44 protein-coding genes, 24 tRNA genes, 2 rRNA genes and 1 riboswitch (1 of these 71 running past the window's edge) are annotated in these 57,671 nt (G+C 29.6%); of the genes, 4 read left to right on the top strand and 66 right to left on the bottom strand.

What is annotated here, in order from left to right; genetic code table 11:
• The 23 genes from BN2920_RS01890 to BN2920_RS01995 all read right to left on the bottom strand — a co-directional run.
• Positions 1–122, bottom strand: a 23S ribosomal RNA gene (locus BN2920_RS01890); the annotation flags it as partial.
• 274 nt (positions 123–396) lie between these two features.
• Positions 397–473, bottom strand: a tRNA-Ile gene (locus tag BN2920_RS01895).
• Positions 474–601: 128 nt separating this feature from the next.
• Positions 602–1,610: ribosomal RNA gene (locus BN2920_RS21615) — 16S ribosomal RNA — on the bottom strand.
• Positions 1,611–2,039: 429 nt separating this feature from the next.
• Entirely contained in the window at positions 2,040–4,070 is a 2,031-nt protein-coding gene (locus tag BN2920_RS01900) for a M13-type metalloendopeptidase (protein WP_058293372.1), read from the bottom strand.
• Positions 4,071–4,276: 206 nt separating this feature from the next.
• Positions 4,277–4,350, bottom strand: a tRNA-Gly gene (locus BN2920_RS01905).
• A gap of 24 nt (positions 4,351–4,374) precedes the next feature.
• Positions 4,375–4,449 (bottom strand) — tRNA-Gly (locus BN2920_RS01910).
• A gap of 6 nt (positions 4,450–4,455) precedes the next feature.
• Positions 4,456–4,531: transfer RNA gene (locus BN2920_RS01915), tRNA-Lys, on the bottom strand.
• Between the two features lie 149 nt (positions 4,532–4,680).
• Positions 4,681–4,755 (bottom strand) — tRNA-Gln (locus BN2920_RS01920).
• 6 nt (positions 4,756–4,761) lie between these two features.
• A tRNA-His gene (locus tag BN2920_RS01925) sits at positions 4,762–4,837 on the bottom strand.
• A gap of 6 nt (positions 4,838–4,843) precedes the next feature.
• A tRNA-Arg gene (locus BN2920_RS01930) sits at positions 4,844–4,920 on the bottom strand.
• Positions 4,921–5,413: 493 nt separating this feature from the next.
• Positions 5,414–6,178, bottom strand: coding sequence for an EFR1 family ferrodoxin (locus BN2920_RS01935; protein ID WP_058293373.1), 765 nt, complete (start codon positions 6,176–6,178; stop codon positions 5,414–5,416).
• Positions 6,175–6,765: a TetR/AcrR family transcriptional regulator gene (locus tag BN2920_RS01940; RefSeq protein ID WP_058293374.1), complete on the bottom strand. Its 591-nt coding sequence runs from the start codon at positions 6,763–6,765 to the stop codon at positions 6,175–6,177. Before BN2920_RS01940 ends, BN2920_RS01935 begins: the two co-directional genes overlap by 4 nt.
• Before the next feature lie 21 nt (positions 6,766–6,786).
• A complete protein-coding gene (locus BN2920_RS01945; protein WP_058293375.1) occupies positions 6,787–7,548 on the bottom strand; it encodes an SDR family NAD(P)-dependent oxidoreductase in 762 nt (253 codons plus the stop codon).
• Between the two features lie 962 nt (positions 7,549–8,510).
• Positions 8,511–11,579, bottom strand: a complete 3,069-nt coding sequence (locus tag BN2920_RS01950) for a DEAD/DEAH box helicase (RefSeq protein WP_058293376.1) — start codon at positions 11,577–11,579, stop codon at positions 8,511–8,513.
• A 1-nt stretch (position 11,580) separates the two neighbouring features.
• Positions 11,581–12,435: a hypothetical protein gene (locus BN2920_RS01955; RefSeq protein WP_058293377.1), complete on the bottom strand. Its 855-nt coding sequence runs from the start codon at positions 12,433–12,435 to the stop codon at positions 11,581–11,583.
• A gap of 101 nt (positions 12,436–12,536) precedes the next feature.
• Positions 12,537–13,115: a recombinase family protein gene (locus BN2920_RS01960; RefSeq protein ID WP_058293378.1), complete on the bottom strand. Its 579-nt coding sequence runs from the start codon at positions 13,113–13,115 to the stop codon at positions 12,537–12,539.
• Between the two features lie 260 nt (positions 13,116–13,375).
• Complete coding sequence (locus BN2920_RS01965; protein WP_058293379.1) at positions 13,376–13,687, bottom strand: hypothetical protein; 312 nt, start codon at positions 13,685–13,687, stop codon at positions 13,376–13,378.
• 262 nt (positions 13,688–13,949) lie between these two features.
• A complete protein-coding gene (locus tag BN2920_RS01970; protein WP_058293380.1) occupies positions 13,950–15,785 on the bottom strand; it encodes an OLD family protein in 1,836 nt (611 codons plus the stop codon).
• Positions 15,786–16,280, bottom strand: a complete 495-nt coding sequence (locus tag BN2920_RS01975) for an ABC-three component system middle component 2 (protein WP_058293381.1) — start codon at positions 16,278–16,280, stop codon at positions 15,786–15,788.
• Between the two features lie 2 nt (positions 16,281–16,282).
• Positions 16,283–17,380 (bottom strand): ABC-three component system protein, encoded by a 1,098-nt coding sequence (locus BN2920_RS01980; protein ID WP_058293382.1) that lies wholly within the window; start codon positions 17,378–17,380, stop codon positions 16,283–16,285.
• Between the two features lie 286 nt (positions 17,381–17,666).
• Positions 17,667–18,068: a hypothetical protein gene (locus BN2920_RS01985; protein ID WP_058293383.1), complete on the bottom strand. Its 402-nt coding sequence runs from the start codon at positions 18,066–18,068 to the stop codon at positions 17,667–17,669.
• 117 nt (positions 18,069–18,185) lie between these two features.
• Positions 18,186–20,399: a DNA primase family protein gene (locus BN2920_RS01990; RefSeq protein WP_058293384.1), complete on the bottom strand. Its 2,214-nt coding sequence runs from the start codon at positions 20,397–20,399 to the stop codon at positions 18,186–18,188.
• Positions 20,399–20,581: a helix-turn-helix domain-containing protein gene (locus BN2920_RS01995; protein WP_058293385.1), complete on the bottom strand. Its 183-nt coding sequence runs from the start codon at positions 20,579–20,581 to the stop codon at positions 20,399–20,401. Before BN2920_RS01995 ends, BN2920_RS01990 begins: the two co-directional genes overlap by 1 nt.
• A gap of 163 nt (positions 20,582–20,744) precedes the next feature.
• Between BN2920_RS01995 and BN2920_RS02000 the strand changes: the two genes are divergently transcribed.
• Positions 20,745–21,293 (top strand): helix-turn-helix domain-containing protein, encoded by a 549-nt coding sequence (locus tag BN2920_RS02000; RefSeq protein WP_058293386.1) that lies wholly within the window; start codon positions 20,745–20,747, stop codon positions 21,291–21,293.
• A 10-nt stretch (positions 21,294–21,303) separates the two neighbouring features.
• Entirely contained in the window at positions 21,304–22,452 is a 1,149-nt protein-coding gene (locus tag BN2920_RS02005) for a tyrosine-type recombinase/integrase (RefSeq protein WP_058293387.1), read from the top strand.
• A gap of 246 nt (positions 22,453–22,698) precedes the next feature.
• Here the strand turns inward: BN2920_RS02005 and BN2920_RS02010 are convergent.
• From BN2920_RS02010 to BN2920_RS02110, 21 genes are all read right to left on the bottom strand, one after another.
• Positions 22,699–22,775, bottom strand: a tRNA-Arg gene (locus BN2920_RS02010).
• 62 nt (positions 22,776–22,837) lie between these two features.
• Positions 22,838–22,911 (bottom strand) — tRNA-Gly (locus tag BN2920_RS02015).
• Positions 22,912–22,938: 27 nt separating this feature from the next.
• Positions 22,939–23,013 (bottom strand) — tRNA-Gly (locus BN2920_RS02020).
• A gap of 4 nt (positions 23,014–23,017) precedes the next feature.
• Positions 23,018–23,101, bottom strand: a tRNA-Leu gene (locus tag BN2920_RS02025).
• Between the two features lie 6 nt (positions 23,102–23,107).
• Positions 23,108–23,183: transfer RNA gene (locus BN2920_RS02030), tRNA-Lys, on the bottom strand.
• Positions 23,184–23,189: 6 nt separating this feature from the next.
• Positions 23,190–23,264: transfer RNA gene (locus tag BN2920_RS02035), tRNA-Gln, on the bottom strand.
• Positions 23,265–23,270: 6 nt separating this feature from the next.
• A tRNA-His gene (locus BN2920_RS02040) sits at positions 23,271–23,346 on the bottom strand.
• Between the two features lie 6 nt (positions 23,347–23,352).
• A tRNA-Arg gene (locus tag BN2920_RS02045) sits at positions 23,353–23,429 on the bottom strand.
• Positions 23,430–23,455: 26 nt separating this feature from the next.
• Positions 23,456–23,529 (bottom strand) — tRNA-Gly (locus BN2920_RS02050).
• Between the two features lie 31 nt (positions 23,530–23,560).
• Positions 23,561–23,635: transfer RNA gene (locus tag BN2920_RS02055), tRNA-Gly, on the bottom strand.
• Positions 23,636–23,641: 6 nt separating this feature from the next.
• A tRNA-Leu gene (locus tag BN2920_RS02060) sits at positions 23,642–23,725 on the bottom strand.
• Between the two features lie 6 nt (positions 23,726–23,731).
• A tRNA-Lys gene (locus tag BN2920_RS02065) sits at positions 23,732–23,807 on the bottom strand.
• A gap of 6 nt (positions 23,808–23,813) precedes the next feature.
• A tRNA-Gln gene (locus BN2920_RS02070) sits at positions 23,814–23,888 on the bottom strand.
• Between the two features lie 6 nt (positions 23,889–23,894).
• Positions 23,895–23,970, bottom strand: a tRNA-His gene (locus BN2920_RS02075).
• 6 nt (positions 23,971–23,976) lie between these two features.
• A tRNA-Arg gene (locus tag BN2920_RS02080) sits at positions 23,977–24,053 on the bottom strand.
• 134 nt (positions 24,054–24,187) lie between these two features.
• Positions 24,188–24,261: transfer RNA gene (locus tag BN2920_RS02085), tRNA-Gly, on the bottom strand.
• A 31-nt stretch (positions 24,262–24,292) separates the two neighbouring features.
• Positions 24,293–24,368 (bottom strand) — tRNA-Pro (locus BN2920_RS02090).
• A 312-nt stretch (positions 24,369–24,680) separates the two neighbouring features.
• Positions 24,681–25,154 (bottom strand): metallophosphoesterase, encoded by a 474-nt coding sequence (locus BN2920_RS02095; protein WP_058293388.1) that lies wholly within the window; start codon positions 25,152–25,154, stop codon positions 24,681–24,683.
• Positions 25,155–25,199: 45 nt separating this feature from the next.
• Positions 25,200–25,811, bottom strand: a complete 612-nt coding sequence (locus BN2920_RS02100; RefSeq protein WP_058293389.1) for an XTP/dITP diphosphatase — start codon at positions 25,809–25,811, stop codon at positions 25,200–25,202.
• Entirely contained in the window at positions 25,811–26,560 is a 750-nt protein-coding gene (gene rph / locus BN2920_RS02105; protein ID WP_058293390.1) for a ribonuclease PH, read from the bottom strand. The genes BN2920_RS02100 and rph overlap by 1 nt, the downstream gene beginning before the upstream one ends.
• A 4-nt stretch (positions 26,561–26,564) precedes the next feature.
• The gene (locus BN2920_RS02110) at positions 26,565–27,545 is read right to left on the bottom strand and encodes an AIR synthase family protein (RefSeq protein WP_058293636.1); all 981 of its coding nucleotides are present in this window, start codon (positions 27,543–27,545) and stop codon (positions 26,565–26,567) included.
• 97 nt (positions 27,546–27,642) lie between these two features.
• On the opposite strand from BN2920_RS02110, the gene BN2920_RS02115 reads away from it, so the two are divergent.
• A complete protein-coding gene (locus tag BN2920_RS02115; protein ID WP_058293391.1) occupies positions 27,643–29,322 on the top strand; it encodes a hypothetical protein in 1,680 nt (559 codons plus the stop codon).
• Between the two features lie 97 nt (positions 29,323–29,419).
• On the opposite strand, the gene BN2920_RS02120 is transcribed toward BN2920_RS02115, so the two are convergent.
• A complete protein-coding gene (locus tag BN2920_RS02120; RefSeq protein ID WP_058293392.1) occupies positions 29,420–30,898 on the bottom strand; it encodes an ABC transporter substrate-binding protein in 1,479 nt (492 codons plus the stop codon).
• 162 nt (positions 30,899–31,060) lie between these two features.
• Here BN2920_RS02120 and BN2920_RS02125 point away from each other — a divergent pair, with 162 nt between their 5' ends.
• Positions 31,061–31,366, top strand: a complete 306-nt coding sequence (locus BN2920_RS02125; RefSeq protein WP_058293393.1) for a hypothetical protein — start codon at positions 31,061–31,063, stop codon at positions 31,364–31,366.
• A gap of 73 nt (positions 31,367–31,439) precedes the next feature.
• Here BN2920_RS02125 and BN2920_RS02130 read toward each other — a convergent pair whose 3' ends face one another.
• The 21 genes from BN2920_RS02130 to groL form a co-directional block, all read right to left on the bottom strand.
• Entirely contained in the window at positions 31,440–31,715 is a 276-nt protein-coding gene (locus BN2920_RS02130; RefSeq protein WP_058293394.1) for a CD3324 family protein, read from the bottom strand.
• 288 nt (positions 31,716–32,003) lie between these two features.
• Complete coding sequence (gatB, locus tag BN2920_RS02135; RefSeq protein WP_058293395.1) at positions 32,004–33,434, bottom strand: Asp-tRNA(Asn)/Glu-tRNA(Gln) amidotransferase subunit GatB; 1,431 nt, start codon at positions 33,432–33,434, stop codon at positions 32,004–32,006.
• 18 nt (positions 33,435–33,452) lie between these two features.
• Positions 33,453–34,910, bottom strand: coding sequence for an Asp-tRNA(Asn)/Glu-tRNA(Gln) amidotransferase subunit GatA (gatA, locus tag BN2920_RS02140; protein WP_058293396.1), 1,458 nt, complete (start codon positions 34,908–34,910; stop codon positions 33,453–33,455).
• 22 nt (positions 34,911–34,932) lie between these two features.
• Positions 34,933–35,223 carry an Asp-tRNA(Asn)/Glu-tRNA(Gln) amidotransferase subunit GatC gene (gatC, locus tag BN2920_RS02145; protein ID WP_058293397.1) on the bottom strand — a complete coding sequence of 97 codons (291 nt, stop codon included), beginning with the start codon at positions 35,221–35,223 and terminating at the stop codon, positions 34,933–34,935.
• A 195-nt stretch (positions 35,224–35,418) separates the two neighbouring features.
• Positions 35,419–35,691, bottom strand: coding sequence for a hypothetical protein (locus tag BN2920_RS02150; RefSeq protein ID WP_058293398.1), 273 nt, complete (start codon positions 35,689–35,691; stop codon positions 35,419–35,421).
• Between the two features lie 5 nt (positions 35,692–35,696).
• Positions 35,697–37,688 carry an NAD-dependent DNA ligase LigA gene (gene ligA, locus BN2920_RS02155; protein ID WP_058293399.1) on the bottom strand — a complete coding sequence of 664 codons (1,992 nt, stop codon included), beginning with the start codon at positions 37,686–37,688 and terminating at the stop codon, positions 35,697–35,699.
• A gap of 30 nt (positions 37,689–37,718) precedes the next feature.
• Positions 37,719–39,995 carry a DNA helicase PcrA gene (gene pcrA, locus BN2920_RS02160; protein ID WP_058293637.1) on the bottom strand — a complete coding sequence of 759 codons (2,277 nt, stop codon included), beginning with the start codon at positions 39,993–39,995 and terminating at the stop codon, positions 37,719–37,721.
• 581 nt (positions 39,996–40,576) lie between these two features.
• The gene (locus BN2920_RS02165) at positions 40,577–41,293 is read right to left on the bottom strand and encodes a pseudouridine synthase (protein ID WP_058293400.1); all 717 of its coding nucleotides are present in this window, start codon (positions 41,291–41,293) and stop codon (positions 40,577–40,579) included.
• 236 nt (positions 41,294–41,529) lie between these two features.
• Positions 41,530–42,417, bottom strand: coding sequence for a lytic transglycosylase domain-containing protein (locus BN2920_RS02170; protein WP_058293401.1), 888 nt, complete (start codon positions 42,415–42,417; stop codon positions 41,530–41,532).
• A gap of 51 nt (positions 42,418–42,468) precedes the next feature.
• Positions 42,469–44,700: a triple tyrosine motif-containing protein gene (locus tag BN2920_RS02175; protein ID WP_058293402.1), complete on the bottom strand. Its 2,232-nt coding sequence runs from the start codon at positions 44,698–44,700 to the stop codon at positions 42,469–42,471.
• 148 nt (positions 44,701–44,848) lie between these two features.
• Positions 44,849–45,304, bottom strand: coding sequence for a YaiI/YqxD family protein (locus BN2920_RS02180; RefSeq protein WP_058293403.1), 456 nt, complete (start codon positions 45,302–45,304; stop codon positions 44,849–44,851).
• A gap of 5 nt (positions 45,305–45,309) precedes the next feature.
• Complete coding sequence (locus BN2920_RS02185) at positions 45,310–46,659, bottom strand: glucose-6-phosphate isomerase (protein WP_058293404.1); 1,350 nt, start codon at positions 46,657–46,659, stop codon at positions 45,310–45,312.
• 194 nt (positions 46,660–46,853) lie between these two features.
• Positions 46,854–47,459 (bottom strand): hypothetical protein, encoded by a 606-nt coding sequence (locus tag BN2920_RS02190; protein WP_058293405.1) that lies wholly within the window; start codon positions 47,457–47,459, stop codon positions 46,854–46,856.
• A gap of 446 nt (positions 47,460–47,905) precedes the next feature.
• Positions 47,906–48,325 (bottom strand): YjdF family protein, encoded by a 420-nt coding sequence (locus BN2920_RS02195; protein WP_058293406.1) that lies wholly within the window; start codon positions 48,323–48,325, stop codon positions 47,906–47,908.
• 168 nt (positions 48,326–48,493) lie between these two features.
• The gene (fliB, locus tag BN2920_RS02200) at positions 48,494–49,657 is read right to left on the bottom strand and encodes a flagellin lysine-N-methylase (protein ID WP_058293407.1); all 1,164 of its coding nucleotides are present in this window, start codon (positions 49,655–49,657) and stop codon (positions 48,494–48,496) included.
• 235 nt (positions 49,658–49,892) lie between these two features.
• Positions 49,893–50,804, bottom strand: coding sequence for a phage replisome organizer N-terminal domain-containing protein (locus BN2920_RS02205; RefSeq protein ID WP_058293408.1), 912 nt, complete (start codon positions 50,802–50,804; stop codon positions 49,893–49,895).
• A 297-nt stretch (positions 50,805–51,101) separates the two neighbouring features.
• Positions 51,102–51,872, bottom strand: a complete 771-nt coding sequence (locus tag BN2920_RS02210) for a hypothetical protein (RefSeq protein WP_058293409.1) — start codon at positions 51,870–51,872, stop codon at positions 51,102–51,104.
• Between the two features lie 230 nt (positions 51,873–52,102).
• Complete coding sequence (gene guaA / locus BN2920_RS02215; protein ID WP_058293410.1) at positions 52,103–53,644, bottom strand: glutamine-hydrolyzing GMP synthase; 1,542 nt, start codon at positions 53,642–53,644, stop codon at positions 52,103–52,105.
• Between the two features lie 202 nt (positions 53,645–53,846).
• Positions 53,847–55,304: an IMP dehydrogenase gene (guaB, locus tag BN2920_RS02220; protein ID WP_058293411.1), complete on the bottom strand. Its 1,458-nt coding sequence runs from the start codon at positions 55,302–55,304 to the stop codon at positions 53,847–53,849.
• A gap of 146 nt (positions 55,305–55,450) precedes the next feature.
• Positions 55,451–55,548, bottom strand: a riboswitch (purine riboswitch).
• A gap of 160 nt (positions 55,549–55,708) precedes the next feature.
• Positions 55,709–56,164 carry a type II secretion system protein gene (locus tag BN2920_RS02225; RefSeq protein WP_058293412.1) on the bottom strand — a complete coding sequence of 152 codons (456 nt, stop codon included), beginning with the start codon at positions 56,162–56,164 and terminating at the stop codon, positions 55,709–55,711.
• A gap of 141 nt (positions 56,165–56,305) precedes the next feature.
• On the bottom strand, positions 56,306–57,671 hold the 3' portion of the coding sequence (gene groL, locus BN2920_RS02230; protein ID WP_058293413.1) for a chaperonin GroEL. Its footprint extends 260 nt past the window's final position; 1,366 of the gene's 1,626 nt are visible here — the last part of the coding sequence; the start codon falls outside the window, past its right edge; the stop codon is at positions 56,306–56,308.

The following is a 57,671-nucleotide window of genomic DNA, read 5'->3' on the forward strand; positions in this document are numbered from 1 at the left end:
CTCATTCGGAGATCTCCGGATCTCTGGCTATGTGCGCCTACCCGAAGCTTATCGCAGCTTATCACGTCCTTCATCGGCTCCTGATGCCAAGGCATTCACCATGCGCCCTTTGTAGCTTGACCTTTTGTTCGTTTATTAAGTCTTATTACTTCGTCAGCTGCATAATTTACTCATTCGCGTACGTAAACTACTACTCATTTCATAAATTATTTGCTTCCTCGTACTAAGCCTTACTAAACTTCACAAGTGTTTATAATTTTATATATTTTGGTAAAACCTTAATATACCTAACATTATTTTTCACTTGTTTTATGATTAGTCTATTCACAAAGAATATATTATCTTGGCTTGTTGTATTTTATATACATTAATTATATGCAATTTTCAAAGAACAACTGGTGGGCTTAAATGGACTCGAACCATCGACCTCACGCTTATCAGGCGTGCGCTCTAACCAGCTGAGCTATAAGCCCTTATTGAGGTAATCCCTCAAAATTGAACAGATCTATAATATTTAGTAACAATTCGAGTAAGTTGTATATTATAGTACATTTTCATGTACTTACTAATTAGACATCTTGCTAATTAGATTTCTCCATAGAAAGGAGGTGATCCAGCCGCAGGTTCTCCTACGGCTACCTTGTTACGACTTCACCCCAATCGCTGACCCTACCTTAGGTCGCTGCCTCGCTTACGCGTTAGCTCACGAACTTTGGGTATTGCCAACTCTCATGGTGTGACGGGCGGTGTGTACAAGGCCCGGGAACGTATTCACCGCGACATTCTGATTCGCGATTACTAGCAACTCCAGCTTCATGTAGGCGAGTTTCAGCCTACAATCCGAACTGAGACCGGTTTTTGAGTTTTGCTCCACCTCACGGTATTGCATCTTACTGTACCGGCCATTGTAGCACGTGTGTAGCCCTAGACATAAGGGGCATGATGATTTGACGTCATCCCCACCTTCCTCCCGGTTAACCCGGGCAGTCTCGCTAGAGTGCTCAACTAAATGGTAGCAACTAACAATAAGGGTTGCGCTCGTTGCGGGACTTAACCCAACATCTCACGACACGAGCTGACGACAACCATGCACCACCTGTCTTCCTGCTCCGAAGAGCTTCCTCCATTACAGAGTAATTCAGGAGATGTCAAGTCTAGGTAAGGTTCTTCGCGTTGCTTCGAATTAAACCACATGCTCCGCTGCTTGTGCGGGCCCCCGTCAATTCCTTTGAGTTTTAATCTTGCGACCGTACTCCCCAGGCGGAATACTTAATGCGTTAGCGGCGGCACAGAGGTCATGACAACCCCTACACCTAGTATTCATCGTTTACGGCGTGGACTACCAGGGTATCTAATCCTGTTTGCTCCCCACGCTTTCGAGCCTCAGCGTCAGTTACAGTCCAGAAAGGCGCCTTCGCCACTGGTATTCTTCCTAATCTCTACGCATTTCACCGCTACACTAGGAATTCTCCTTTCCTCTCCTGCACTCTAGATATCCAGTTTGGAATGCAGCACTCAAGTTGAGCCCGAGTATTTCACATCCCACTTAAACATCCGCCTACGCTCCCTTTACGCCCAGTAAATCNCAATCTTTGCTCTTACTCATAAAAGAATTGCTGGTTTACTAATTCACTTGTTTATTGAATTTTATCACTTCGTCAGCTACAATATTTGTTCATTCATGTACACAGTACTATTCATTTCATAAATATTTTGCTTCCTCGTGCTAAACTCCACTAAACTTCGTGTTGTTTATTATATTCTGTTCAATTTTCAAAGATCATCTCATCGCCCTCAAGCGACTTTTTCATCTTACCATCACTATAACTTCTTGTCAACACTTTTTTTCAAATTTCTAAGTATTTTAACAATTGTCTCTCGCGATGACAAAAAATATTCTATCACAACTTATATTCTACAAAATAACAAATCTCATATCTATACGAATTTATTTCTATAATACTATTATTTTCTCTTATTTTCTCTACTATTCATATATTGATACACTAGGATAAGTTTTCATCAATCTTCCTCATTTTTTACCATATACCTATTCTATCTTGCAGTTTAACATACATTTTATCTCCTTCTTTTATATTATAAGTTTTATAAAATTCCTCAAATTGAGATAAAACTTCATTAACTCTTATTTTTTTAGGAGCATGACAGTCATTATTTAATAAAAATTCTTTCATTTCTTCTGTAGATGTTTCTCTCCATATCTTTGCATAATTTTCAAATAATTGTCTATAATCTGGATTTTCAAGATTATTAGCTATATCTAATACACATGCCATTCCGCCTAAATCACTTATATTTTCTCCTACTGTCAATTCGCCATTAACATGTTTTCCATTTTCAAAATATATATTAGAGTAATACCTCATTACATCTTTGCTTCTTTTTGAAAATTCTTCATAATCTTTTTCAGACCACCAATTTTTTAGTTTTCCACTTTCATCAAATCGTGAACCAATATTATCAAATGCATGTGTTAATTCGTGTCCTATTACAGCACCTATTCCTCCAAGATTTTTTTCTTTGCTTGCATATTTATCATAAAATGGCGCTTGCAATATTCCAGCTGGAAATACAATTTCATTATTAACTGGATTATAATAAGCATTAACTACGCATGCTCCCATGTTCCATTCTTCCTTATCAACATTTTTATTAATTTTAGAAAATTCTTTATTAAGTTCAAAATTATATATAGAGATTAGATTATCAACCAAATTTCCATTATTGCTATATGATTTTAATTTTAATTCTGAATAGTCATCCCATTCATCAGGATATCCTATCTTCACATGCATATTTTTCAATTTTTTTATAGCTTCTTTTTTAGTAGTATCACTCATCCAAGTATTTTTTTCTAGTCTCTTTTCAAAATTTTGTATAATTTCTTTTGTCATATGTTCAACATCTTTTTTACATTCATAATCAAATTTCTTATCAATGTATAATCTACTTACTACATCTTCTAATTGACACATAGTAAATCTAACTGCATTATTTTCATTTAAATCTACGACTCCAACTCCATACAAGGTTCTCTTTAAGTCTGAGCTTGCTTTTCTGAAATCTTCTGTTAATGAATTATCAGTTCTTAACAATATACTTGTTCTAAAGTATATTTTCATATTATCTAGACTTTCTTCTTTAACCAGATTGTTTACTGATTTTAAATTTTTAGGATTCTCCACTATAATTTTCTTTGCTTTATTTACTTTATATTCTTTAAGTAATTTATTAAATTCCAGATTAGGATACTCCTCATTTAATTGCTTTAATGTATATACATTATAACTTTTTTCAATTCTATCTTCTTCTAAGGCTTCTTCTTCCTTAGTAGGAATTTCATTAGCTATCTTTTTTTCAATTTCATAAAATATTTTTGCATTATTAAATGCAGTCATTTTATCTAATCCAGATAAAACATTTAACTTAGTTATATAATCTATATAGCTATATTTAATATCATCGCTTTTATAATAATGCGAATTTCCTAGACCTATTTTACTATTTCCTATATATAGTATATTTTTATTACTATCTTTACAGTCTGTTCCAACGCCTAAATTAACTAGAAATTGAAAGTATGAAAAATCTTTATCTCTAATGATTTTTCTTAAATCATTTTCCGTTTTTATATTATCGATTCTATTAATATATTTTTCTATAGGTTTTATTCCCAAATCATTTCTCATATTCATATTAAAATAGTTATCATATAATGTTATTATTCTTATCTCATCACTATTTGGATCATACTTATCTATATTTTCTTTTATATCTCTAATAATTTCTTTTACATCACATGTAACTTTGTTTGAGACCTCCTGAAATGTACCGTAGCTGACACACCCATCTCCAAGTTTATTCTTAGAAATCCATTCTTTATTTATAGCTTCATAAAAATCATCTTCTAATCTAACTTCATTTGATTTATTTTGTTCATCTGCGTATGCTACAGTGTTTCTATATAATTTAAAGTTTGGTGCAAATAAAACATTAGGAGAAAGAATTAATAATAAAACCATAACTATAAATCTAAATTTTTTAAACATACTAACTTCCTCCTCAGTTTCTTAATAAAATAATCTATAACTATTATTCAATTTTTACTCTAATAAAATACATAAATTCTGCTAGTTTATTTTAGTAAAATATGCTATATAGATATTTTACTAATCCGATTTTCTATTAAATTCAAAAATAAGCATATAATATATTTGAATATAAAAAAAGAACAGTTCAAGAAAGAACTGTTCTTTGGAGCGGGTAGTGGGAATCGAACCCACCTTGCCAGCTTGGAAGGCTGGAGTATTACCGATATACGATACCCGCATATTTATTGTATGTAATTTTTAATGGAGCGCGAGACGGGACTCGAACCCGCAACTTCCACCTTGGCAAGGTGGCACTCTACCATTGAGTCACTCACGCATTATTTGGTGGCTCACCCGGGAATCGAACCCGGGACACCATGATTAAAAGTCATGTGCTCTACCGACTGAGCTAGTGAACCAAATTTTGTTCGTTTACTGCTCTCAATTACTTCGTCAACTGCATAATTTATTCATTCGCGTATAAACATACTGCTCATTTCATAAATCATTTGTTTCCTCGCACTTGAAATCATTAAACTTTACAAGTGTTGTTTATTTATTAAAATAATGGCTGGGATGGCAGGATTCGAACCTACGCATAATGGAGTCAAAGTCCATTGCCTTACCGCTTGGCGACATCCCAATTTTATGGGGTGAACGATGGGACTCGAACCCACGACAACCAGTGCCACAAACTGGCGCTCTACCAACTGAACTACGTTCACCATCAATGGTGCGTTTTAAGGGATTCGAACCCCTGACCCACGCCTTAGAAGGGCGTTGCTCTATCCAGCTGAGCTAAAAACGCATATTTAATATTTTTCTTATTTGTAAGATTTGTTCCTCACAACGAATGTTATTGTATCTTATTTATTCTTTTTTGTCAAAGCTTTTTTCATATTTTTTTATTTTTTTATTTTATATGCACTTTTACTCCCAATTAAATATGCTATTTCTATTTAAATTAATAAATTGATTTAATTTTTTCTAAAACTTCATATTTTAAAAGTTATGAAACTTTAGTTCGATGATTTGTTTTATAATAAAATAAGACTCCAGATATTATTACAAATAATACAATCTTAAGTCTTATAGATTAATCTTTTTTTATTTAAATTTGTTCATCTTTGATGATTGCAGAACAATTGGTTTTGGTGCTCTTGATATGGTATCACTTCCTTAAACTAGTTAAAAAATACTACTAATTATTTATCAAACGTACAATATTGATTTGTCATCTTATATGATACACATTTAAAATCTACAGTTTCTAAAAATATAAAATTATTATGATATTTTTCTTACACTTTTGTATTGGGATTCTTATATTGTCCATGCTTTTTCGTATTTTTTCCATACTGAATTGCAAACTTAGGACAGCGATGCAGACAGCCAAGGCACATTACGCATTTATCCTTCACCCAAACCGGTTTTCCATCTTTAATTTCAATAGCATTGACAGGACATTTTTTTTCGCACAATCTACATCCAATACAGCTATCTTCTACAGTGAAATTTTTAGTTTTTCTCATATTGTCATAGTATGGCTTATAGAAAGGTGCTGTAAATCTTGGAATCTTATTTTTCATAAAATCACCAGAAGATTTATTTTGTATATTTGCAATTATTTCATCTATCTGTGGCTCAGCCTTTCTATTTATTTCTGATACTTTTTCTTTATTAGATAAATTAAATATAGGAGTCCATGTATCTGGCATTTTCACACTAAAATAAGCATCAAATTCTCTTCCTATACTTTTAAATAGATTTTTATTAGCAAAGTAACCATTATTGCCTGGTGTTGTTCCATAAGTTGCTATATAGTACATATAGCATTTCTTATTTTCTGTAAGAGAAACATTCTTTAAAAAATCAATAATTACAGAAGGACACCCCCAAGCATATGTTGGCGAAACAATCCCCACAGTTTCATTTGCCTTTATTGATAAATAATATTTATCATCCTTTATCACATCTAAGATAGACACACACTCCTCATTTGTTACTTTTGCAATTCTCTCTGCGACATATTTAGAATTTCCTGTTGCGGAAAAATATAAAATCATAACAACTTTCCTTTCTTTTCTAATGATACTAATAGGTAGTCAATACTTATTTGCGCTTCTTCTTTGGAAATTAAATCTTTCCTTAAAAAACAAAATTCTAAAATCATTTGCAAGGTATTGCTATAATGCATAACTATCAATTCAAATGGAACGCTCTGGTTATTAATATTCTCACAAGAAGATACTATTTCTTTTATTTTTAAAAGCATAAAGCGTTTTAAAGATTCTGCCATTGCTCCATCTATTTCATTATTAGACATGATACGATCTACAGTATCTTTTTTCTTTTCAAAAAAGGTATATAATCTCTCAAATAATACTTGTGTACGCTCCTCTGGTGTAATACTCTTATAATCCTGAATTTTAATTTCCTTGCTCATATTCTCCCAGCAGTAATCAAGCAAATCATATATATCTTGAAAGTAGTTATAAAATGTGGCTCTTGGATAATTACATGCATTACATAATTCATTTACAGTAATATCTTCAAATTTTTTCTTCTCTACTAGAGAAAATAATGTCTCCGAAAAATCCTTCAATGTTCTCTCTGCAAAACGATTTGTCTTCTTAGTTAAATCATATTTCATAACTGCTATATCTTAACCTTTCTAAAAAAATTTCTTTGTTATCTTTACCATAAATGCAGAAGGTATTATCTTGCTACATATTCTATAAAATTTATAAAAACCTCCTGGTGTATAAACAGCCTTTCCCTTCTCCGCTTTTTCCAATGCTCTTTCTGTAACTACCTTCATATCCAAAAATGGAAGCATATTTATTTGGGGGCTATGTTTTATACTCCCCCTTGGATTCATTTCAGTATCCATATTGCCTGGACATAGAGTCAATATATTAATACCTTCTTTTTGCAGTTCTTCTCTTAGAGCCTTTCCAAGATAATAAGTATATTCTTTACTTGCACTATATACGGCCTGATTTGGTATTGGCGAAAAACAAGAAATTGAACCAGTAATAATTCCAAAGCTTCCTTTTTTCATATAAGGTAGACAAAGTCTGTTTATTGCTGTTATTCCTTTTATATTAACATTGATAATTGAAATAATATCTGACATATCCATATCCTTGAAATATCCTATTCTTTCATACCCTGCGTTATTAATCAATATCTGTATCTCTGGCTTTTCTTTTTGTAAAATCTGCTCCAATTCAGTATAGGATTTATCTTTTCCTAAATCTATTGACACTGGTCTTATATTTACATCCTTATATTTATCTGCAATTTGTACTAATCTTTCTTTTCGTCTTGCAATAACCCATATTTCCTGTAAATCTTTATATTTATTGATAAGTGTTTTAATAAATTCTAGCCCTAAGCCTGAAGATGCTCCTGTAACTATTGCAATTCTCATATGTTTTCTCCATTTCTATTGTAAATTATTATACATATGTCTAACTTAATTTCATTATAAGAATCTAAATAAATAAAAGCAATTTACAATATTTTTCTACAGCCTATATTTAGACACTATCTTTAAATTGTCTAAATAAGATATTTATAAATTCTATATATAAAAACTCCATTTCAGCATTTTATATAATTTCTTTCACGCCTTATGTTCTATGATATCCTCCCCTAAAAAAATACATCTTCCCCCACCTATACTACATATAGTTAAATACAAAAAATCTAAACCATAAATCAATGTAATTTTTCTTGATAAATGATTTAGATATAATATTTAATTTGTTAATTTTTAGATAGCTCTATAGTTACTTGTTCCTGCTACTATTGGATTCTTTTAAACTAAGTTCTTTATACCTTAACAAAGTCTATTGGCTGTAGTATAAAAAAATACCGAGACTCTACTTTTTGTAAAGCCTCGGTATTTCTACGTTTTGGTACACCTAACAAGATTCGAACTTGCGACGCTTGGATTCAAACTTTGCCTATCTATCTATTTGCTTATTATATCCTTATATGGCTATTCTACTTGGCTTACTGTACATTCTTCTCTTTTGTATTTATAGCTTTTTCCTTCCTATTGGTTGTAGTGATGGTTGTAGTAGCACTTGATGGCACTATTTCTTTGATTATTTTATAGCTTTTTCTTCATTTATATATGTCTACTATTCTGAAAAAGTATTAACCTTCTTAACCTAATAGGATTGAATGCTTGTGGTATAACCATTCTTTTTTGGTTAGATATTTATTTCTTAGGTTAAATTCTGTAGAATAAATTAACCTTTGTTATTTATTCTTGATTTATTTATACAGCTATGAGGGAGAGATGTTTTTTCTAGGTAGTACCCCATAGAACATAAGCCGAAGTTGGAATTATTTATTTTGCCCAAATGGAATTTTTGAATTCTTTTACTTTTGCTTCATCCATATATTATATGCTAATTTACCTTTTTCTTTATCATTAAAACATTTAACCCACTGTTCTTCATTTACGTTATTTAACCATGTTTTAACGCTTTCTAATTTTGTCATATTAATTGACTTATCATTTTTTATCCAATACTCGCCTATTATATTAGCCGCAAATCTAGGAACTCCTAACATACTTAATGCTACCGCTTCTTTAGTTTTTACGCCAAAATATATATATGAAGGTATTATAGTATCCATATCTTCAGATTTCTTCAATATTCCATTGATTCTTTGTATTGCAGAGATTCCCCAAGGTAAATTATTTATAAGTCTACTATAGATATAATTTCCACATATATTTAATCTTTCTTCTGTATCCTTCTCTGATTCCAAATTACCTTCTGCTATCTCCCTAATACTTTTTCCTTCTACCCACTGCTTTGTCATTTGAGCTACAAGTTCTGAACTAAAATTACCTCTATCAAATATACCCAAATTAATTTCTGGAATACTATTTACTATTTCTATTAATTCTCTTAAAGTTGTATTATCTTTTTCAAAAATCGTACTGCTATCTATTTCTATACCTCTTTTATTTAATTTAGCTAATAACATATGCATACTAACACTACTCAATCCAGTCTTATCTATTGATTCCATTAACTTCTTTGATTTTAAATCTTTATCTATTGTATAGATATAATTTTTAGTCAATCTTATCAATTTTTCAGCCAAATCATCATGTTCTACTTCCCGTAGTTGATAATAAACTAAACTTCCTCTAAGTAAATCTTCTATTTCTATGTTAGGATCAACTAATATTATATGATATATATACTGTAACAAAGCTGATAATGTACTATATTCTCTTATCCATTTTCCATTTATTTCATCTTCCGGAATATATTTAAGCATAGATATTAACGATGATAATACTTCTTTATTTTTTATAGCAAGATAGTTTTTAAATAAATCCTTATCTTTATCATTATCAGATATTGATATAATATGACCTTCTTTATCAACTAATGCTCTTCCAGCCCTTCCTGCAATATTCCAAAATTCTGCTGAAGTCATATTTCCCCTTAAAGGAACATTCATTGATTGAAATATAACAGTAGATATAGGAAAATTCATACCTTGTGCTAAAGTTGTTGTTGCAGATACTATAGTTATAAGTTGTTTTGAAATTGCTTCTTCAATTTCCTCTCTTATAATTAATGGTAATGACGAGTGATGATACGCTATCCCCTTTTTTATACATTGATATAATAAACAATCATTCCCCATTTCAACTTCTATTAAATTTAATAAAATATCTAATTGTAAAAGTTTTTCTTTACTTAATTCACAGCTTATTTCACTACACTCTCTTGCTGCACTTTCTGCATCTTTTTTGGTTCTGCATAAAATAAGTACTCCTCCAAGTTTTCTATATAATTCAGCAACCTTTACAGCCTTTTCTCCTTTACCAATCCCTTTATTACTACACTCATGTACATGAATCTTAAATTCTGATGAATACATAGTATTTAAACTTGATGGAATATACGTAATTTCTCCTACATGTTTGCCTTTCTTAATTGTCTTTAGTTCATATATTCCTGTAAATTGTTGAGATGGCTTCCAATCAACATGAATCTCAAGTCCTCTACTGCCACCCAGCCATTGTGATATCTCTAAAGCATTCTCTATAAATGGACTTAACATCAATACTCTTAAATTTCTATTGTTTTTTCTCAACATTGCTAATAATAATTCAAGCTTAGCTCCTCTACTTTCATCCTGCAATCCATGAGCCTCATCTACAATAACTAATTTTAAATTTTCCACTATAGGATGTTTTACTTTAAGTAATATATCTAATTTTTCTGGAGTAGTTACTATTATATCAGTATCTTGTAATAATAATTCATCCTCCATATCTTCTATATCACTGTATGGTATTGAAATTTCAACCTTTATCCCTAATCTATTAAAATCATTTTTTAAATCCTTTTTAATTTGATTAACTAAAGCTCTTGTTGGAACAATATATGCAACTTTAGGCTTTGTATATAAATTAAAAGTTTGTAATATATAGAATTTTGCCAACATTGTCTTACCTGCACTTGTTGGCATTTGAACAACTATAGATGTTTTAGTATTATCAAAAAGATTTTTACTGATGGCTTGCTGTTGTGATGGCCATAATTCAAAAATAGGCTTACTTGTGTCTCTCATTGTTAATAATTTAATATAATTATCTATTTTTTCTGATATGCCATTTATACTCGACCAAACTGAATAAGTAACCATCTTAATAAGCACTTTTTCTATTAGAATAAACAAAAACTTTTTCTCGCTTTTATTAGTTTCATCAATTAATTCGTATGATTCTTTACAATATCTAATAATAACTTTTTCAATATCATCTGGTTTCCCTTCTAACAAATATTTTTTATATTCTTCAATCGCGCCTAATATATTTAAAAGTGCAGCTAACCAACATATGCAACTATATCTATTACTTTCATTAATACTCTTTAGATAATCTTCTTCATATTGCTCCTGATCTTTTTTAAATTCTGACAAAATACTTTCAATAAACTTTATATCTTCCCATCCATTAGCTTTTCTAATTAAAACTAATAAAATTAAATATATTGTATTTTCCAAATAAATATCCCATACTTTTTTATCTAAATTCTTATAATAATCATTTAAATTTATTTCAATAAGTATCATTCTTACTTCTGCTAATGAATCACATAATACTCCTGTACTTACTAAATAAAATAATTTCTTTATAGTTTTATTTATATCAGTTTCTTTTGCTGAATACCAAATCACTTTCCAAACATCATAACTTTTACTAAATAATTCTTTAGACTTGTCATTTATTTTCAACCCAGCACCTTGATACATATATGCTATTAATTCAGAATGTTCAGTTACTTTATCATTATTTACTTCAATACTATTTAATTTTAAATTTATATCATTTTCCGTCCAACGGGTAGTTAATTCTTTAGTTTTATTTAATTCTAATAAATTCTTTATTTTACTTTCTATTTCACCATTCATACTACCCCTCCCTTAATTTAGTATATATTTCTTCTGCAAATTCATTTATTTCATAATTTAAATTAACTATATAATATTTAATTGTTGTTTGACCAAATTCATATTCATGTGTTTTGAATTTTCCATAATCATTTGTTGTATAATATTCACTTTTTCGTAATAAGAATGGTACAACTACCATCTTATTCTTAATAGAATCTAAGTTATCGCTTAATTGTAAATCGCACACTAAATTTGCAATCAGCTCAAAATATTCACTTTCGGTCAATTTAGTTAATGCTTTTGCTATTGCTTTTTTTAATCTATCATCAATATTAGATATGCTCTTTAAAGAATTAAACATACTATCTTCTTTATAGTCAACTACCTCTGGTGGACTTTTTTTAGAATCTGAAGCCTTAACTTCACAACTTACTATCCCACTCAATAAACATTTTCCATCTTCTTCGTTGAATATAAATCCAAAATTATCAAGACCTCTTTTAGGCATATCGGGATCTTCTTCTTCAAAAACTATTTTAGATGTAAATTTTACATTATCTATTTTTTTTAACATATCTTTTGCTAAACATTCTGAAATCTTACTACGAGCATTACTTAACCATGGTCTATTAGGCATTTTATGTTTTTCTGGATTTGGAACATTATTTTCTGCTAAAAACTTCTTTATAATATCTGTTCTAGGTGTTTTATCCAATTTTTCCTCAAGGCTAATTCCAAATCCGTACTCTTCTTTAAGTACTGGTAGTATATAATTTAAGAATTCTTTATTTTCTTCTGAATATTCTAACTCATATGTTATATATTTATGTTTACCTTTTTCATCTTCATCTATTACTTTAGTATTAGGATACATAGTTTTACCCCCACTCCCAATATATTCTTATGAAAATTATACCATTTATACCTTTGTTTTTCTATAGAAAAAGATGGCTATTTCACACCATCTTCTTATGTTCATTTACGCTTATTGTTTTCTCTAATCAATGTACTTTTACTAATCCCCAATAATTCAGCAACTTCGTTATATGATTTTTCTCCACCATTTACACTCAGCATTGAAAGTGCATTATCTAGCTGTTTTTGAGTATATTTTGGAGGTCTTCCCTCTTTGAAGCCAGGCTTTGTTTTTGCTATTGCCTTACCATTTTGAGTACGCTCTATAATCATATTTCTTTCCATTTCAGCAACTGCAAGCAAGGTAGTTAAAAAGAATCTCCCCATTGTTGTATTTTCTAATAATCCAACATTAAGAACATGAACTGATACTCCCTTTTTAAATAGTTTCTCTACTATGTCTATTCCTTCAACCGTATTACGTGCTAATCTATCTAATTTACTTACAACTAAAATATCATTTTCCTGTAATGAATCAATTAATTCATTGAATTTTGGTCTATCAGTTGTAGTACCTGTAAACTGTTCCTTAATTATTATTGCATTTTCATATTTATTTAAAATTTCTGTTTCCTGCTGTTCGAATGAATTATTATCTAATTGTCCTTTTGAACTTACTCTACAATATCCATATATCATTTGTTAATATCTCCAATCAATTTCTATCTTTTTAAGCCTAATTTATGACACTAAGTTTAGACACCAGTGTATAGCTTGATTATACGTTATGATTTTATCGGTGTCAATTCTTAAAAGTTATAAAACCATTGAAAGATAATTCATTATATGTTTTCTCTATCTTTACTTTGACTATGCAAAAATCAAAATACCAACAATCATATCTACAACTATTGGTATTCCTTTTCTTAGTTGATTCAATTAAAAAATTATTATATTGCTTATGAATATAAACCCCAATCTCTTGCTAAAAGCCATTTAATAGGAGTCCAAGTAACGCATTGAGCTGGATCGAAACCTTCTTCCATAATATCAATACTTAAGATTTGTGATGGTAAAATAGATAAATTATAATTACCTGGAGGACTATCTAAATCATAAAAATGATATCTATCTTTCCCATCTCTATACCTTCTACTAGGACCAAAATCAAAAGGTATGCAGTTTCTTGTAATTATCCCCTTTTCATTTGAATCAAATACAACTTTTACTATCTTCTTATTATTAATAGTTTGTACAAAATTATTATTCATATATCAAGCATCCTTTCATATCATTTAACTTATAACACCATATTTTACATATAGTATCTATTTATTTGCATATAAACAATAAAATTCTAAAATAATTAAAATAAGATTTTAGATACACTAATATCTAACCCCTTACTAACTTACTTTATTCTTTATATTAAAGGTTATTAAAAAGAATGCTATTTGATGGGAGTATTCTTTTCTTTTGCTTTAACTAATATTTTAAAACATTAATATTCCAATAATCATATTACTATGCTATTTATTGTATTATTGGAATAAATCCATATCGTCCATAATTTTTATCTTTAGTAAATACTATATGATTACATTTGCCTTCTACTTCTTCAGGGATTTCTTTATTTTCAATTATTATAACTTGTTTATTTTTACAATTCTTTGCTAATGATATAAACATTGAATCTTGCAGAGATTCTTCAATCATATCCCCTTCTTCAATATTACCTTTGTTTATCTCTTCTTCTTTTAAGGTGGTAAGAGGTGAATCTAAAACCAAGACTCTAGTATATGGATAATTTTTTTCTAATAAATAATCCATTAATGTTACAACAAAAGCAGCATAGAAATATGCCCTATATCCCTTTCCATTGCTTAGTCGTTCTTCACCATCAACAATAATGTCCTGTTTCTTAGTATCGAATTTCACTTCATTTACACTAGTATATTTCCAATCTATTAATGTATTTTTTATACTTGTACAGAACTTTCTATATACCTCATCACTAGCATTTAATTCATAATTTAATTTAGGCTGTTTTTCTTTCTTATTTTCACTAAAAACTATAATATCTTTTTTCTTATTTATAATTTTTTCTTCTATTTGTAATTTTCTATCTTTTAGATTTGAAATCATAATTGTATCTCTTATTATTTTTTTTAATGGATTCAATTTATTATTCAAGATGGATGCAATATTATCAGAAAGATTAGTCACGTCATTGTCATATATATTAATTTTTTCATCTAATGATCTTTTTTCAAGAATTAATGATTCAATCGTTTCCTTTAAATCAATTAAATTCTTTTTAGTCTTACTACTTTCTTTACTACATGCAAGACTGACATCTTCTATATCCTCTGTATTAAAATTTACTTTACTATTACATATTGGACAATAATTTATCTTTATTTGATTCAAACATTGATTCCCACTTTGTATAAAATTCAACCTTTTCAAATCACTTTCATACTGATTTTTTAATAACTCAAATTTATCTAATAATAATGCTACTCTATTTTTTTTACTATTTAATTCGTCTTGTTTTTTTATCTTTTCCTTTAGTTCTTTTTGTTTTGCTTTAATAATAATCTCTAATGTTTTTACCTCTTGCTCATACTCATTAATGTTTTTAAATTCAGCCAATTCATTTAATTTTCCTTCAATGTCCTTTTTATTTATTTCTAAATCTTCAATTTCTTGATTTACATATTCTATTTTTGCATCTAGCTTAACAGCTCTAATTTTCTTATCTTCTATTTCTTCACATTTTATATCATCTTTTTGAGTTAATAAATACCTAAAAAGACACTTATAATATGTATTATTAACTTTTTCCCCGTTAAAGACAGGCGAATTTACTTCTGATATAATTTCAGTTTCACTTATTAAAGATAAATTGGCCAATCCTCTAAATCCCAGAGTTTTCTTTTGTCCCTTTTCATTACATACAAGAAACTTATTCGTATCTATCCCTATTCTTTTTAGCAAAAACTTAGAAATATTATCTTCTTTATAAGGATCATGCTTTTGCTTTAACTCCTCTATATTTTTTTCATTAAATTCATTAATTGTACCTAAATAAAAATATATATTTTTTTCTTTTATCATTCTTATTAATGTTATTGCTTCATCATTATCAAAATCTCTTATTTCTAAAAAAATTTTCTCATAACCATTAATTTGCTTAATATTTTTTAATGATTCAGCCCCCAAAACATAATTTATGCATTGTAAAATAAAGGACTTCCCTGTATTGGATGGTCCATTTATTACATTTAATCCTTTTGTAAATATAACTGTAGCATCACTAACTGAGTTGCCTTTAATAGTTAATTCTTTTATATAAAATCCACTCATTTATAGTTCCCCCTCTTTATATGGGAATAAATATTCAAATTTCTTTTCTTTATTTTTAGTTCTTGTTTCTATTAATTCTTTTAATTCTGAATTTTTATAAACATTAAATTTTTCTTTTATAATTTTAGCTCTTTTTATCAGTTCTTGTGAATACTCCTCATCTACTAAGCTATCTAAAAACCAATTTGTATTAATATTTCCACTATAATTTATTCCATTAGCTGAACATTCAATTGTAATTAAGCTCTTACTTCCTATATACAGTAAAGACCTTTTTAACAACTCTTTTTTTGCAAACAATTCTACTAACATCATTGGATACTCTGGATGAAGGCTATTCATCTGCATTTCTCCATCATTCATATATAACATTAAGTAATCAAAATAATTTAATCTATCCAAATCAACTTTTTCAGGTTTTAACTCATCTAATATAAACATTATCCTTAATCCAATTTCTGATATCGTATTAAAAATTAAATTTTCATTTTTCATAACTAATCAATGCTCCAATCTATTATATTTTCAGTTGCATCATCATTAGCTATTTCATGACATAATCCTTTTTTATCGTCATTATTTACAAAGTGCAAATCCCTATCAACAACACTAACTGATAAATTTACCCTTGTTGATTCATGCATTGTCTTTTTTAATCTTACATACCCATCTTCAAAATATTCTTCAATAAAATCAATTATTCCAGAATACATTTCATCTTTCAATTTATTAAACTCATCTTCTTTAGTGAAAATTTCCCTAATGCAATGTTTTAACGACTCAGCACTATAAAAGCATCTCCTTTGTCTAATAAAATCTGCATTCAAATCAGAATATCTATTCAAATTATTAATATTAACATCTTCACCCTTATTTTCAGAATATGCTTTAAATATTTTTTTAACATATAGAAATTCTCTACTATTAATATCTTCTGGTACTTCAATTTTATAAGTTCTATTAGGTTTATTAACTCCACCAAATCTAAAATAGAAATAATCAGTTTGTCTATGTTGCTCTATTATCTTATTAATTGAACAAGTATCTACAATTTTAAAATCAAATTTATTTATGTAATTAAGTAATTGAGAATCTAATTCTATAGATTTTTTTTTACTTATTTTTTTCTTACATTTAGTGTTCCAAGAATCAATTAAACCCTTTCTAATTTGTTTTTCATCTTTTATTAATTTTAGCATTTTAGGTCCTAAACCTTGTGATGCTATAATATAATATTTTTTAGGCATTGGTATATCTTTATTATATGTATAATAACATAACTTTCCAAATTCCACCCAATATTCACTTGGATTTAGTTTTCCATCATATCTTTTACACTGATAATAATCATATTCTCCATTTCTATATTCTCCTATAACATCTCTCCCCATATCTCCTGCTCCACCAATTCTATAAACATCTTTATATTTAGTCTTAGCACATGAAATAACCCATTCTAATATAAATTCTTCAAATTGATCTGGTGAAAAACTTTTAACTCGTTCCATTGGTGGAATCACTATTGTAAAAACATTAGGATCTTGAATAGGCTCAACATTATTTATTAACTCTATCTGGAATGTAGTATCAATCATATATTCTCACCTTCTAATACTTTATTATATACTTATATATTACATTGTTTTTACATAAATTACAAAAACAAATATTATTTTCAAGTTATCTAAAAAACCCATTTAGGGAAAAAATATAATTACTACTGCTCCTTATGTTCTATGAACACAATTCAAAAAAAATATATTTCCCCCACTAGCTCTATTAAATAAGCAAAAAAATCTGAACCATCACCAAGCATTCCATTAAGTTTGTATCTTAATGATGCTTTAATAATGATTCAGATATATTAACTTCTAATACTTTTTAAATAAATCTGTAATTAAGCGTGCCTGCACATATCTGTTCTTTCATTCTTTTATATTTTTCCTCTGCTCTGCTTCTATCTTTTATTTCATCAGCCCATTGTTTAATTTTATAGTACCATTCCTTTTTTATTGGATAATATGCAGTGCCATCTTGAAGAATGTCACCCTCAATTCCAAGCATATACATACAATATTTCAAATCTAGATTGCTTATATCTGCATCTATAATATACTTTATCAGTTCCAGAATATCTTCACTACTATATAAATAATTAATCTGTTTTCTAATCCATCTATATCCTTGATCTAAGAAAAATTCATATAGTATCGGAAGGTTTTCTGTTATTTTTTCTCCTTCTACAACATTTATTCTATCTAATACACATTGTTCAATCTCCATATTACTTTTCTCCTCTTATCTTTTGTTATTTATTATAATTTTTCTTGACATCATATGTCTTAATCATTTAAACTACTAATTGTGACTTATAGTGTTTCCTTGCGAAACGCTATTTTTTTATTTAATCATAATTCCATGAATCGTTTCTTTATTTTGTGGTTTTGTTATTTTTAAATTATAAAATACTTCAAGCTTACTTCTAAATGATTTTCTTTTACAAGCGTTATATCCTTCTTCCATGCAGAATACATCGTATTGATTAAATAAAGCAGAAAGTATAATTTTATCATCATGATTATTAGTAATTTCAAAATTATTTGTTATAAATGCTCTTACGCTATCCTGCTCATTCTTTATATTTTCCCTTAAATTCGATATAACCTTTGTTTCTGTAAACTTATATCCATTAGCTATCACTCTTCTAAGTCCTTCTAAAGCCCATTTAAATACATATTCACTCTCTTCTTCGAATATTTCATCAGCTAAAAATGGATTTTGTTCACTCTTAGATATTACGTTATTACATTGCAATATATTAAATCTATTATAAAAATGTTCTCCCTTGTCATTTCCCAAATAGGGCATATCATTACAAGCAAATACTATGATGCCTGGAAATCTATAATTAAAACTATCAACCCCTTTAAATTCAATTGAAATAATATCTCCACCAGATAACTTTTTTATTACATCTACATTTGATAATGGATCAGATGGTAAATCTCCATCAAAAACTATTCTCTTACCATATATAGAGCTGCCTATAAACTGTGAGTTTGATAATTTCTGCAATGATGCTGTTCCGACTAAATCATTACCCAAAATCTTTCCGATTATATTAAAAAATTGAGTTTTCCCAGAGTCACCTTTGCCCTGTAATCCTATAATAGATTTTAATCTAAAACCCTTAATATTAGACAATATAGCTCCTGCAACTTCTTGTAAAAATAATATACTTTCTTCATTTCCTTGTGTAAGGTCTTTAATATACTTATCCCATTTACCTGCATTATAGGGATTCTCATTATAATTACATTTCAGTTGAACACTTGACACATACTCTTTACTATGTGGTTTTAAAATATTATTTTTTAAATCATATAATCCATTCTTTAAATTAATAATACTCTCATCCCCATGAAGTACATCAAACTCTACTGATTGAATTTGCCTAAGACCATCAGCAATACTCCTTACAGCATCCGGGGATTGATTATCTATGTATATATACGGCTTTATATATGGTTCTAATCTATATATTGGTATATAAGCACCATCCTTATACATATGAAATATACCATTCATTACTCCATTACTTGCAACTAGATAATCCCATTGCAATGATAGATGATGTGTAAGTCTGTTTCTATTAAGTGTTACTTTTCCATTCTTACTCACGTTATACCATTTTGCATATTTAGGTGATACTTCTTTTAATTTCTCAAATAATTGTGCTACATGATTCCCTTCTTCAAACCAATCTGATATATCACCTTTTTCTTTATCACTTATAATTAATGTTTTTACTCTATAGCAATAATTTAAAATGGATTCCTCAACTTGTTTAGCAAATTCAATCCCACTTTTATCGTTGTCTGGCAAAATAACTACTTTTGCACCTTTAAAATACTGACTATAGCCATCATTCCATTTATCTTTACCAGCTCCACCACCTGTTGATGTTGTAGTTGCTATTAAATCATTTTTTATTAAATTATCTGCATCCTTTTCTCCCTCAACTATATAAATTGTTTTATCTTCTCTTATTCCTTTAATTACATAATCAAGATTATATAAAACTTTATTCTGCTCTTTACACAGTATTTTTTTAGTATTTTTTATATTTGATGAAAATATATTTGAGCCTTCAAAAGTTTCATAATATTCTCCACCTTTAAGTCCCCATACTAAATTATTTTCAATTAATCTTACATGCAGAAACTTCTTTTCTTTAGTTCTTATTTTCAGATAAACAATCTTTCCATTTTCATCCTTAAATTTATAAATATTTGATATTTCATCTGTCCCAATTGGATTCTCTTTTAAATACCTAATTATATCATTATAGCTTTTAAACCCATCTTTATAATTAAATTTTTCTTTTTCTTCTAATGTTTCATCAAATAAATCTGATATGCTTAACCCTACACATTCTAAAACATCATTAGTCTCACATCCTGCACCACACTTCATAAGCGTTTTCTTATCAGCTCTGTTATATGTTATTGATAAACTCGCTATCCTATCATTATGAGCTGGACATCTGCACATACATTTATCATTATTATTTCTAACAACATTAAACCTTCCAATTATTTCTTCATACCTCATTAAACGGCTTCTCCATCTTTTAAAGTATCTAAATAACTCATTAAGTCTTCATATTTCACAAACCATTTGTTTGCTAGTTTAAAACTTGGAAATTTAACATTATGAAATAGTTCTAATGTTGAGCACCTCCCTATTCCTAATAACTTCTGTACTTCTTTAATGTTTAAAATATTCTTTTCCATTTTTATCTCCTCTTTTGTAGTTTCGAAATGAAATATATATAAATTTTTTATTTCATTTTGTTATTATAATAATATCGTTTTGAAATATTGTCAATAAAAAATGTATCATTTTGTTTGTTTATATGCTAATATAGTATTATCTTATCTAAAGGAGGTTATTATCTTGAATGATAGTAATAAAAACATAGGACTTTCAGAGCTTGAGCATAAAATTGCAGCGAGAATAAAAAAAGGGCGTATTGAAAATGGATTTACTCAAAAAGAAATTGCGAATATACTTAATGTCTCAACTGCTGCATACACTAATTATGAAAATGCTAAACGTTCATTTCCTCATGATATTCTATTTAAGTTATGTCCTATTTTAGGACTAACAATAAACTATATATATACTGGAGAAAACATAGATAATCCTTTTGGATATCAAGCTGATTATATTGATTTTGATATTAGATATAATAAATGGATTGCAGCTCAAAACTTTTTTGCAGCACTTGGATATAAAGTTGAATTTTTTTCGGCTACTTATCCAGAAGAAGCAATAATAATGATTGATTATGTTGAATTTACACCTAGCAAGTTTAATGTACTTATGTCTTCTATTGATAATCTAATACAGACTGCTATGAGCTTTGTTGAAAACTCTGAAGATTATGCAAGTGTATTGAAACCAGACTTGGAAATAGTAGAAGATGATGCTAAAAATAAATGAGGTAATCTAAATGGCAAGAACAACGTACAAGAAGAGATTGATTGATGGAGTTGAATACTTTTACGAAGTAGTAGAACTTCCTCGTAAATCAAATGGAAAACGTAATAGAAAACATGTTTGTGCAAGAAGTGCAGCAGAATTAAAAAAGAAATTAGATAAAATACATAATGATTTATATAATGGCGTTGATATTTCAAACACTAATACTTTTGGCTCATTATTTTATGATTGGTTTTATAACACTCATTTGAAAAATAAAAAAATTTCTACACAAAACAGATATGAAGGTGTTTATAATCTTTATATTAGAAATTCAAACTTAAAAAATAAAAAAATAAAATCATTAAAAGCAATTGATCTACAGAAATTTTATAACTCTTTAGAAAATGAAAATGTTTCTGCTAATACTATAAAAATAATACATAATATTATAAAACCATTCTTGCACTTTGTTTATATCAGCGGTTTAAATATAAGAGATTTGAGTATATCTGGAACAGTTAAACTTCCAAAGATAGTTAAGACCAATAATTACAAAACTGTTTTAAGCTTAGAAGATCAGCAAAAATTCATAGATTATCTAACTGCTACAGACAATTCAGATAGATTAATTTATATGTTTGCATTAGGTACAGGATTACGTCTAGGTGAAATATTAGCTCTAACATGGGATGATATTACAGATGGCATGGTTAATGTTAATAAAAATATTAAATGTGTAAAAATAGATGATAAGTGGACTATAATTGTACAGGATACTCCAAAAACAGAAAAGTCAAATCGTATTGTGCCTATTCCAGATAATATTTTATCTGAACTCGCATTACATCAGAAAAAGCAGAATGAATTTAAGAATTTCATAGGAGATATGTACACTGATAATAATATAGTTTTCCCTACTGAATTAGGTACTTATATTGATCCTTCAAATCTAAATAGAAGATTCAAAAAATCTTTAGTTAAAGCAGGTCTTAATCCAATAAAATTTCATAGTTTAAGACATACTTATGCTACAAGATTATTCGAAAATAATGTTCAGCCTAAAGTTGTATCTGATTTATTAGGTCATAAAGATATTACTACAACCCTAAATATTTATACTTGGGTTATGGAATCTCAAAAAAATAAAGCTCTTGAAGCCATAAATAATATATTTTAATAGCAAGGTTAATTTTTTTAACCTTCTATTTTTTTATTTTAAAAATGTTAATCATGTCTGAGTCCTCAACATTACTGGCGTCACATTAGGTTGGTTAGAAAAGTTAGGTTTTTTTGCTATACTTGTGGCTTCTGTCAAACCAAACTTTTTTTATTCTCTATTAAATTCTAATGGTTGTAGTAAGGGTTGTAGTAAAATAAAATACCGAAGATCTACATTGCGTAAATCCCCGGTATTTCTAGCCTTTGGTACACCTAACAGGATTTGAACCTGCGACGCTTGGATTCGAAGTCCAACGCTCTATCCAACTGAGCTATAGGTGCATATCTTAATATTTTCTTCTGTTTTTATATAAAAATAAAAACAACTGATTTCAGTTGTTTTTTGGAGCGGGTAGTGGGAATCGAACCCACCTTGCCAGCTTGGAAGGCTGGAGTATTACCGATATACGATACCCGCATATTATTGTACATAATTTTTAATTAGTGGAGCGCGAGACGGGACTCGAACCCGCAACTTCCACCTTGGCAAGGTGGCACTCTACCATTGAGTCACTCACGCAACTTGGTGCAGATGAAGGGAGTCGAACCCCCACGCCGTAGGCGCTAGATCCTAAGTCTAGTGCGTCTGCCAATTCCGCCACATCTGCATATATTGGTGGCTCACCCGGGAATCGAACCCGGGACACCATGATTAAAAGTCATGTGCTCTACCGACTGAGCTAGTGAACCGTAAAATGGCTGGGATGGCAGGATTCGAACCTACGCATAATGGAGTCAAAGTCCATTGCCTTACCGCTTGGCGACATCCCAATTTTATGGGGTGAACGATGGGACTCGAACCCACGACAACCAGTGCCACAAACTGGCGCTCTACCAACTGAACTACGTTCACCATCAATGGTGCGTTTTAAGGGATTCGAACCCCTGACCCACGCCTTAGAAGGGCGTTGCTCTATCCAGCTGAGCTAAAAACGCATATTTTACAAACTTAATCGTTTGTATGGAGCGGGTAGTGGGAATCGAACCCACCTTGCCAGCTTGGAAGGCTGGAGTATTACCGATATACGATACCCGCATATTGCATTGTCCATAATTTTGTTTAAAAATGGAGCGCGAGACGGGACTCGAACCCGCAACTTCCACCTTGGCAAGGTGGCACTCTACCATTGAGTCACTCACGCATTATTTGGTGCAGATGAAGGGAGTCGAACCCCCACGCCGTAGGCGCTAGATCCTAAGTCTAGTGCGTCTGCCAATTCCGCCACATCTGCATATATTGGTGGCTCACCCGGGAATCGAACCCGGGACACCATGATTAAAAGTCATGTGCTCTACCGACTGAGCTAGTGAACCGTAAAATGGCTGGGATGGCAGGATTCGAACCTACGCATAATGGAGTCAAAGTCCATTGCCTTACCGCTTGGCGACATCCCAATTTTATGGGGTGAACGATGGGACTCGAACCCACGACAACCAGTGCCACAAACTGGCGCTCTACCAACTGAACTACGTTCACCATCAATGGTGCGTTTTAAGGGATTCGAACCCCTGACCCACGCCTTAGAAGGGCGTTGCTCTATCCAGCTGAGCTAAAAACGCATATTCAGACTCTAATAATTATAGAACATATTCTGATTTTTGTCAACTTTACTTCCACCAGAACGTATTCTATTTTAATATCTTAATAGATATTTGTCAAGATTTTTTTCAAATTCATTTGATAAAATCTTTATTGGAGCGGGTAGTGGGAATCGAACCCACCTTGCCAGCTTGGAAGGCTGGAGTATTACCGATATACGATACCCGCATACTGAACTTTAATCATTTATTATGATTATTGGTCGGGGTGACAGGGATCGAACCTGCGACCTCATGGTCCCAAACCACGCGCGCTCCCATCTGCGCCACACCCCGCTGTTTTTTTACATACCGTTCAGCGACAATGATTATTCTACAATATCACGTTCAATTCGTCAATACCTTTTTTAAATAAATTTATTAAAATGCTTCTTTTTATATTTTAAATATGCTTAATAAATTATTTATTCATAGTTTATAACACTCTAAATACATATACATAAATTTTGAGATTATTATACTATACTTCTTATTATCTAAATAACAATCAACTAGTATAATAACCTCTTTTTTCATATCTTATACTATATATTTTATGTAATTACACTACACATACATTTCTCTGTACATAATACACTCTATTTATTGCTATTCAATTTCTTTTAAATAGACTTCTATCTCTCCATTATTTATGTTTATAAATCCAACACTTCTTTTTGATAGTCTTGGTAACGATGTACTACCAGGATTCATAAGAATAAGTTCATCTGTTCTTTCTATCACAGCTTGATGTGTATGTCCAAACAAGACAATATCTGCTCCTATTTCTCTCCCTTTATAATATATATTATTTAGCCCCATTTTAACCCCATAAAGGTCTCCATGTGTCATAAATATTTTCTTACCTTCAACATCTATAAGTCTATCCTTTGGATATTTTCTAGAGAAATCACAATTCCCTGCAACTATGTAAACATCGCCTTTAAATTCTCTTTCTAACTCTTCTGCATCCTCTACGTTATCACCAAGATGAATAAGTATATCAGCATCTTTTATTAACATCTTAACAGATTTAACATACGCATCACTTCTATGTGTATCACTTACAACAGCTATTAGCACATATATCTCCTCCTACAAACTAGTTATATATAATCAAATTTCAAATTATATTAAATCAATTAAAGTATCTTTTAATTTAATAAGAGCAATACCTCTATGACTTATTTTATTTTTTTCTTCAGCTTCAAGCTCTCCAAAGGTCTTATTGAAAGGTTCATAGAAAAATAGTGGGTCATATCCAAATCCACCTTTTCCCTGTATACTTTCAATTATAAATCCTCGCACTTCACCCCTAACAGTATAATATTCTCCTTTATCAGTAAATAGAGATAGCTGACACACAAACTGAGCTCCTCTTTTTTCTTTAGGAACACCTTCTAAGTTTTCTAATAATTTTTCATTATTTTTATCATCATTTCCGTGTTCACCGGAATATCTTGCTGAATATATTCCTGGCTCTCCATTTAAATAATCAACTTCTAAACCTGAATCATCTGCCAGAACTATAAAATCTTTTTTCCCTTTAGATAATAAAAACTCATATATTTCTTTAGCTTTTTTCTTAGCATTTTCTTCAAAAGTCTTCCCATCTTCAACTACATCAATATCAATTCCTTCATCTTTTAAAGACTTTACTTCTATAGGTAGTCCTTCTAATATTTCTTTAATTTCTTTTACCTTTTTTGCATTATTGCTTGCTAATATTAATTTTTTCATTAATTGCTTCCTCCAGTTCCTATCCAAAGCGCATCCATCTTAAGCGCATCCTTTTGGGCTTGAATCATTTGCTTTATTCCCTTTTCCGCAAGATCTATTAATTCATTTAGCTCTGTTCTTGTATAAGGAGCTTCTTCACCAGTCCCTTGAACTTCTATGAATTCCCCTTCATCTGTCATTACTACATTCATATCAACTTTTGCTTCCGAATCTTCTACATAGCATAAATCTAGCAGCTTCTCATTATTTAATATTCCAACACTAGTTGCAGCTACAAAGTTTCTGATTGGATACACTTTAAAAGGCTTAGACTTATGCATCTTATTAACAGCATCAACAAGTGCTATAAATGCTCCTGAAATAGATGTTGTTCTAGTTCCACCATCAGCTTGAATAACATCGCAATCTATCCACAAAGTTTTTTCTCCAAGAGCTTTTAAATCAACTACTGCTCTTAATGCTCTTCCTATTAATCTCTGTATCTCCATAGTTCTTCCATCTATTTTTAATCTAGCGATATCTCTTATTTTTCTAACTTCTGTGGATCTAGGTAGCATATTATATTCCGCTGCAATCCATCCCTCACCCTTACCTTTTAAAAATGGTGGAACCTTCTCTTCAATTGAAACATTACATAGTACTTTTGTATCTCCTACCTCAATAAGAACAGATCCTTCTGCATATTTAGTATAATTTCTAATTATTTTTGTATGTCTAATTTGGTCATTCTTTCTTCCATCAACTCTCAAAATGTCACTCTCCTATATTAAATAATTCATCTCTTTTAGGTGGATCCACCTTAATTTTTTTGCCATCTTCTATTAAAAAACCATCTTTTTCGGTTATCTTGCCTATTATAGTAGCTTTTATGTTATAACCTTCAAGTTCTTTAACTAATTCTTTTCCTTTATTTGTAGTAATCATCATACTGCCAGATGATATTAATCTAAGATAATCTATATTAAATTCTTTACAAATCTTTTTTGTAATATCTAGTACTGGCACCTTGTCTTTATATATTTCAAATCCTTTATTAGCAGCAGCAGATACTTCAAATATAGCCCCTAGAAGTCCACCTTCTGTTATATCATGCATTGAATGTGCACCTAATTTTCCTGCTATTCTGCCTTCCTTTAAGACACTCAATTCATCTATTAATGATTTTCCAATATCTATTTCTTCTTTTGATAAAATCCTATTTAATCTCTCTTCATGATCATTAATTAAAATGCAAGTTCCTTCGAGTCCCATGGTTTTTGTTACTACTATATCATCTCCAACCATCGCACCTGCAGTCCTAACTGATTTTCCCCTTGGATTTTTTCCTATCACAGTAACTGAAATAATCATTTTATTAACTGCACTGGTAACCTCCGTATGACCACCTATAATCTCAACATTTATTTTTTCTGCTTCTTCATTAATTTCTTTCATAACATCATTGATTTCATCTAAGCTTGATGTAGTAGGTGCTAAAATAGTAACTAAAATTCCTATTGGTTCTCCACCTGCTGAAGCTATATCATTACAATTTATATGAACAGCAAGCTTCCCCACGTTCTTATCTGCACCTGTAATTGGATCTGTAGAGAATATTGCTTCACTTTCTCCAAAATCAATTATAGAACAATCTTCACCAACATCATTTCTAACAATAACCTCATCTCTTTTTATTGATTTATTATTAAAAATAATGTTCTTCAGATCATCAAAGTTTAATTTTCCTTCCTTAATCATTAAAAATCTCCCCTTTTAGTTGTTTTTTATGCACCTTTTCACTACTAAATTCATATTAATGAATAAGATTAGAATTTTATGAGAGGTGTATACATTGAGATATATAGGACCATTTTTCAGGATGAATAGTCTTTCCCAAAAAGAAATTAGTGGTCAACTTTTTTACTTATCAAAAGAATCAGTTAAAACTTTAGTACTAAATTCAAAATGTGGACTTATAATTCCTCCAGTAAGGACTTCAAAAAAGTCTTCTATAAATGATATTAACACACTAAATAATTTTTCACCACTATTATGCTTATATAGAAAAGCTTCTCCTATGTTCATCCATAATAAAACAAGTCATGGGTTTGATGAGTCAACTTTTAAGAAAGAGATATCACCTACTACTAATGCCCTTATGACATTATGCCTTCTTGAGTTAAGTAAATACTACTCGCATTTTACTGAGGGTAATAGAAATATCAATTCTCTTGAAAATGCATATAAATATTTAGCTAAAGAGCAGCTCCAATTTTATTCAGAGCATTTAAGAAATGCAGAAGGTCTATTTGTTCCCAAGAAAAATATATCTGATGGTAATTCAAAAGGATATGAATTAGTAGATAAAGATAATAAATTCAAGTTTTCAGATCAAGCATTTATGATGGATGCATATTTATTATATTCAATATACAACCCTTCTGATGATGCCTGCGAAGATTACAAAATCTTTTCATATGAAATTTTGCAAGTGTTTAAGGAGTATAAGGATTCTCTTTATGATTTATCATTTACAGAAAGCATAGAAATATTCTTAGCACTTAATGTTTTCTACAAATATTCAAATTCATTAATAGCTAGAGAACTTATTCTTGACTTAGGTGATTATTTAGTCAATAAATTTCAAGAAAAAGATTACTATATAGATTCCCTAGACGATTGCGCTTTATTCGCTATATGTTTAATGGAAGCTTATAAACATACAGATATTATTTCCTTCAAAGAGACTGCTAAGGAAATAAACGAAAAACTTCTCAGCTTATATGATAATGATAAAAATATCTTTTTAAAGATATCTGATAAAAAAGATATTAAGTATTCATGTACAGAAATAAATTTCTATCTAATTTCATTAATTTTGTACTCTGAAGAAACTGATAAAACAAATGATTTAAAGCCTATTGTATCAGGAATATTTAAAAGATTTTATGTAAATGGAGGTCTATTATCCAGCTGGCCTGAAGCACCTACTTTAGATGAAGTAGAAAGATATAAAAGATTAAGTCTTCGTGTTGATGATATGATGGATGAAAGTTATTTTAGAATGTCGGTACTTCCAACTCCTAAGAGTACAGGATTAGCACCTATATTTGTAAAAAATCTAGAATATTCTAAAAAGAAAGATAATCTAAGCAAAGGTAGAATTACATTTGATAGCAATAAAAATATGACTAATTTCTTTTTAATAATATATCTTTTTAGAAACTCTGTTGAGGATACTATGGAATTAAATCTTCCGCTTGAAAAGCAAGAAGCTTTAAACAATTCACTTAGAAAATCATCATCTTCAGAATCTAAAAACGCTAACTTAGATAACAATGAACCTTCAGATATAGAATCAGAAATTTCTGAAATAAAATCCAATGACTCAGTTATTGATACTACATCAGAATTAGAAAATATAAGCAATAATTCAGAGCCTCAAATAACTTTAAATGGTCTCTCTGAAAATAAAGCTTCCAGTAGCGAACACCCTAATTTATCTAAGAATAAAAAATCAAAGAAAAGATAAATTAAATCACTATAATTGCAGGGATATATCAAATTTAATGGCATTTCTGATATATCCCCTTTATTTATGTTTAAAATATGCAATGATTAATCTTTTTTTATTTTATACTACTAAAATTAATATTTCCATTACCATCTATCTTGAGTGTAGAAATCTCATCTGAAAATCCTATATTCTCATTATAAAACGCTAATGGTAATATACTATAATCACTAAATAATGTTTCCTCTAATAAATTATAATTTCCATTCGCTTTATTAAATAAATCTTTTTCGCTATCACTCATATAATTAGAAAATCCATTAAATAACCTTTGTTTGTTATTAGAATCTGCCTCAGAATTTATCAATACCATATCATATCTGTTTCTTAATTCTTCATCATTTATTTCATCTTTAACAAAACTATATCTTATAGTAATATGAGTATTATCTTTAAACCATTGTTCAATTGCTCTACATAAGTTTCTGTTTTCAGTATTATCTTCAGCCAGTATAGTTAATATTTGAGGCTCACTCCATTCCTCTTTCTTATTCAAATTTACTTTTCTTTGTTGTATATTTGTTAGATTGTTCTTGTCTTCTCTAAAATAACTACATTCAGCTAATTCAAATTCTTTATTATCATCGCCATAAAATCTACTTAAAGCTTCACATATATTGTTATATATATCTCTTCTCCCTGCTAATGGGATATCGCCATTCTTATCACTTATATAAACATACGTAGATTTATTTATTGGTAATGTTATTAGTTTTTTTTCTTCTGCTAACTTGCTTAGCTCACTTTCTGGAGGATCAATAATTATATCTCTTTGTTTTATTTCAAATGCAGCCATTGATAATTCAGTATTTTCATCTTTTACTATATTTATAATCTCTTTATTTTCTGAATCTTTCTTTACGCTGACCAGTTTCATATTTTGATTATCTGCACTCTCTATTTTGTAATCTCCGCTATAAACTAAATCATTATAGTTTTTATTCATGTCTCCCCACATTAATATATTCTTTCTCAATCTATATTGAGGCTTTGTTAATTCATTTATAAAATCCTTATTTGGCTTGTTTAACCTCATAACAACTTTTCCATCATTATTTGTTATAGCAACTCCAGTCATAAATGTGACCTTGCCATCTTTAAACTGTTTAGCCCCATATACGTCAAGTAACGCTTGTATATTATTCTCATCTTCTTCTTTTATTAATTCCTTAAAGAAGGTTACAATATCATCACAAGTTATTTTGCTTCCGTCACTCCAATATATATCATCTCTTATCTTAAATTCATATTGTATTCCATCAGAGCTTTGTGTTATTTCACTACATAATACAGATATAATTTTATCATTTTCATCCTTCTCTATTAGCCCTTTACTTAATGCACAAAGAATATCTTTATCTCTAATTGATAGATTCGTTACAGTTCTTAAATTCTCTGGTATATTTTGTACGCCATAAGTAAATGCATTTACAGAGTCATCACTAACCGTTTTATCATCATCTTTATATACAAATCCTAAACAAAATGATACAAATATTAGTGTTATAGACATAAGAATAAAATATTTTTTCAAATTTTATTCCTCCCTTTTACATTACTTTAAGATATTTATTATAACTTTTATTTCAAACTAAACTATATTACGTAGTATTTCCATTTTTTAGCTCTAATAAACAGTTATATTTTTTTTATTATTGTGATATAATTTTAATATCTTATTTGGGAGGTTTTTCAAATGGAATATTTATTTGGAGCATTTGCAATAGTTTCTATAGTATTTATGTGTGTATTTATGTTTTTGGGAATATGGCTTTTTGTTGTAGCATTAAAAGCTTTCCGTCATCAACGTTATCACAATTACATATTAGAAAAAATATATCAAAAAATATCAAAAATATCTGACAGTTTAAGTGATGACAATAATAAAAATGATTATTCATATTTAATTGGTGAAGAAGATTTTGACATTTCCGATGATAAAAATGATTCTAAGATCGATAATGTGACTGACTTTAATAAACAAGAAAAATTCACAAAATAATAAAACTGCTTATGACTATAAATTACTATTTTACAGTCATAAGCAGTTTTTAAATAATATGCCTCATTTACCTTTATTCATTTTTACTTTTTTGTAAGACAATTCTTTGAATACTCTTCTCTGATAAAAAATATTTTTCTGCAAGAATTTTTATCTTTACTCCAGTTTTATATTCTTCATATATCATAGAATTTCTTTTTTCTATTTCTTTTCTATAGTCAGTATTCTCTCCCCAACTCTTTTTATTGTCTTCTTTTCTTGGAATATAAATGTACTCTCCATCAACATAATTTTGAATCAATTCTAAAATTTCATCTGGCAATACATCTACAGCCTTTACATAGCTCACTACTTGCTCTCCTCCTAAATATAATTTCTTTCTTTAATTAGGATGAGCAAAGGCTATTTTTATCTGTTATTAAACGCAATAGCCTCTGCTATGCATTTATAGATGGTGTTGTCATGAAAAACTCCCCCTTTTTATAATTTTCATTTTTCATGTTAATTATTATAACACTACTTAAAAACTATTTTATCATAAAGCATCATTTTTCTTACTATTATTTCCAAAATAATTTTGAATAAAAAGGCAGCAAATAATCTTATAAACTATCTGCTGCCATTTCTAAAAAGTGTCTTATCTCTTTTTAACTTCTTGTTCTACTAACTTATTAACAATTCCTGGGTTTGCTTGACCTTTAGCCATTTTCATAACTTGACCTACAGCAAATCCAAGTATTCTATCTTTTCCAGCCTTAAATTGTTCAATAACTTGTGGATTTTCATCTAAAACTTTATTAACCATTTCAAGGATAGCACCTTCATCATTGTTTACTTTTAATCCTTTTTCGTCGATTATAGTTTTAGGTGATTTTCCACTTTCAAACATATCTTCTAATACTTGCTTACCTATTGCTGAAGATATTGTACCATCTTTAATAACTTCTATTAATTCTGCTACATCATTTGGAGTGAATTTAAGTTCTTCAATCCAAATACTTTCTGCCTTCATAAGCCTTGATATATCACCCATTATCCAGTTAGATGCTGCCTTTGGATCTCTTGATAATTTAGCTGCTTCATCAAAGAAATCTGCCATAGATGTTGTTAACGTTAATACATGAGCATCATACTTAGGTAATCCATATTCTTTAATAAATCTAGCTTGTTTTTCATGTGGTAATTCAGGTATAGTCTTTCCTATTTCTTCAATCCATTCATCAGAAATATTAAGAGTAACTAAATCTCCCTCTGGGAAGTATCTATAGTCATTAGCTTCTTCCTTACTTCTCATAACTACAGTTAAATTATTTGCTTCATCCCATCTTCTTGTTTCAACAAACATTTCTTCGTTATTCTTAACTGCTTCAACTTGTCTGTCAAATTCATAATTCAATACTTTTTCAACAGATTTAAATGAGTTTATATTCTTGATTTCTGTTCTTACGCCTAACTTCTCATCGCCTTTTTCTCTTACTGAAATGTTAACATCACATCTTAAAGAACCTTCTTCCATCTTACAGTCAGATATTCCTGCTGCCGAAAGTATACTCTTTATCTTTGTTAGGTATAATGTAACTTCTTCTGTAGTTCTCAAATCTGGTTTTGTTACAATTTCAATAAGAGGTACTCCTGCTCTATTAAAGTCGATTAGCGCCCCTCTCTTAGTATGTAATAACTTACCAGCATCATCTTCTATATGAATTCTTTCGATTCCAATTCTCTTAATTTCTCCGCTTTCAAGTTCAATATCCACATATCCATTTCTGCAAAGTGGTAATTCATCTTGAGTTATTTGATAGTTTCTAGGACAGTCTGGGTAGAAATAATTCTTTCTATCCATTCTTCCTACTTTAGTTATTTCGCAATTTAAAGCTATACCTGCTTTAATTCCTAATTCAACAACCTGTTTATTTAGTTGTGGAAGTGAACCTGGAAGACCTAGACATACTGGACAAACATGAGTGTTTGCCTTTCCACCGAATTCAATAGCACAACCACAATACATTTTTGTTTTAGTTGAAAGTTCTACGTGTGTTTCTAATCCAATGACTGATTCAAATTCCATTACTCTCACTCCTTCTTCCTATAAATTTGGATGCATTTCATGCCAATTAGTTGATTGTTCATAGCTATAAGCTAAGTTAAATAATGTATCTTCTTTGAAGTAGTTACCCATGATTTGCATACCTACAGGAAGACCATTTGATAATCCGCATGGAAGTGAAATTGCTGGAATACCTGCTATGTTTACAGGTACAGTATAAATATCACCTAAATACATTTCTAATGCATTAGCTGTTTTTTCTCCAATTTTATAAGCTGGAGTTGGTGCAGTTGGTGATATAATTGCATCAAAATCTTTAAATATCTTATCAAAGTCACCTTTAATAAGATTTCTAACCTTTAATGCCTTTTTATAATATGCATCATAATATCCTGCTGATAAAGCATATGTACCAAGCATAATTCTCTTCTTAACTTCTTTTCCAAATCCTTCACTTCTTGATTTGAAATATAACTCAACTGCATCCTCTGGATTTTCTGTTCTATGTCCGAATCTAACTCCATCAAATCTAGCTAAGTTTGAAGAAGCTTCAGCACAAGCTACTAAATAGTAAGCTGCAATAGCATAATCTGCAAGTGGAAGTGATACTTCCTTAACTTCTGCTCCATTAGCTTCAAATACTTTTAGAGCATCATATACAGCCTTTTTAACATCTTCATCTAATCCTTCTTTAAAGAATTCAGATGGTACTGCTATTTTCTTTCCTTTAATATCTGTATTTAAAGAATCTAAATAATTAGGTACATTTACATCTACACTTGTAAAATCTCTATTATCAACACCTGCAATTGCTTGAGTTAATAAAGCACAGTCTTTAACGTCTCTTCCAAGTGTACCAACTTGGTCTAATGTAGACCCATATGCTACAACACCATTTCTTGAAACCCTTCCGTATGTAGGCTTAAGTCCAACAATACCACAGAAAGAAGCTGGCTGTCTTACTGATCCACCTGTATCTGTTCCAAGCGCTATTGGAACCTCTTTTGAAGCTACAGCAGCTGCTGATCCACCTGATGATCCACCTGGAACTCTTTCTAAATCAAAAGGGTTCTTAGTTATCTTAAATGCTGAATTTTCAGTTGATGAACCCATTGCAAATTCATCCATATTTAATTTTCCTAAAATAATTCCGCCTTCTGCTTTTACTTTTTCAGAAACAGTTGCATCATATGGTGAAATATATCCTTCTAATATTTTAGAAGCACAAGTATTTTGCATACCCTTAACGCTTATATTATCTTTTATTCCTAGAGGAACTCCGCCTAATATTCCTAAATCTTCACCTTTAGATAACTTTTCATCTAAAGCTTTTGCTTCATTTAATGCTTCTTCTTTAGCTACATATAAAAATGCATCCACTTTAGAATCAACATTTTCAATTTTATCTAAATGAGCTTTTGTAATTTCTTCTACTGAAGCTTCTTTTTTTGCTATTATTTCTTTTAATTCATGAGCCTTGTAATTTGAAAACTCCATTGAATCTGCCTCCATTTCTACACTATTCTTTAATTATACTTGGAACAACAACATATTCTTCTAATGCATCTGGTGCATTTTTCACTACATCTTTAAGGTCTAGAGATGGTACAACAACATCTTCTCTAAATTTATTTTCGATATAAATTGGGTTTACTATTATATCTTCGTTTTCTGTATCTAATTCACCTAGTTTTTCTACATAAGCTAATATTTGATTTAAATCTTCTGCTAAACCTTCTTTTTCATTTTCATCAAAGCTTAATCTTGCAAGTTCAGCAACATATTCAACATCTTTTTTGCTAACAGCCATAATTAAAACCTCCTGTTTTTATAGTTAACAGTTGACATATAACAAGTTGACAGTTGGAAGATATAATTGCTTTTCTCCATTAATTGTCACTCGAACATTGTCAATTGTAAATTGATTTCATTCTAAATTAACATATTAAATTTTATCATAAATTTCGTTATTTTACTATTTAAGTATTGTGTACATTAATTTTTATTATTTTATCCAATTAAGTGCAAAATAAAGTAAACTTAATGATATTACAAAGCTAATTCCAGAATACAACATTCTTTTCTCTATAGATTTATCTAAGATAAATCTAAGACCAAGAGCTGCCATAGTAGCACTTACTCCGAATTGAAGAGGGACATATGAATTAAACATCTGACCTACATAATGAAATTGGTATGTTGTTAAAAATGTACATATTACTATTATGCTAGTTATTATAGTCAAAACATACACTAATGCCTCAACTAATCTTTTCATATACATCACCCTTTCAACATCTCTTCAAATTCTTCTTCTGAAAGCACTTTTATTCCAAGCTCTTGTGCCTTTGTAAGTTTGGATCCCGCTGCTTCTCCAGCTATTACATAATCTGTCTTCTTACTTACGCTTCCTGCTACCTTAGCTCCTAAACTTTCTAATTTTTCTTTTATTCCAGTTCTTGAGTAATTTTGAAGCGATCCTGTTGCAACCACTGTTTTCCCTTCAAAAGGACTTTGAATAACTTCTTTTTCTTCATACATAGGATTAACACCTAATGATAATAACTCATCAATTGTCTCTAATACTTTTTCTTCTTTAAAGAAAGCTAATACATCTTGTGCAACTATATCACCAACATCTTGAACACTAACAAGTTCATCAAACGTTGCTTTCTTAAGACCTTCTATTGATTTAAATTTATTTACCAAATCCTTAGCCGTTTTTGCACCTACATTAGGTATTCCTAAGGCATATATAAATGAATGTAATTGACAATTCTTACTCTTTTCTATGGCTTCTAAAAGATTTTGTGCCTTCTTTGGTCCAAATTTCTCCAAATCAACTAACTCTTCTTCTTTTAATTTATATAAATCAGATATTGATTTAATATTTAATTTTTCAAATAATTGTTCAGCAGTTCTCTCTGAGAATCCTGCTATATTCATAGCTTCTCTTCCTGCATAATGAACGATACTCTTAACCATTTGTGGTTTACAAGACAGAGTATTTTCACAGAAATAATGCGCTCCATTTAATACTAAGTGACTTCCACAGGCAGGACATGTTTCTGGTACTTTTATTTCTTCTGAGCCATCTAATGATTCTGGAACCACTCCCATGATTTCAGGAATAACATCATTACTTCTTCTTACAAATACATCAGCACCTATTCTTACACCTTTTCTTTGAATATCATCCATATTATTAAGAGTGGCCCTCTTAACAGTTACTCCAGCAAGCTCTACTGGTTCTAATATAGCTGTTGGTCCAACTCTTCCGCTTCTACCAACATTCCATTCAACATCTAAAAGCTTAGTTGTTGCTTCCTGAGCTTCAAATTTATAAGCAATGGCCCACTTAGGGAACTTAACCGTGTAACCAAGTAGTTCTCTGGTTCTAATATCATCAATAGCTATTACTAATCCATCAATATCATATCCTAATGTGAATCTTATTTCCTTTATATGTTCTATTTGTTTTTCTATTTCTTCTATTGTAGTACAAACTTCCATATAATCATCAACTGGAAGACCTTTTTCTTTTATGAATTTCATCATTTCTAAATAAGATTTAAATTGCTCGCCTTCCTTATAACCCACATCATAGAAAAATGCTGATAAATTTCTTCTTGCTGTTTCTTTAACATTAAGATTTCTAAGAGCTCCAGCAGCTCCATTTCTTAAGTTCTTTAATGGAATTTCTGAAGACTCATTATATTTATCAAATGCTTCTTGCGTCATGATTGCTTCACCATGAACTTCAAACACATCATCACTATCAATCTTAAGTGGAATTGATTTTATTGTTTTAACTTGAGCGGTTACATCTTCTCCAGTCTCACCAGTTCCTCTAGTTGCAGCTATAGAAAGAACTCCTTCTTCATTATAAGTAAGGTTAATTGTTAATCCATCGAACTTTTTAGTAAGAACATATTTTAAATCTGGAAGCTCTTCTCCTCTACTTCTCATTTCCTCTACAAATTTCACATTTCTATTGTGCCAATCTTTCAATGCTTGCACAGTTTGAGCTTTATCCATACTCCATAGTCTTGCCTTATGTGTATATTTGTTAAATCCACCTAAAACAACATCACCAACTCTTAACGTCGGAGAATAAGGAAGAACATATCCTGTTTCTTCCTCCAACTTTCTTAACTCATCATACTGTTTATCATACTCTTTATCTGTTACAGATGGGTTATCTAAAGAATAGTATTCATACGAATATCTATTCAGCTTTTCAACTAATTCTTCAATTCTTTTTTTACTATCCAAAATTACTATTCTCCTTTTAAAAATAGTTAGTTATACTGATTTCAGTTTAGCTAATGATAGCATTAAATTCTTTACTCCTTGCTTATCAAACGCTATTGTTAATTTCTTATCTCCACCATTCTCTTGAACCTGAACTATTGTTCCAACACCAAACTTCTCATGTATTACTTTTCTTCCAAGTGTAGCTTCACTTGCATTTAAATATTTCCCTGAAGATTGATTCATATTATTTGGAGTTATATCAAATCCGTTTCTGCTTAAAGATAACCCACTTTTAGCTACTTGATTATTACCTGTTAGATTATTTCTTAAACTATGTGGATTATTATAACTACTTGTATTAACAAAACTATCTCTACTCTTAATTTTTGCTTTATCATTTGCAACATACTCTTTAAGTTCTGGCTTTATTTCATTAATAAAATCTGATTGAGGATATGCAACAGTTCGACCAAATACTCTTCTTACTTCTGCTGACGTCATAAATAGTACTTCTTTTGCTCTTGTTATACCAACATAACAAAGTCTTCTCGACTCTTCCATCTCTGATTCTTTTTCAAACGACGCATTTCCCGGGAAAATACCATTTTCCATTCCAACCATAAATACAACTGGAAACTCAAGTCCCTTTGCACTATGAACGGTCATAAGTACTACACTATCATCTTCATCCTCAATTTTATCAGTATCCTGAACTAAAGATACCTTTTCTAAGTAAGCAGACAATGTTTTATCTTCACTGCTTTTTTCAAATTCAACAGCATCTGATACTAGTTCTTCTAAGTTGTCAATTCTGCTTTTATCTTCAATTTCCTTTGATTCTTTTAATTGCTTTAAATAACCAGTTTCTTCTAATATTGTTTTAATAAGTTCAGATACCGGTATAACCTCACTTAACTCCATGAATCTTTCCATTAATCCAACAAATGGTTCAATAGTAGATACATTTCTAGCTGTTAAAGTTGGAATAGTTCTTACTTCAGCTAAAGCATCCCACATATTTAATTCAAAATTTTCTGCAAAGTCCTGAACTTTATTTACTGTAGCATCTCCTATGCCTCTCTTAGGAACATTTATAATTCTTTTTATACTTATATCATCTTGAGGATTAATAATTACCTTTAAGTATGCAAGCATATCTTTTATTTCTTTTCTATCATAGAATCGTGTTCCACCAACTATCTTATATGGAATTCCTTTTCTTCTAAAGCTTTCTTCAAAGATTCTTGATTGAGCATTGGTTCTATAAAGAATTGCAAAATCATTATAATTCTTGCTTTCAGCTTCCTTTATCTTTGAAATCTGCATTCCTACAAAATCGCCTTCATCACTATCTGCATAAGCTCTATAAACTTTAATTTTACTTCCACCCTCTTGCTCAGTTCTTAAAACCTTGCTTTTTCTGTGAGAATTGTTAATTATAACTGTATTTGCAGCATCTAGTATATTACCTTTTGATCTATAATTTTGTTCAAGTTTAATAACTTTTGCACTTGGATAATCTTTTTCGAAACTTAAGATATTCTCAATGTCTGCTCCTCTCCACTGGTATATACATTGGTCGTCATCGCCCACAACGCATATATTCTTATATTTAGCTGCAAGTAATTTGACCAATTCATATTGAGCACCATTAGTATCTTGATACTCATCTACCATTATATATTTAAATTTATTTTGATAAAAATCCAGCACTTCAGGATTCTTTTTAAATAATTCTACAGTTTTAAAAATAAGATCATCAAAATCTAAAGCATTGTTTTCTTTAAGTCTCTTTTGATACATCTCATATGCATCAGCAATTTTCTTTTCCCTAAAATTGCTTTCATTTTCTAGCATAAAACTTCTGACATCTTGCATTCTATCTTTAGCCTTACCTATTTTACCCATTATTTCTTGCTCTGTTATATCTTTTTCATTAATATTAAGTGTCTTCATACACTCTTTAACTAATGTTTTCTGATCCGAGCTGTCATATATAGTAAAGCTGCTTTTATATCCTAATTTATCTATTTCTCTTCTTAATATTCTTACACAAGTTGAATGGAAAGTGGATATCCACATGTTTTCTGCTCTTTCACCAATAAGAGCTTTAACTCTATCCTTCATTTCTTTTGCTGCTTTATTGGTAAAAGTAATTGCTAATATGTTATAAGGCGGTATATCTAAATCATCTACCATATGAGCAATTCTATGTGTTAACACCCTTGTTTTTCCTGATCCTGCACCTGCTAAAATTAACACCTGCCCATCTATAGTCGTAGCCCCTTCATATTGTTCTTTATTAAGTAATTTTTTTAAGTCCATCATTACTTATTCCTCCTTTCCCAATCCTTAAAATATTATACCATAAGTACAATAAATTGAAGACTATATAAGAAAATTTATGTTGTTTGTAATACTTTCTCCTAATTGCAAAATTAAATATATATTATCTAAATAAAAAAATTATTAATATACTCTATAATTAATCTTTCCCCAATAAACAAATTTTAATATTTATAATAAAAGATGCAAAAAATCTGAATTATAAATTTCATTAATATTAATAAATGAAATTTATAATTCAGATTTGCTATTTTTTTGTTAATCTAACTTTTATATAATATTTTATCTTAAATTTTTAGGCACAATTTTTTGTTATCGTATTCATATTTACAAGTAAACATTTTCAGTTTACAAAATAAAAAAAACGCAACCCTTGGGGCTAGGTTGCGCTTCAGCAATAAGCAATAAGCAATAAATAAAAAGGGGGCTATATATTCCTTTTATTTATCCTTGCATGATTATTATAGAGTATCTCTTAAATAAATGCAAGTAATTTATTTAAATTTATTAATTTTTTTATTATAAATGAATGATTTTATTGCAAAATGATTTAATATTCGTTAATAGCTTCTTAAAAGTGCTAATTCGTCATCTGTCAATTCTCTATATTCGCCTTCTTCTAATTCTGGATCTAAAATCAATCCTCCAAATTCCTCTCTTTTAAGATAAATCACTTTTTTCCCTACTGCTTCAAACATTCTTTTTACTTGATGATATTTTCCTTCTTGAATTGTAACTCTAACTTCTGATCCTTTTTCTGTAGCAGATATTATTTCAAGCTTTGCTTCTAAACATTTATATCCATCATCTAATGTTATTCCTTTTTTAAACGCTTCAATATCGCTCTCATCAACTTTTTTATCTATCTCAGCATAGTATATCTTATCTACATGATACTTAGGGGATATTAATCTATGATTAAGTTCTCCATCATTTGTAAGTAATAACAATCCTACTGTATCCTTATCTAACCTACCAACTGGAAATGGATCAAATACTTGATGATCTAGTTCAAGTAAATCAACAACTGTTTCATCTCTATTATCATGAGTTGCTGAAATAACACCATCTGGTTTATTCATCATTAAATATATGTATTTACGATATAATATTTCTTCGCCATTTACTTTTATAATAGAACTTTCAGGATCAACTAACATACCATTATCTTTAACTACAACTCCATCGACTTCTATTAATCCTTTTTTAGCAAAAGACTTCACATCTTTTCTACTTCCATATCCTAAATTAGAAATAATCTTATCTAATCTTTCCATAATATACACTCCAATCCACTATTTATTTACCAGCTCTAATTTATTTACTTCAAAATGATTTTACTTTCTAGATATAACTCTATTTATTTTATCATAGTGTTACACATTGTAACATATAAAATTCATTTATTCTCAAATGCAAAAAGACTAAATCAAAATAATAATTTAATTTTGATTTAGTCTATAAATATATATCGAATTGTAATTTAAAAGGCTTAATTGTTTATTTTCTAAAATTAAACCCCACTCTTATAATACTTAAGAACACTTGGTACATAATTTTGAGTTTCTGCTGGCATTTTGTATAAATCATTTTCAGAAGCAACTCCTCTTTTTTGCATAGTGCCAGAGCCTGCATTATACGCCATTAAAGCCATATCTATATTTCCATTATACTTATCAAGATTTTGCTTTAATAATTGAGTTCCTCCATTAACGTTTTGATTAACATCATATGGATCTGAAATTCCTAAGCTACTAAAGTTAAAAGGCATTATTTGCATAAGTCCCATAGCTCCTGCGCTTGAAACTGCTGTAGAATCAAAATTTGATTCCTGCTTAATTACAGCTAAAATCAGGTCCTTATTTACTCCATACTTCTTTGAAGCATCATCTACTGCTGCATAAATCTTTTCCATGTCAGCTGGAGTTGCATTATTAGATATATAATTACTATAATCTGCTCCTCTTTCATTAACCATCATAGCTAATTTTTCTAAATCCTGTCCTGTTGGACAATCTTGTTGAACAGCACTATTTTTTGTATCGTTAGAGCTTTTTGCTGATTCTTGAACTGACTTCATCATCAATGCATTAGCTAACGTCATTTGATTTGACATATCCTTTGATTCAGAGCTGCTGCTATCATCACTGCTTGTTAACTGACCATTACTCATTAAAGACATTGCCATTAATTGTTCTGCTGATATATCATTAGTTGAAGATGTAGATGTATTCGAGTTCTTTGATGAGTTAAGCATATTGTCCATAACTGTTTGAAAAGCTATATCCGATTCATTAATACCTGAAGATGACGAATCACTTCCAGTTAATTGACCGTTTCCACTTGTTGTTAAAGCTAATAATTGTTCTGTTGAAAGTGAATTCAAACTATCTATTGCCATAAGTTTGTTTCCTCCCTAAGTTTTTCTCTAATTTATATTTTCGGAATACAATTAAATATCTTTAACTTCAAATGATAATTCATCATAATCTTCATAATTAACTTTCTTATAAAAACTCTTAACCAAAGCTAAAATTTTATATTTTCCTGCTGTGAAAGGAATGAAACTATAATATTTCTTTCTGCTATAAGCCTGCACCCTTTCCCATGTATTATTCCTCATTAAATAGAATTCATAACAAACATCTTTTCCACCTTTATTAAATACATCAAATGTAATTTCCTCATTAATTTTAAATTCTTTTTTGTTAGTAACTATATTTGTATTAATTACAGGCAAAGCTTCACTAACATATATGTTAACTTGCTTTTTAAAATCAAATTCATCTTTGCATTTAACATTCTTGGCATAAACGTCTATTGTATATTTTCCAGCTACCTTTGGCGTAAATCTTAACTTTTTATCTTTAATATAATCAGTTTCTTCTACTTTACGTCCATTTATCTTAGTTTCATATTTCATAAGTATGTTTTGAGTATCTTGAACTATACATTCGAATGATATAATATCTCCAATTAAATGGCTCTCTTTATATGGCATTATAATATAATCTATTTTGGCCGGTAAATAATCCAAAACTTTTAAATATACAAATGTATGAGCATCGTATTCTTTTTCTGAATACTTATCTTTAACCATTATTTCTATTTCATATTCTCCCGTTTTGTTAGGTGTAAAATCAATCCAATTAGATTTATTGTAATCACTTTTATTTATAAGCGAACCATTTCTCCTTATATTGAAACAATATAATACATGTGCATCACTTTCACATTTCACCATTATATTAACAGGATCATTTATTAGAGTATTTCTATCCTTATCTACTATAACATCAACTATCTTTATAGGTTTTTCACCTTTCTTTTCAATAAGGAAATTAATCCTTCTACAATCCTCATAGTCTCCATCATAAGATGAATCCTTAACATACATTATTATTTCATATTCTCCAACTTCTTTAGGGCTCCATATATACTCATCATCACTTATGAATCCTGTATCTTCTTCTATAACGCCCTTCACAACATATCTGTATAATAATTTTTTTCCACCATCAATTTCTGAAGTCAACCTAATATCACTTCCAATAGCTTGAGGCGAATTTAAATCTGCTATGAAATTCTTTATACTTATATCTTTATAAGCTTTGGCCGTATATACAAATATCGCCCTATCATCATATTCTTTATTAGAAAGAATATTTTTAGCCAAACAAAGTATTCTATAATTTCCACTTTGACTCTCATCATAGCATACTACATTATTATTTGAGTATTCTTGAATACATGTTGATCTTCCATTTTCATATATTTTATAGAACTTATATAATACTGTTTCATCATGATAATTAGTTTCTACCTTAAATCTTAACTGTTCTCCTACAAGCAAATCTTTATTTTCACATTTAAAGTTATTTATTGTGAGTTGTCTCATTTCTTTTACATTTACCTTAATAGTTCTATAGTCATCAAAAACCTCATTTGATTCTATTCTTTTACATTGTATTAAAAATTCCTTTTCACCAACTTGTGTTGCAGTATATTTAAGAATATTATCAGTTTCATAATCTCTTATAATATCCCAATCTTTATATCTTTTAATATAAAACCTATATAGCATATTGTTATCGTAATAAGACTTTACTTCAATAGAGCATTTCTCACCAACTGTTATTTCATCTTTGTCTAAAGCAACTTCTTCTATAATTTTTTCCTTTGAAGCACTAATCTTTACAGATTCTTTATTCTGAAAATCTTCAGTAAGAATTTTTTTCTCATCTGTATTTAAAGAAGAAATACTAATAATATCTTCTTTTTCCTTGTATTCTATTATATCTTCAAACTTCTCTTCTTCCGTTTTCATATGGTTTATATCCTCATTGCTCAAATTACTATTGTTATTATAATTATCCATAGATTCTTCATCACATATTATATAATCCTGCTTTGCTAAGTAATCTAATGGCTTTTTACCATCCTTTTCTCTTGCTTGTACCATAACTATATAATTACCAGTAGAGTCTGGTACCCATAGGCATTCATTATTTATAGAAAAATCTTGAATTGTTTTCCATATACCGCCTTTACCAACTATAAATTTATATTCTAAATTACTTATATCTTCATCTATCTTTCCTATTATCTTTATTTCTGTACCCATAGATTGTGGTTTTTCTTTATCGAAAATAACTTCTACATATTTTAATTGCATATTTTCCATATAATCACTCCCATTACATAATACCATATCTTTATAGTACACCTTCTACCATTTTTTGTAAATATATTTATTTTATTTTTATTTAAATTCTATCATATTTATCACGTTTCCTTCATATAATGTTATTTATCTATAAAAAAAGAAGCCATTAATATAGCTCCTGACTTACAATTTTATTGTCTATTAATTTTATAAGATTGCTTTCTAATCTTATATCATCTTCTTTATTTCTTTTTCGCGGTCCAGAAGTTCTTCCTCCTGCATTCCTAATTTTTTGTGATATATGTCTCTCTTCTAAAAGCCTTTCAATATTTTTCTCTGTATATATATATCCTTTTGGATTTATTACACTGGCTTTTTTCGAAAGGCATATGGCTGCAACACCATAATCTTGAGAAACAACTATATCATTTTCTTTAGTTTCATTCATTATATACATATCAGCACTTTGAAACCCACTATCTACAATCCTTACATCACTATAATCACTTCGAATAAAATGATTTATATCGCAATATAAAATAACCTGCAATGAATATTTTTTTGCTATTCTTTCAATAATAGAGATGCCCGGGCAGGCATCTCCATCAATTATAATTCTCATTAATATTAAAGTCTCTTTTCTAGTTCAGCCTTCATATCTTCATATCCTGGCTTTCCTAATAATGCAAACATGTTTTTCTTGTATGCTTCAACACCTGGTTGATCAAATGGATTAACACCTAAAAGATATCCACTGATTCCACAAGCTTTTTCGAAGAAATATACCATATATCCAAAATAGTATGGAGTTAATTCAGGAACACTTAATACCACGTTAGGTACTCCACCATCATTGTGTGCTAATAAAGTTCCTTGGAATGCTTGCTTATTAACAAAATCCATAGTCTTTCCAACTAAGAAGTTCAATCCATCTAAATCTTGTTCATCTTTTTCTATTTCGATTTCATATTTAGCCTTTTCTACATTAATAACTGTTTCAAAAAGAACTCTTCTTCCTTCTTGAACATATTGTCCCATTGAGTGAAGATCAGTTGTAAAATCACATGCTGCTGGGAATAATCCTTTGTTGTCTTTTCCTTCTGATTCTCCATATAATTGTTTCCACCATTCATTGAAGTAATGAAGTGATGGTTCATAGTTTACTAGCATTTCTACTACTTTTCCTTTATTGTATAATGCATTTCTAACAGCTGCATATTTATATGCATCATTTTCTTCTAATGAAGGATTAGAATATTTTTCTCTTGCATCTGTAGCACCTTGCATCATAGCATCTATATCAATACCTGCTGCTGCTATTGGTAATAAACCAACTGCTGTTAATACTGAGAATCTTCCTCCAACATCATCTGGAACAACAAAAGTTTCATATCCTTCTGAATCAGCAAGTGTCTTTAATGCACCTTTTGCCTTATCAGTAGTAGCATATATTCTCTTTCTAGCTTCTTCTACTCCGTATTTCTTTTCAACATAAGATTTTAAAATTCTAAATGCAATAGCTGGTTCTGTAGTTGTACCTGATTTTGAAATTACATTTAAGCTTACATCTTTTCCTTCAATCGCTTGCAAAAGTTCTGTCATATATGTTGAACTAATATTGTTTCCTACATAAAATATCTTAGGTGCTTTTCTTTGATCTTTATCTAAAGCATTGTGGAAATTGTTTGTTAACATTTCTATTGCAGCTCTAGCTCCAAGATATGATCCACCTATACCAATAACTATTAATACATCTGAATCACTTTTTATTTTTGCAGCAGAATTTTTTATTCTGGCAAATTCTTCTTTATCATAATTTACTGGAAGGTCAACCCATCCTAAAAAATCACTACCTGCGCCAGTTCCATTATGCAACTTTTCATGAGCAGTCTTAACCATTTCTTCCATGTAAGTTATTTCGTTTTCTTTTAAATAAGGTGCTACTTTTGATAAATCTAATGATATGCTTTTATTCATTTTCTGATTTTACCTCCATATACATAAAAAATAATCATTTCTCGTCATAATTATATCACAAAATACATCAAACTTATGTACTCTTTTTATTATTTGTATTATTATATAAATAATTCAGCATAATTATAAAAAGAGAAATGAAGCATTTCTCTTTTTATAATTAAATTATTATTTTTTGTAATTTAACAGTTCTTTCAACAACACCTATGACAGCATTTACAGCAGCATTTACGCCTTCTATTTCTCTTTTTTCTTTTATTTATATAGTCAATAACTTCCTGTTTTGCCTTTTCATAACCAGCAGTAAATCCATCTGAATATCCCTCATCATATATACCCTGGCATTTGTCTACTTTAGTGCTACATTCGTCTTCTTGATTCTCTTCTTCACATTCATACTCTTGATTTTCACATTCATTTCCTAGATTTGGAGTATCTTCACTACTACATCTACAGGTATAATTACATTCTGTATAATATGCCTTATCTTCATTATCTTCTTCTCTTTCTTGAGAACAATGTATTTCATGATGTTCTTCATGAAAATCACAATCATCCTCCTCATCATCCGAATCAATTAAATTAAGAATTAATTCTTCTTCATTCTGGTTATCAAAAGAATCATTTGTGCAATAAAAATCATCATTAAACGCTTCTTCATTTAAGTTCATTCTACAATCATCAGAAAAATCATTATCTACAAATTCTTCTTCTAGCACGTCTTCATCCATAAATTCATCACGGTCATACCTTTCAGAGAATCTTATAATATCATCCATATTCCTAGTTTTTTTGTTCATCTTCTTCTCTCCTTCATTGTAAAAGATTAAGATTTTTAAACTTATAATTATCTGATACTATATTATGCTATTGAACCCTATTTGCTATCTTATAATTTTCAATTTTTTCTATTTCTTAATAGTAGGTTTACAGATGATGTTTACCTAATTTTAAGAAATAAATTAAGTGATAACTGTTTATATGTTTTATATTCGAAATTTCATAAGTCACTTATAAACAATCTTTCTAATTATCTCTATAAAAAGATAATATTTATCTCTCAATGCCACATTTTATTCTTAAAAATTCTATACCTTAATTGATTTTCTTCTTAAAATAAATATGTATGTTATAATTACTTTTCTACATTTTATATGCTGGTATTTACTTAGCCTTTAAACATGTTAAATAAAATTTTATTATTGCAACATATATATAATGGAAGATAATTAACCTTCCCGATTAATTACCTTCCCTTATGTTTCTCTTTACGTTTCTGCTGCTTCAATTGAAATTTATATCTTTCCTCTTGCTCTTTTTGCTCACGAGTTCTAATTTTTCTGTCAGTTTTGCTTTCTTCATGTTGAAGCTTAAGAGCCTGTTGAGATTTTGTCCCCACTCCAACTTCTTTTACCTGTTTCTTTATTTCTCGCTGTAAGCGCTTTGGATTGATTTTTTCTTTCTTTTTTACAACACTTTTAATTGTTGGACTAAATCGAAGTTTATAGTAATTTCTTAAAACAAATTCTTGAATTTCATTCTCCTTTGGTTCTGGTCCAAAGACTATTTTGCATACAGATAACTCATCTCTATACACATATTCAAAAATACCTATCCAAAAAGGTTCTTCAAAAAATACTTGTAACTTTCCACTTACTTCGTCCATTATAATTCCTCCTTAAAATTCTAATGAACAAAGAATGGACAACCAAGGAGGCAGGTTACTGACAGTATAACTGCGTCTGGACTACCAACCAGAACTGTGTTTTTATCTTTGTATATCTATATTATAAATTTCTTATTGAAAAAAATAAACTTAATGTGATCAGTTTTCTTAATTCATTATCATAATAAGAATCTCTTCCAATCTAAAAACTTTGTTTATTTCAAATATTTGTGCTAATTCTTCTAAATTATCTTCTGAATGTTCAATATCTTTTGAGTACATATGCATTAAATCAATTTGATCCTGTTTAGTAAGATTACCTTTATTATCAATCCATCTAACAACATCTAATTCTTTTATAATAAGATAACTTACTACAGCTAGTTTAACTTTAGCCAACACATCATAATCATAAACTGCCTTCATAAAATATCTAAATATAAAATAAACAATCAAATGTTCATATTCATATTCTTTTTCTTTATAATATTTATTAAACGCATTATGTTTATCAATATAAAGCTCATAGTCATTATTTAGTTTATAGAAATATTCAAAAGTATGATCTACTATCTTAGGCCAATTTTCATCTATATGTTCTAAGCTTTTATAAACTTGAAAATACTTATGCATATTATCATATTTAAATTTTTCCCTATCTTTATATCTATTTAATTGTTTAATAGAGCTTTTTATAAAATCTTCGTCTAAGTAACTTTTTCGTACTTCTTCAACCTCAAATACTTTATTTGCATCTATCTTATCTTGTATATCATGAGCAAAACTAATCAATAATGCAATTCTATTTTTTAATGTCATAGATCGATTTTGAATTATGTCTAGTGCAATTTTCCTTGCAGGCATTAACTGTAAAAACAAATCATAATTAACATCGTCATATACACTTACCATTTCATCATCTTCATTTATTTCAAATTCAACCTTTTTATCATTATCTAATATTATTCTTGCAGCTTCTGGACATGATATAGATATTCCAATTTCTCTCGTATCTCCATACTCTTCTATGAACCTTGGGAACTGCTTACATGTATTGCACAAGCTTTCTTCACCAAGTTCACTATATATATCACAGAGTTTGTTTTTATTTAAGAATGGACAGTCATCGCCCTCTAATATAAAACCTGGCTCTCCATCTTCATATAACGTTATCTTAGATCTTAATATTTCTCCGAATTTTCCTGTTGCATTTTTATATTTTTCATGTGTATCTTCATCAATTATTATTTCCCATCCTGCGCAACATGTATCAGGACATTCTGAAGCTATACATTTGAAATCTTTATAATAATATGGTACTTTTGTTTTCATTCTACTACCTCTTTAAATAAAATACTTCTGTCAAACATTGTATCATAATATTAATTATAAACTCAAAATTGGTTTATTCAAGTACACCGCAAGCAGCTATTCTAAATAGATAATTACTTTAATTTAATGAAGTAGTCTCTTTTATTCCTGTTTCATATTCATACTGTTCAAATACATCTCTTTTATCTATTATTACTAAACAATTCCACGTTCTTGAAATCATATTATACCTTAATTACGAAACATCAAATTCCATAATAACTTTATCGCCTTTTTCTTCCTTAAAGCACCCAAATCCCTCCCAAGTTTCTGATACATATTTTTCTTTTAGATCTTGGAATCCATCCTTAACTATGTTATTATTCTTTTTCGAATTACTCTTCTTTCTTTTATCCACAACCACTATATTTTTATCCACATTTTTGGTATCATTTATCTGGCTTTTGTTTATTTTTGAATTACTTAGATTGTTGTCTAATTTATTATATACTTGTTCCATTCCACTCTCTTTCTGTTCTTTTATATTTGCTACTTCTTCGCCAATAAGATTTTTTGTGCCTAAAATAACCATATCTTCATTAAATTTACCATCTTTTATTTTGTCTATCTTATCACTATTGCACTTATCTCTTTCACCTTGATTTGTATTTATGCATACATTATTAAATTTTAATTCTTCATCATTTAATTCTTTATCCTCGTCATTTATATCTTTTCCCATACTTTGACTTTCTGCTTCTATATCATCTTCTATAGTTCCTTGATTATTAACTAATGTATTCTCATCTTTTATATAATCCAATTCACTATCTTGCTCTTTCACTTTTATATTTTGATGCTTTGCAAAATTTTTTACTTTATAAGCATTATGTTTAGTGAGTTCAATCATCTCTAATTCTAAAAATACATCTAAAGCTAATCTTACTTGTTTATCATCTCTGTTAAATTCTATTGCTAATGTTTCTAATGTATATGCTATATTTCTTGATAAATATAGCTCTCCTTCTTTATTTACTTTTCCAGCCAAAAGCAATAATTTAATCCATATACAATATATAAGATCTCTTTCTGGTTTTCTGTCTATTATTTTGAATTTAGTATCCTCATTCATATCAACTCTTAATTTTATGTTTTTTCTTTCTCTCATTTTACCTCTCTCCTTCTAATATCTAATACATTTATCTGTGCACAAACTTATTTACTTAATTATTTTTCCTTACATATAAGATATATGCATAAGTTAGAAAAAACACAGAAATTTTTATGATTTTTCGTTCGCCTTTTTCTTTCAAAATGTTACATTCGAATATTATTTGGCAAAAAATAAAAGCAAACTAAAATGTCTAAACATTTTTAGTTTGCTCTTCCTGATTCTTTAACTTTATAAAGATTTTTATCCACTACAAATAACTCTTCATAGGGTGCCCCTGTATTTGATTTTCTATTAATCCAGCTTATTCACTTTACAGAAATACTCATAAAAATATTCTAATATTTTATAACGCTCTTCATCTCTTACAACTTTCTTCATGTCATCTAAAACTTTCTGCATACATGCATTTGAAAAGTATTTCATTTCTGTATTACCCCATTTTAAATTTTTAGTATTTGATTCGAAGTAATCCCAAAATAGAAGTTCTTCTTTTGTTTTATTAAGAAATATCCGATATACATCATGACTATTTATAATTCCATCTTCACATTTTTTCCCTTCGAAATCATCTTGTACCATAAATGCTCCTATAATACGTCTTTCCTTTTCTTTCATCCCATCTGGTAACTCAGTGAGCAAGCAAGCTGAATTTAATCTAAGCCTATTAGGAACTCTTGGTTTACCCTTTGAATTTCCACTTATATATTTTCCAGTACAAATTGACCATGTTTTCAACACTTCACTTTCACTATTTTCAATAAGGCCAAAGGCAGCTTGTGAATTTGCACTTACTTTTAATTGTTGTATTCTCTGTATACGCTCTTGTTCCATTCTTTCCCGCTCTTCTTTCTGTCTTTCTATTTCTAAAGTATCGTTCAAAATAGTCTCTATTCCCGTTTGAATTTCACTATCCATGCATGTAATAAATTTATAAAAAGCATCAGGAAAATGAAATTTTTTATTACTTCCAGAAAAGTCTATTTCTATTATATCGCCTCTTTTATCTGTTACAATTCCTTCACCAAATTTTATATGTCTAACCTTTTTAGCAATTAAATTCATTTCTTATTCCTCCTTGTTATAAAAAAAGAAGAGCTTTCCATATTCATGTCAATTGACACGATACCAAAAGCCCTTCTATATTTAGACGGTTCTTTATCTATTTTTTGCTTTCATTATACCATGAAACCAGTATAATAACAAATTCCACCAATTTTAATATAGTACTCTCATTATAAAACGCAAAAAAATCCTGCAAATCTAATATCAATTAGAATGCAGGAATCTCTTATCTATTCAAATTCTATAGTAGCTGGTGGCTTTCCTGTGCAATCATACATTACACGATTAACACCTTTAACTTCATTTACAATTCTAGTTGTTACTTTACCAAGTACTTCCCATGGAAGTTCAGCACTTTCTGCTGTCATGAAATCACTTGTAGTTACGGCTCTTAAAGCTATAGCATAATCATAAGTTCTTTCATCTCCCATTACGCCTACTGAACGCATATTAGTAAGTGCTGCAAAATATTGACCTATTTCTTTATCAACACCTGCTTTTGCAATTTCTTCTCTATAAATTGCATCTGCATCTTGAACTATTCTTACTTTTTCAGCTGTTACTTCGCCTATTATACGTATTCCAAGACCTGGACCTGGGAATGGTTGTCTGTATACTAATTTTTCAGGTATACCAAGCTCTAAACCAGCTTTACGTACTTCATCTTTGAATAATAATCTAAGTGGTTCAATTATTTCTTTAAAGTCTACACAGTCTGGAAGTCCTCCAACATTATGATGTGATTTTATAACTGCTGACTTTCCAAGACCACTTTCAATTACGTCTGGATAGATAGTTCCTTGTACTAAGAAATCAACCGTTCCTATTTTCTTAGCTTCTTCTTCAAATACTCTAATGAATTCTTCACCAATTATTTTTCTCTTTTGTTCTGGCTCTTCTACACCAGCTAATTTTTCATAAAATCTTTCTTGAGCATTTACACGAATAAAGTTTAAGTTATATTGTCCATTAGGTCCAAATACTTCTTCAACTTCGTCTCCTTCATTTTTACGAAGTAAGCCATGATCAACGAATACACATGTTAATTGATTTCCAACAGCCTTTGAAAGTAATACAGCAGCTACAGATGAATCAACTCCACCTGATAATGCACATAATACTTTACCATTTCCAACTTTTTCACGTATTTCTTCAATTGTTTTTTCAACAAATGAATCCATTTTCCAATCACCAGAACATCCACAAACATCATACACAAAGTTTGAAAGCATCTTTGTTCCTTCTTGCGTATGCATTACTTCTGGGTGAAATTGAACTGCATATAAGTTCTTCTCTACACATTCCATACCTGCAACTGGACATACTGGAGTAGTTGCTGTTATTGTAAAACCTTCTGGTGCCTTTTCTATGTAATCTGTATGACTCATCCAGCAAATAGTCGATTCTGATACACCTTTAAATATCTTAGAATCTACGCTAACATCAACTTTTGTCTTTCCATATTCACTTACAGGAGCAGTAGCAACTTTTCCTCCAAGCATATGTGACATTAATTGTGATCCGTAGCATATTCCAAGTATAGGAATTCCAATTTCAAATAACGCCTTATCACATAAAGGAGAATCCTCACCATATACACTATTTGGTCCACCTGTGAATATTATTCCCTTTGGATTCATTTCTTTTATTTTATCAACGCTTAAAGTATATGGATGAACTTCACAATATACATTACATTCTCTAACTCTTCTGGCAATTAACTGATTATATTGTCCACCGAAATCAATAACTAAAATTAATTCTTTTTTCATGGTTTCCTCCTAAAAAATTATTCTACTTGTATTATTAACTAAATATATCATTTTATCAATACAAAACACGAATTTTTTTTATCTTTTTGTAGTTTTTATTCGCCCTATTTCTTTAAATAACACAATGCACAACGTGCATTATATTTAATTACTAAAATATATAATAATTAAAATTGTACATTGTGCATTATTTAAATAGTGATTATTGTCCTACACTATAGTTTGGTGCTTCTTTAGTAATGTTAATATCATGTGGATGACTTTCTCTAAATCCAGCAGCTGTTTGAACAACAAATGTAGATGTTTCATATAAAGTATCAAGATCCTTTGATCCTAAATATCCCATTCCTGATTTAATTCCACCCATGATTTGGAATATTGTATCTGCCACATATCCTTTGAAAGCAACTCTTCCTTCAACACCTTCTGGAACTAACTTCTTATTACCTTCTTGGAAATATCTATCCTTAGATCCCTTTTCCATAGCAGCTAAAGATCCCATTCCTCTATAAACCTTGTAGCTTCTTCCTTGATATATTTCAAGTTCTCCTGGTGCTTCTTCACATCCTGCAAATAATGATCCCATCATAGCAACTGATGCTCCAGCAGCTAAGGCTTTAACTATGTCTCCAGAATATTTAAGACCACCATCGGCAATTACTGGTATGCCATATTTTCTTCCCATCTCTGCGCAGTCCATAACCGCTGTTAATTGAGGTACTCCAACTCCAGCAACTACTCTTGTAGTACAAATTGATCCTGGTCCTATACCGACCTTAACGCAGTCAGCACCTGCTTTGATTAAGTCTTCTGTAGCTTCAGCTGTAGCAACATTACCAGCTATAACTTGAAGTTCTGGATATATTTTTTTGATTTCTGTTACGGCATCTAATACACCTTTTGAATGACCATGAGCTGTATCAAGAGTTATAACATCAACATTAGCTTTAACTAAAGCTTCAACTCTTTCCATCATGTTTCCTGTAACACCTACAGCTGCTCCGCATAATAATCTGCCCTTTTCATCTTTAGCTGCATTTGGGAACTTTTTAACTTTTTCAATATCTTTCATTGTAATAAGTCCCTTTAAACATCCATTTGCATCTACTAAAGGTAATTTTTCAATTTTATGTTTCTTTAAGATTTCTTTTGCTTCTTCTACAGTTGTATTTTCTGGTGCAGTAATTAAGTTTTCCTTAGTCATTACTTCAGATATTTTTCTATCATAGTTTGTTTCAAATATCATATCTCTATTTGTAACTATTCCAACTAATTTACCATTTTCATCAGTTATAGGAACACCTGATATTCTATATCTTCCCATTAAATCTTCAGCATCTTGTAATCTATGGTTAGCTGATAAGTATATAGGATCTGTGATTACACCATTTTCTTGTCTCTTTACTCTATCAACTTCTCTTGCTTGTTCTTCTATAGTCATATTTTTGTGGATAATTCCGATTCCACCTTCTCTAGCCATAGCAATCGCCATTTTAGATTCTGTTACAGTATCCATACCAGCACTCATTAAAGGAATATTTAAAGCAATCTTTTTAGTTAAGTAAGTTTTTGTAGTTACTTCTCTTGGTAATATTTCTGATTTGTTAGGTACTAATAATAAGTCATCGAAAGTATAAGCAGTTTTAATAATTTTAGCCATTTTTAATCCTCCTAATTTTTGAAATATTTATTGCATTTTTATGTTTTTTTGAATGTATAATTGCATTTTCACTGTTAATTTTATGTATAAAAAAAAGCATACTAACCTTATAGTGATGTTAATATGCTCATAAAGTCTAATTTATAGCCAATACTAATACCACTCATAGTCGGAAGTTTACGGTTTCCGGTAGATACGCCCTGCCTTATTCAAGGTATATACGAGTTATTAAATATATCTGATTTTTTAAATTAAACCTATTATAATGTATGTACATTCTAAAGTCAATAAATTTGAAATTAAAATTGCATTTTTTTAAGCAAAATTTTTCATGTAATTATTTATATTCTGCATAAATATATTTATATACAACATTTTCAACTCTTATCTTTGCTGTATAGATACTATTTTCTTTCTTCAATAAATTTTATACTACTAGAATTTAATATTTCACTATCACTATTAAAATCAAATTCAGCCCCATTTACTATATCATAACAATTTTGCACTGTGGTGGTTCCTGTATTTATATTTTTAAATTCTTCTTCATTTATATATTTTTTTATACCGTCCTTATTTATAATACTACTAACACTTTGATTCTTCTCTAATGGTATATATCTTAAATTATATGATTCTGTTGCCATAACGATTTTTCTACATTGATCTACTACTTTTAATTTCTTAGCTTCCTGAACATACCCTAATACTTTTGGAAACAATACTCCTGATAAAATCATTATTATCGCTATTACTGCAATTAACTCAATTAATGTAAATCCTGAACTCTTTTCTTTTATATTAATGCTTAATCTACGATTACTTTTTATTTCATACTTTACTTTTTTTATTCTCTTCATCTCCTTATAAGATAATTGTATCTTAAATATTAACTTAATTTTGATTTTATATACATTAACTATATAAGCTATTTCAATATAATAAAAAACCTTGAGGAATTGAATTCCTCAAGGTTTTTAAAATTCACATATGAATTTATTTTAATACATTCCATCCATTCCCATTCCTGGTGCACCTGGCATTGCAGGTTCTTTTGCTGGAATATCAGCTACAGCAGCTTCTGTTGTTAAGAATGTAGATGCTACTGATGCAGCATTTTGAAGTGCTGATCTTGTTACTTTTGTAGGGTCAACTATACCACTCTTAATCATATTTACATATTCACCCTTTAATGCATCATATCCAACGCCTGCTTCACTTGCTCTTACTTTTTCGATTATAACTGAACCTTCATCCCCTGCATTAGTTGCTATTTGTCTTACTGGTTCTTCTAAAGCTTTAACAATTATATTTATACCAACTTGTGTGTCAGGAACATCTGAAGTTAATTTTGCTACTTCATTAATTACATTAGCATAAGCAGTACCACCACCAGCTACTATACCTTCTTCTACAGCAGCTTTTGTTGCAGCTAAAGCATCTTCAATTCTTAATTTCTTTTCTTTTAATTCAGTTTCAGTTGCAGCACCAACTTTAATTACAGCTACTCCACCAGCAAGTTTTGCTAATCTTTCTTGTAATTTTTCTTTATCAAATTCTGAAGTTGTTTCTTCAACTTGAATCTTTATTTGATTAACTCTATCTTTAATATCAGCTGAATTTCCTTTACCGTTAACTATTACTGTATTTTCTTTGTTAACTTTAACGCTCTCAGCTTGACCTAACATCTCAAGAGTAGTTTCTTTTAAATCTCTTCCTAATTCTTCAGAAATTACTTGACCACCTGTTAATATAGCTAAGTCTTGTAACATTTCTTTTCTTCTATCACCAAATCCTGGTGCCTTAACAGCTACGCAAGTGAATGTTCCTCTTAACTTATTAACAACTAATGTTTGCATTGCTTCGCCTTCAACATCTTCAGCGATGATTAATAACTTCTTGCCCGCTTGAACTATTTGTTCTAATAATGGTAATAATTCTTGAATGTTTGAAATCTTTTTATCTGTTATTAAAATATATGGATTATCTAAAACAGCTTCCATTTTTTCTGTATCTGTAACCATGTAAGGTGATACATATCCTCTGTCAAATTGCATACCTTCAACAACATCTAATTCAGTTCCCATTGATTTAGATTCTTCTATAGTTATAACACCTTCATTACCTACTTTTTCCATAGCATCAGCTATTAGCTTACCAACTTCTTCATCAGCAGCTGATATAGCAGCAACTCTAGCAATATCTTCTTTGCCTTCAACTTGTTTAGAAATCTTCTTGATTTCTTCAACAGCTTTGTCAACTGCAGTTCTTATACCGTTTCTAATTAACATTGGATTAGCTCCAGCAGTTACATTCTTTAAACCTTCTCTTATTATAGCTTGCGCTAATAATGTTGCAGTTGTAGTT

The sequence above is a fragment of the Clostridium neonatale genome, assembly GCF_001458595.1.
Taxonomy (GTDB): Bacteria; Bacillota; Clostridia; order Clostridiales; family Clostridiaceae; genus Clostridium; species Clostridium neonatale.

Coding starts and splice junctions, on each gene's coding strand:
- BN2920_RS01900 (WP_058293372.1), bottom strand. CDS start 4,070: ATGTTTAAAAAATTTAGATTTATAGTTATGGTTTTATTATTAATTCTT.
- BN2920_RS01935 (WP_058293373.1), bottom strand. CDS start 6,178: ATGATTTTATATTTTTCCGCAACAGGAAATTCTAAATATGTCGCAGAG.
- BN2920_RS01940 (WP_058293374.1), bottom strand. CDS start 6,765: ATGAAATATGATTTAACTAAGAAGACAAATCGTTTTGCAGAGAGAACA.
- BN2920_RS01945 (WP_058293375.1), bottom strand. CDS start 7,548: ATGAGAATTGCAATAGTTACAGGAGCATCTTCAGGCTTAGGGCTAGAA.
- BN2920_RS01950 (WP_058293376.1), bottom strand. CDS start 11,579: ATGAATGGTGAAATAGAAAGTAAAATAAAGAATTTATTAGAATTAAAT.
- BN2920_RS01955 (WP_058293377.1), bottom strand. CDS start 12,435: ATGTATCCTAATACTAAAGTAATAGATGAAGATGAAAAAGGTAAACAT.
- BN2920_RS01960 (WP_058293378.1), bottom strand. CDS start 13,115: ATGATATATGGATATTGTAGAGTAAGTTCAAAAGGACAATTAGATAAT.
- BN2920_RS01965 (WP_058293379.1), bottom strand. CDS start 13,687: ATGAATAATAATTTTGTACAAACTATTAATAATAAGAAGATAGTAAAA.
- BN2920_RS01970 (WP_058293380.1), bottom strand. CDS start 15,785: ATGAGTGGATTTTATATAAAAGAATTAACTATTAAAGGCAACTCAGTT.
- BN2920_RS01975 (WP_058293381.1), bottom strand. CDS start 16,280: ATGAAAAATGAAAATTTAATTTTTAATACGATATCAGAAATTGGATTA.
- BN2920_RS01980 (WP_058293382.1), bottom strand. CDS start 17,380: ATGATTGATACTACATTCCAGATAGAGTTAATAAATAATGTTGAGCCT.
- BN2920_RS01985 (WP_058293383.1), bottom strand. CDS start 18,068: ATGGAGATTGAACAATGTGTATTAGATAGAATAAATGTTGTAGAAGGA.
- BN2920_RS01990 (WP_058293384.1), bottom strand. CDS start 20,399: ATGAGGTATGAAGAAATAATTGGAAGGTTTAATGTTGTTAGAAATAAT.
- BN2920_RS01995 (WP_058293385.1), bottom strand. CDS start 20,581: ATGGAAAAGAATATTTTAAACATTAAAGAAGTACAGAAGTTATTAGGA.
- BN2920_RS02005 (WP_058293387.1), top strand. CDS start 21,304: ATGGCAAGAACAACGTACAAGAAGAGATTGATTGATGGAGTTGAATAC.
- BN2920_RS02100 (WP_058293389.1), bottom strand. CDS start 25,811: ATGAAAAAATTAATATTAGCAAGCAATAATGCAAAAAAGGTAAAAGAA.
- BN2920_RS02125 (WP_058293393.1), top strand. CDS start 31,061: ATGGAATATTTATTTGGAGCATTTGCAATAGTTTCTATAGTATTTATG.
- gatB (WP_058293395.1), bottom strand. CDS start 33,434: ATGGAATTTGAATCAGTCATTGGATTAGAAACACACGTAGAACTTTCA.
- gatA (WP_058293396.1), bottom strand. CDS start 34,910: ATGGAGTTTTCAAATTACAAGGCTCATGAATTAAAAGAAATAATAGCA.
- gatC (WP_058293397.1), bottom strand. CDS start 35,223: ATGGCTGTTAGCAAAAAAGATGTTGAATATGTTGCTGAACTTGCAAGA.
- BN2920_RS02150 (WP_058293398.1), bottom strand. CDS start 35,691: ATGAAAAGATTAGTTGAGGCATTAGTGTATGTTTTGACTATAATAACT.
- pcrA (WP_058293637.1), bottom strand. CDS start 39,995: ATGGACTTAAAAAAATTACTTAATAAAGAACAATATGAAGGGGCTACG.
- BN2920_RS02165 (WP_058293400.1), bottom strand. CDS start 41,293: ATGGAAAGATTAGATAAGATTATTTCTAATTTAGGATATGGAAGTAGA.
- BN2920_RS02170 (WP_058293401.1), bottom strand. CDS start 42,417: ATGGCAATAGATAGTTTGAATTCACTTTCAACAGAACAATTATTAGCT.
- BN2920_RS02175 (WP_058293402.1), bottom strand. CDS start 44,700: ATGGAAAATATGCAATTAAAATATGTAGAAGTTATTTTCGATAAAGAA.
- BN2920_RS02180 (WP_058293403.1), bottom strand. CDS start 45,304: ATGAGAATTATAATTGATGGAGATGCCTGCCCGGGCATCTCTATTATT.
- BN2920_RS02185 (WP_058293404.1), bottom strand. CDS start 46,659: ATGAATAAAAGCATATCATTAGATTTATCAAAAGTAGCACCTTATTTA.
- BN2920_RS02190 (WP_058293405.1), bottom strand. CDS start 47,459: ATGAACAAAAAAACTAGGAATATGGATGATATTATAAGATTCTCTGAA.
- BN2920_RS02195 (WP_058293406.1), bottom strand. CDS start 48,325: ATGGACGAAGTAAGTGGAAAGTTACAAGTATTTTTTGAAGAACCTTTT.
- fliB (WP_058293407.1), bottom strand. CDS start 49,657: ATGAAAACAAAAGTACCATATTATTATAAAGATTTCAAATGTATAGCT.
- BN2920_RS02205 (WP_058293408.1), bottom strand. CDS start 50,804: ATGAGAGAAAGAAAAAACATAAAATTAAGAGTTGATATGAATGAGGAT.
- BN2920_RS02210 (WP_058293409.1), bottom strand. CDS start 51,872: ATGAATTTAATTGCTAAAAAGGTTAGACATATAAAATTTGGTGAAGGA.
- guaA (WP_058293410.1), bottom strand. CDS start 53,644: ATGAAAAAAGAATTAATTTTAGTTATTGATTTCGGTGGACAATATAAT.
- guaB (WP_058293411.1), bottom strand. CDS start 55,304: ATGGCTAAAATTATTAAAACTGCTTATACTTTCGATGACTTATTATTA.
- BN2920_RS02225 (WP_058293412.1), bottom strand. CDS start 56,164: ATGAAGAGAATAAAAAAAGTAAAGTATGAAATAAAAAGTAATCGTAGA.